Genomic DNA, 57671 nt, shown 5'->3' with positions numbered 1-57671 from the left:
GCGACCAGCATATGCTCCGGCAGGGTGCCGCGGCGCTTAGCCACCACAAAACGCGACACCAACAGCAGAATGTACACCACCATCGAAATCAGCAGCATCGACTGCGGCGCCAACACCAGACCAACCGCCGCAGACACGGCAGCCATCACGCCAATCACATGATCCTTCGACGCATGATAAGCATCAATAGCGAGCACCGCAAAAAGCGCGGTCATCACAAAATCCACGCCCTTGAGGTCACTCAAGAAACTCGCACCCAGCACGTAACCAAGCGTTGCGCTCGCCAGAACACTCAGGTGCAGGCCAGCATGAATCCACAGGATGCGGGAACCACGCAGCTTATGGCGGTCCGGTCCGGTGTTCAGCGCGTACGCCTCATCAATGAGGGTGTACACGGTGTAGAACTTCGCCAACCCACCGCGCACACGCTCAATCGGGTATGACAGGCCGTACATGAGGTGGCGCGAATTAATGAGCAGAGTCATCACCGCAATAGAGAACAGCGACGCATGATTCGAGACCATGTCAATCAGCACGAACTCCACCGAACCGGCAAACACCAGCACCGGCAGCAGGGGAGCCACCCAGAACGGCAGACCGTAACTGTGCACCATCACGCCCAGACCAATGCCGACAAAGAACAGACCCAGCATGATGACACCGGCAACGCGAATCGCCTCCGCAAAACCGCTCTCGCTCGGTTGCTGAGAGCCCTGGGCATTGGGGGAGGCGGTCGCCTCCACTACCGGAATCATGCCGGTCAGCGGAAGAGCAGAGGCAATAACCTGCTCAACCTGCTCCGGGCTCGCCTGGTGAGGTGCAGAACCTGAACCCTGAGGCGAAGAAGGCTGAGAGGAAGAAGCCAGAGAGGGCGAAACAGCGTTGTTTTCCTGATCCTTAGAGATGCTCATCGTAACCCCCTAGAAAACCCAGTTAGCCAGCACAACGCAGGTGACGGTACCCGCCACCATACTCAACACCATATTCTTACGCCACAGGTGCACCGCCACGGTCACCACCAGACCCGCCAGGTACGGTGCCGCCGTAGCGAACGAAGAATAATCAATCTTCGCCACCGCATAGATGGCAAGCAGCGCGACTGCGCCGAGCGGAATCCAGTGGCTGAGCGCATCCAAAAGTTCGGAGCCAGCCAGAGCCTTCTTCAAACCGAAAGGCAGCAGGCGCAACAGAAAAGTAATAACCGCAGCAACAAGTATTGCCGCAAGAATATAGCCGGTGGTCACTTCACTATTCATGAAGATTTTCTCTTTCTGCACGTACTCAGCGAAAGAACCCGAAAAGAGCGGAAGAACCCTGAACGAGGCGTGCGGGTGAAGCCCTGAAAAGCATCCGCGAAAAAGGGTAGGGAGAGCCCAACCGAAGAGAGGCAGGGTGCTAAGTAGTGCGGTAGGTACGTGAGTTGATGAAAGCCGCGAAACATGGAGGCGGAGGGCCGTTCCTCCTGCACGAGTTTTACGCAAGTTTTCTGCGCGGGTAGTTGCGCGCGTCAGTAGTTCTCGTGTGTTACCTCGGGTGATGCCGCTCCCGGTGCGGTGTTACTCCGGGGCGGCACAGCGTTCTGCGTCGCTAGTTTCCTTAGCGGTGTCTTTCATCTGAGTCATGGGGTACCTCAACCTCTGGGAGCCTCCGCGCAGGTTCACGCGGGAGGCATTATGCGAATCCTAGAAATAGAAAGAGGGGAGAGCAAAGCTCCACTCATCTATCCTAACCGGTTTTGAACACGTATGTAACGTTCTTACCGCTGTGTGGAAGCGGGCGCATCAGCGGTAGCGGCGGTGGCTGGGCTCTCTGCTGTGGCGATTGGGCTCTCTGCGGCGCTTTCAGCTTCAGCCGCTACCTCATGCCCCGCACGATGCGGCAGAGTACCGCGGCGCTTTGCCACCGGGAAGCGCGCCAGCAGCAGCACCACATACGAACCCAACGCCACCACCAGGAACGAGGACGGCGCAAAAATCAGCGCCACCGCAGCCGAAGCCGCGACAAAGAGCGCCGTCACACGATCCGGGTTAGCGCGGTAGCCGTCCATCGCAAGAACCGTAAAAATAGCCACCATCACAAAGTCCACGCCCTTCAGATTGCTGAGAAAGCTTGCGCCCAGCACATACCCGAGGACTACGCTCAGAATCCACGACACGTAAATCAGCACGTTCACCCACAGAATGCGCGCCCCCGAACGCTCATTACGGCCGGGACCGGAGTTGAGCGCAAACGCCTCATCGCAAAGAGTGTGAATCGCCAGAGCCTTAGCCCAGAAACCCTTCACATTGTGCAACGGGTAGGAAAGACCGTACACCAGGTGGCGCGCATTCACCAGGAACACCGTCAACGCAATCGACGCCAGAGGCGCGCCACCACTGACCATGCCCACCATCAAAAACTCCACCGAACCGGCAAAAACTAGGGCAGAGAGCAGCGGTGCGGTCCAGATGGGCAGACCGTGCGCGTTGAGGATAATACCCAAACCCAAACCCAGCACAGCGATACCGAGCATCACCACGGAAGAATCCGCAACAGCCAAGCGGAAATCACTCTGCGTGCTCGTACGTTCAGTGCCGGGATGCTCAGCGCCGGGGGTCTGTGCCATAAAAGAGTTCCTTGTGCCTGTTGTGCTCTTCAAAAAATCTACTGTGTGCGTGAGGGACTTCAAAGCTCCACTGCGGTTTTCCAGTGTATAGGAGCGGCCGGTTGACCGACGAGAAAAAGAGTCCGGGAATAAAATATGAGAAACACGCTTATAGTGAATGACACTAAACAAAGAACCACCCGAAAGGGCACCCCGAAAGGAACCTCAATGGCTGATCAGAACGCCTCCCAGAACACCGCAGAAGAGCAGAAGAAGGTGTACTCGCGCCAGCAGGAACGCCGCGAACTCGAAAACTACCGCCAGACCAAGATCGAGCGCATCGACCGTCTGCGCTACCGTGCCTACGGTGCTAACGGCGCAACCCTCGACTTCGGTGTGGGTGAGGGGCTGCTGACCCCCGTCGAGCTGTTGCTTGCCGCAATTGCCGGCTGCTCCTCCGTGGACGTGGACGCGGGTACCTCCCGTCGCGCCACCCCCGAGGTGTTCGAGGTGCTCGCCTCGGCGCTGAAGCAGAACGAAGACGGTGCGGTGCGCCTCGACGATGTTGAGGTGGACTTTGATGTGCGATTCCCCGAGGATGAGCAGGGCGCCAAGGCTCAGAAGATGGTGGACCGTCTGATTCAGCTCAGTGAGCAGAAGGACTGCACCGTTTCCCGTACCGTGGAGCACCCCACGAACGTTTCGTTCCACAACCTGGCTGACTAAAGCCGGGTGAGCTGAATAAACCGGGTGAATTCGCCTGAGATGGAACCCTCCCGTACCGCTTGTGATGAGACGGTGCGGGAGGGTTTTTCTGTGTTTTTGTGGTTTTGGGTGGAAAAGCGCCTGAAAAGCGGGTAGGATTGACCCTCAGATTAGAAAAACTTACGGTACGTAAGAAATCCTTATGATTGAAGAATTTCTTGACCGCAGGCCAAACCTTCGGCGGCACCATGCACAGCAAGACTAGACTGGACACCAGACTAGACCGCTAGCAAACGCACGAAGCAATAGCCTCAGAAAGAAGACCTGACATGGCACAGCCTACAGAGACTTCCGGCGCTGCATCGGAAGCCACCCCCGCAGAGGGTGAACTGAAGCGAGGCCTCTCCGCCCGCCACATGCAGATGATCGCAATCGGCGGCGCAATCGGCACCGGCCTCTTCGTCGCCTCCGGTAAGACCATCTCCACCGCAGGCCCCGGCGGCGCAATCCTCGCCTACGCCCTCATCGGCGTCATGGTGCTCTTCCTCATGCAGTCCCTCGGCGAGATGGCCGCGCACCTGCCCGTCCCCGGCGCATTCCAGACCTATGCGGCACGCTACGTGTCCCCGTCCTTCGGCTTCGCCATGGGCTGGAACTACTGGTTCAACTGGGCGATTACCGTCGCCGCCGAGCTCGTCGCCGTCGGCGAGGTGATGAGGTACTGGTTCCCGGACATCCCATCCTGGGTGTGGGCGGCAGGATTCCTTGTGCTGCTGACCGGCATCAACGCCCTCTCGGCACGCTCCTACGGTGAAAGCGAATTCTGGCTCGCAACCATCAAGGTCGTCACCGTGATCGTCTTCCTCATCGCAGGTATCGCCATGATCTTCGGCATCCTGGGCGGTAGCTCCCCGGGCGTCTCCAACTGGACCGTCGGTGAGGCACCCTTCGTCGGCGGCGCCCCCGCCGTACTTGCCATCTTCATGGTGGCAGGCTTCTCCTTCCAGGGCACCGAAATGATCGGTGTGGCTGCCGGCGAATCTGAGAACCCCCGCCGCGACGTGCCCCGCGCACTGACCAGCGTATTCTGGCGCATCATGCTCTTCTACATCGGCGCGATGGCCGTCATCGGCTTCCTGATTCCTTACTCCGACCCGAACCTGCTCACCGCAGCGGACGGCAACATCAACATCTCCCCGTTCACCCTCATCTTCGAGCGTGCGGGCATCGCCTTCGCGGCAGCCATTATGAACGCCGTGATCCTCTCCGCAGTGCTCTCTGCAGGTAACTCGGGCCTGTACGTTTCGGCTCGTATGCTCTTCGCGCTCGCCCAGGAGGGTAAGGCACCGAAGATGTTCACCCACATCAACTCCGGCGGCGTGCCCATGAACGCGTTGCTGGCAACCGCAGCTATCGGTGCGGTCGGCTTCATCGCCGCACTGCTCTCGCCGGATGGCGCGTACCTGTGGCTGGTGAACGTGTCCGGTCTGGCTGGCTTCATCACCTGGGTGGGTATCGCCGTGGCTCACTACCGTTTCCGCCGCGCATACCTGAAGCAGGGCAACAGCCTGAAGGATCTGCCCTACGTGGCGCCGTTCTTCCCCGCGGGCCCGATTATCGCCTTCCTCATGTGCCTGGTCGTGATTGGTGGCCAGAACTACGAGGCGTTCCTGAGCGGTGACTGGGCTGGCGTACTCAGCTCCTACATTGGCCTGCCCGTGATTATCGCGGTCTGGCTGGTACACCGCGTGGTCACTCGTGACCGCATCATTCCGCTGGAGCAGATTGACGTGAGCGGCATTGAGGTTAAGGCTTCGAAGTAACGCGAACGCCTGCTGATAACGCCTGCGCCAGCTGATTGAATGAGCTAATGCGTAAAGAGCCGCCGGTTCCCCTGATGAGGGGAGCCGGCGGCTCTTTACTATCCGCAGTTTATTCCGGACAGGTGAGCTAGGCTGTATGCCCTGCAGCTCTTAGGAGCCGCGGCGCGAGCGCAGAACGCTCAAACCCAGACCCGCACAGATCGCGGCAACACCAAGAACAACAATCACGCCAACACTGGATGCACCGGTGTTCGCCAGGGTAGCCTTCTTGGGGCTGCTCTCCTGAGCTAGATGATCCTTAGCAAGGCGGTCCTTTGCCAGGTTGTCCTTAGTCGAGTGGGCCGCGGTCACCGGAGCCTCCTGAGCGGGCTTGCTCTTAGGATGCGCTACGGTTGCGTCCTCCAGCTTGTCAGCGTTCGGGGTCTTATCGGCAACCGGTGCTTCCGGCAGTGCGGGAACGGTGGGTGCGTCGGTCGGGTTTACACCCACGGTTGCTTCCGGCAGGGGTGCTACGGTCGGTGCGTCGGTCGGGTTTACACCGATGGTTGCTTCCGGCAGTGCAGGAATGGTGGGTGCGTCAGTGGGGTTTACACCGATGGTTGCTTCCGGCAGGGGTGCTACGGTCGGTGCGTCGGTCGGGTTTACACCCACGGTTGCTTCCGGCAGGGGTGCCACGGTGGGTGCGTCAGTGGGGTTTACACCGATGGTTGCTTCCGGCAGGGGTGCTACGGTCGGTGCGTCAGTGGGGTTTACACCGATGGTTGCCTCCGGCAAGGGCGCTACGGTGGGCGCGTCGGTCGGGTTCACGCCAACGGTTGCTTCCGGCAGCGGTGCTACGGTGGGTGCATCGGTCGGGTTAACACCCACGGTTGCCTCGGGCAGAGGTGCCACCGTCGGGGCATCGGTCGGAACCGCCGAAACCACGGGCTCCTGCGCGAAAAGCTCAAGAGGCTTCTGAGCATCAAACGAACCGTACTCGGCACCCTCAACGCCGGCAGCCATGGTGCCCGCAATGTACTTGTGAGAGGTATTCAGCGTCGCCGCAACATCCGCCGGAACCTTCACCTCCGTCTCAAAGACACCGTTGTGAATCTGCGAAGCAGGTACCGTCACCTGAGCCACGAAACGCATACCCTGCTGGGGAAAACGGCCGGGAACCCACACATTCGTGTCAGACACCACCACACGCACACCGTGCGGGGTCGCCTCACCCGTGTAGCCGGTACCGCGCACCTTCAACACGGTCTCACCCTTGGTGTTCAGACGCGGCGAATCCACGTGCAGAACCGGTGCGGCGCTATCCTTCACAACGTTCATGCGCAGAACCTGACCGCCCCCGTAACCATCAACGATGATATTAGCGACGAAGCTGTAGTTCTTCGCCGGGTCAATCAGGCTACCGGGAACGTAATGGGTCGCAGTCGCCGTGCCGTCCTTGAACGGGCCGTCAACGCGCACCGTCTGAATCGGGTTCAGGAACGGGAAACCCCTATGGTTTGCCTCATGCAAAGCCGGGGAAAAAGCAGTAGTTTTTGCGGGCAGCTTCGTCGCCTTGAGCGTAATCTTATTCTGACGCAGGGCGGTCTTCAGCTCACGGGTATTGGTCTCAACCTTGTAGTTGTAGACCGTAATAACCGGCGGGTTAACCGGATCCGGGGTATTAGCCGCCGCAACAGAAGGCAGAGCGCACAGGCTCAACGACGCGGCAAGAAGAACAGAAGCGCCAGCGCTACCGTAGCGGCGGGAACGAGAAGAGTTAGCCATCATGAAGTTCCTTCTACATGAGTGATTGAGTGATCCGCACTCTTCCTGTATCGCGCCAAGTCGAGTGCGTATACGGTACCGCGACATCGCGGTTAAATACACCGTAACACGCGCCTAAACGCATGAACCGGACATAAGATAACTCGCCGAAATATTACATAAAACCAACGCCTACAGGGCGCACAATAGGGCGGATGTATAAGACAAACAAGCACTGTGCCGAGTGGAGGATACGGAAATGCTAGGGTAGAAAGATGCCCACGCAGAAGAATTCGCAGAACCGAGTAGAAGCAGCCCAGCCCACCGAACACAGCGCTACTGAGCACAGCGCCATCGACAGCACGCACCGCGTCGTAAACGTGTGCGCTGTAGCAATCCGCAACCGGGACGGGCTCGTACTCACCGTGCGCAAGCAGGGCAGCGACGGGTTCATGATGCCCGGCGGCAAACCCGAACCGGGGGAAACCCCGATACAGACCGCCTGCCGCGAAGTGAGCGAAGAAATCGGACTCACCCCAGACCCCGCCCGGATGCACCACCGCGGACTCCTCGAAGCGGCGGCACTGAACGAGGCAGGCTTTACGGTACGCGCCGAAACCTACGAATACGCACCCACCGACGAGCAGCACGAACAGCTGGCTACGCTGGTGCCGCAGGCAGAAATCGCTGAGCTGCGCTGGGTCAACCCAGCCATGAGCAGCCCCTCCGATTCTGCTGCACAGGCACCGCTGAATACCGAGCAGATTTTCCCGCTGCTGGCGCGTACCCCGCTACCGTAACCACCGCGCCTAACGTGCCCCTGAACTGGCGGGTGGCACACATGAGGTACACAGGTGCATCCGGTACCCTCAACACAACAACATCTATCGCGGGTAGAACGCATAGAGGCGCTCCACCCCGCAACCCCATACACCCCAAGGAGAACCATGAAGAAGACCAACTACAACCTTGCCGTCTACTGCGGTGCACGCTCCGGCAACGACCCGCTCTTTACCACCCGCGCCCAGGAGCTCGGCACCCTCTGCGCCCAGAACAATATTGGCGTGGTGTACGGTGGCGGCCGCACCGGCCTCATGGGCACCGTCGCGGGCGCAACCCTGGACGCTGGCGGCGTGGTCTACGGCGTGGTCACCCACAAGCTGGTCGGACTGGAGGGTGTGTACCCCGGCCAGACCACCCTCGAAATTGTGGATACCATGCACCAGCGCAAAATCGCCATGATCGACAAGGCTGATGCGTTCGTTGCCATGCCCGGCGGCCCCGGCACCCTCGAAGAGTTCTTTGAAGTTTTCAGCTGGCAGTTCCTCGATATTCACTCCAAGCCGGTCGCCCTGCTGAACGTCAACGGCTACTGGGACAAGCTCATCGACGCCATGCACTACATGGCGTCCACCGGCCTGCTCAACGAACGCTACCTGGACGAGCTTATCATCGTCACCACTCCCGAAGAGCTGCTGGAGGCGCTTGCCAAGGACCTGGAACGCCGCGCTACTGAAAAGAACGCAGCCGAAAAGAACACCGCCGAAAAGAACGCTGCTGAATAAAGCCAACACTGCATAAAACCAACGCAGGAAACGAGATTGACCATGGCAACCACCCCCAACCAGGCACGCACCCTGTTGCTGACCTTCTTCGGCCCCTTCCCCGGCGTGCCCGTGAACCCCACCGTAGCGCTCGCCGAAGGCGCTCAGCGTCTGCTGACTCAGATGCGCCCGGATTTGAACGTCATCACCCGGGAGCTGCCCGTCAGCTATGACGGTTCCAGCACCGCCCTGCGCACCGCCCTGCAGGATGTGCAGCCCGACGCGCTCATTAGCCTGGGCGTGGCGGTCGGCCGCGACGTGGTCAGCCTCGAGCAGGTTGCTATCAACCTGGACTCCGCCGGTATTGAAGATAACGACGGCGACAAGCGCTGCGATGAGCCGATTGCCCCCGGCGGTCAGGAGGCGTACTTCTCCTCCCTGCCGGTGCGCGCCAGCTTTGAGCGCCTGCGTGCGGCGGGGGAGCCGGTCGAGATTTCGTACACCGCCGGAACCTACGTGTGCAACCACGTGTTCTACGAGGGTCAGCGTATCAGCCGTGAACTGGGCTTGAGCATCCCCGCCGGATTCGTGCACGTGCCCGCAACCTGCGCCGACGGCGAAGAGACCACCGAAAGCACCGGCATGACCGCCCACCGCGACACCGGTGGCGTAGTACGTGACGAGCAGGGCATCCCGCAGCTGCCCGAATCCACCGTGGTGCGCATTATTGCCGAGATCGCCTCCGACACCCTGCCCGCAGTGAACTAACAGCACGGCATTGAGCTACAACCCGTACAACAAAACCGCCGGATAGCCTCCCAAACGGGAGCCTATCCGGCGGTTTGTGCATCTGCGCTGACCCTATACAGCCGGGCTACAAAACCGGCACATGTAGGTCTGCGCTACTACTTGGTGCGGTTCTTCAGGTAGTAGTCAATCAGCGAAGCGGTCGAAGAATCCTGGCGCTCCAGAACCTCGCGGTCACCCTCAATAGCGGGAACCAGGTCCAGGGCCAGCTTCTTACCGAGCTCAACACCCCACTGGTCGAAGGAATCGATGCCCCAGACAACACCCTGAACGAAGGTGATGTGCTCGTACAGGGCAATCAGGGAGCCCAGAACGCGCGGGGTCAGACGCGGCGCCATGATGGAGGTGGAGGGGCGGTTACCGCTGAAGATACGTGCGTTGACCACGTGCTCTGCGGTGCCCTCTGCGCGAACCTCTTCCTCGGTCTTACCGAAAGCGAGAGCCTGAGACTGTGCGAAGAAGTTAGCCAGGAACAGCTCGTGAACGTCCTGCTCGCCGTCCTTGGTCGGGTGGACCGGGTTAGCGAATGCCAGGAAGTCCGCGGGAATCAGGCGGGTACCCTGGTGGATCAGCTGGTAGAAAGCGTGCTGGCCGTTGGTGCCGGGCTCACCCCAGAAGACCTCACCGGTGTCGTAGGTGACGAAGGAGCCGTCCGCGCGAACGGACTTGCCGTTGGACTCCATGGTCAGCTGCTGCAGGTATGCGGGGAAGCGGTGCAGGTACTGGTCGTAGGGCAGAACCGCGTGGGTCTCTGCGCCGAGGAAGTTCACGTTCCAGATGTTCAGCAGACCCATCAGAACGGGCACGTTCTGAGCCAGGGGAGCGGTGCGGAAGTGCTCATCCATTGCGTGGAAGCCGGCGAGGAATTCAGCGAAAACCTTCGGGCCGAACACGATAGCCAGGGAGGTGCCGATAGCGGAGTCTACGGAGTAGCGGCCGCCAACCCAGTCCCAGAAGCCGAAAGCGTTCTCGGGGTCAATGCCGAATGCTGCAACCTTGTCGAGTGCGGTGGAGACAGCCACGAAGTGCTTAGCCACTGCCTCGGATGCTTCCTTACCTTCCAGGGCGCCAGCCTCAGCCAGTGCGGACAGCAGCCACTCGCGTGCCACGCGTGCGTTGGTCAGGGTCTCCAGGGTGCCGAAAGTCTTGGATGCGACGATGAACAGGGTGGTCTCGGGATCCAGGCCGGAGACCTTCTCAGCCACATCGGTCGGGTCAATGTTGGAGATGAAGCGCGCGGTGATGCCTGCATCTGCGTAGGGCTTGAGAGCCTCGTACACCATGACCGGGCCCAGGTCGGAGCCACCGATACCGATGTTCACAACGGTCTCGATGCGCTTGCCGGTGATGCCGGTCCACTCGCCGTTGCGCACGCGCTCAGCGAATGCGTAGATCTTCTTCAGCACGGCGTGAACGTCTGCGTCTACGTCCTGGCCGTCAACGGTCAGCGCGGGGGTGTAGCCCTCGGAGCGGCGCAGCGCGGTGTGCAGTACGGCGCGGTCCTCGGTGACGTTAATGTGCTCGCCGGAGAACATTGCCTCGCGAGCCTGTTCCAGCTTGACCTCTTCAGCGAGCTTGAGCAGCAGCTCGACGGTTTCGGAGGTAATCAGGTTCTTGGAAAGGTCGACGTGCAGTTCGTCGGCGGTGAAGCTGAGCTTCTGCGCGCGTTCCGGGTCAGCGGCAAACCATTCGCGCAGGTTCGGGGTGAGGGATTTGTGATGAGCGGACAGAGCGGACCACGCGGAGGTGGTCGTGGGGTCAATAGAAGTAGTCATGTTTCCATTCTCTTATTTTCGGGTGCCTATGTCACCTCTTTCTGGGGTGATATGGAACGATACGGCGAAAAAATCGAAACCCGGCACTGCTGTGCGCAGCGCAGAATCGGGGCGGGTAAATCGAAGAAAACGAAGAGGGTAACGTGCCTTGTCGGGCGTGCATCCCTCGAGAGAGTGAATGAATCGCACAGGGAATAGGATAAATCCCGCAAACCTTGAAGTTCAGCTTTAAAAAACGTTAGACTAGTCGGAATACTGTCTGGAGTGCAGAAACACCTCGAGGACTGCCACCTCACCCCGCGCCCAGACATCCCTATGAGATTCTTCCGCCCGGTACGACCTTTGGGGCTGAAGACTCATACCAATCTCTCAAGCACACAACACTCAGGACAACTAAACATGGCTTTTAACCTCTTCCAGGGGATTCGTGTGCCTAAAAACAATACGAATCCTCCCTACGAGTCTTTCCTGGAAACCCGCGGCTTCCGCCCCGAAATCCAGGGTCTACGCGCATTCGCAGTGCTGCTCGTCGTGATCTACCACGTGTGGGTGGGCAAGGTCTCCGGCGGTGTGGACGTCTTCCTGTTCATCTCCGCATTCCTGCTCTCGCTCTCCTTCATGCGGAAAATCAATGAGGGTAAGCCCCTCAAGCTCCTGAACTACTGGACCCACGTGTTCACCCGTCTGCTGCCCGCAGCGTCGGTCGTGATTCTGCTGACCCTCGCCGGTAGCTTCCTGGTGCTCTCGCCGACCATCTGGAGCGCACGTGCCGTGGACGCGCAGGCGTCCCTGTTCTACTGGCAGAACTGGAACCTGGCGAATAACTCGGTGAACTACTTCGCCTCTAACACCGGCGGCAAGTCGCCCTTCCTGCACTTCTGGTCCCTGTCCATTCAGGGCCAGATTTTCCTGCTCTGGCCGGTACTCTTTGCCATTACCGCACTGCTGGTGAAGAAGGTCCGCATCAAGCCGGTACCCGCCGCCGTGCTGGTCTTCGGCCTAGTCTTCTGCGCATCCTTCGCGTTCTCCGTCTGGGAAACCAAGAACTTCGCGGCATACGCATACTTTGACACCCGCACCCGCCTCTGGGAGTTCGCGGTCGGCACCCTGCTCGCCATCATGACCCTCAAGTGGAAACCCGCGCACGTGGGCATCCGCGTGGTCATGGGCTGGATCGGTACCATCGGCCTGATTACCTGCGGCGCCGTGCTGCCTGTTGAGAAGGCGTTCCCCGGCTTCCTCGCACTGTGGCCGATTCTCTCCGGCGCACTGGTCATTATTGCCGGCCGCACCGACCACAAGTTCGCGATTGACCGCCTGCTGGTGTCCAAGCCGCTGCTGAACCTGGGCAACATTTCCTACGCCCTGTACCTGGTGCACTGGCCCATGCTCGTGCTGTACAGCGCCGCCGTGGGTAAGCCGCGCGTCTCCTTCCTCGAAGGCACCGTACTGATCGCTGCATCGATTGGCCTGGCGTGGGTTCTGAACCGCTTCGTGGAGAAGCCCCTGCGCTCGGCATCCGATAACTTCCTACCGGCACTCGCCTCCAAGCTGAAGTTCAAGCGCCCCGTGACCTCCTACGCGGCGTGGGCAGGTAACATCGCGTTCGTTGCGGCAATCCTGGCGCTGGTTGCACCGACCGTGCTCGGTACCCGCGCGCTGGCTGAGCAGCGTGACGCGCAGGTTATTAACAATGCCATGGTCAGCGTTCAGAACGACGCTGACACCTACCCCGGTGCCCGTGCACTCTCGCCCGATAAGGAGCTCGTTGAAGCTGACCCCATCCCGAAGAACGCTACTATTGCTAGTCTATTCGTCCCCTGGGATACCGGTTGTAAGGGTTCCTATGCTCTGACTCATGAACAGCTGGATATCAGTTGCGGCTACACGAAGAACGCCTCCGACGATGCGCCTCTCTTTGCGGTCGTGGGTAGCTCCCACGCTCTGCAGAAGACTGAGGCTCTGAAAGGTATTTCTAAGCAGGCGGGCGCTAACCAGCTCAACCTGCTGCTAACCGGTTGCCCGTATCCTTTCACCCAGCCTGAGAATACGGTGAATGGGTTCATGAAGCGTTGCATCCCGTTCACTGAGAACGCGACCGCTGAAATTCTGACGGCCAAGCCGACCACCGTGTTTATTATTTCGACCACCACCGCAACAACTGCTGAGGGCGAAACCGTAGACCCCGGTCTGGACGAGACCTTGCGCAAGCTTACTGACGCAGGTATTCAGGTCATTGGCATTCGCGATAACCCGCGTTTTGCCTCCGACATGTACATGTGCGCAATGAAGGCGAAGAACATCGATGACTGTGCAGAGCCCATCGAAGCAAAGTACGGTGAGGACCCTGCCGCCCCGATTTTCGCCAAGTACGCTGACCGCGGTGCCTACCAGATCGATCTGAAGGATGTGTATTGCCCCGACGGCAAGTGCTCGGTCCTGCAGGGCAACGTGTACATGTACGCCGACTCGAACCACCTGACGAATGTCTACGAGGCAACCCTGACCGATATTATCTACGAGCGTGCCCTTGCCGCTGGTTGGGACCCGAAGGGAACCACCGCAAAGTAACGCACCTGATAAGATTGTGAAGAGTGCAGTGCCCCCTTCCACCGTGTGTGGGAGGGGGCTTTGCTGTGCCCTGAGGTCTTTCTGGAACGTGGGTCGGGAAAGGAACGCTGGTCGGGAAGGAAACGCTGGTTTTTGCTTTTTGTCATGCGAACGTGAGCTACAGCCGCGCAACGAAGGAGCACGAGCGGAGTAGAGTAAAACCTATGACTTCTTCACCTGAACACGCACCCGCTGATGCTCACACGCCCACTGGCACTCGCGCGTTGCGCTACCTGCTCATCTCCCGCGCGGGAGAGACCCTCCTCAACGACGACGGAACCCTGCACTACCTGACCGGTAGCAATGCTGCCGAGCCGCTGGCCGAGGACGCTATCCTGGCGCGCAGCGTGATTCGCCCCGCCGCCTATGGCGCAGATGCGGAGAAGAACAGTGAGGCAGAGAAGAACGGGGCGCAGGTGCACGTGCTCTATTGCGAGGACAAAACCCTCGCGCAAGTCGCCGCCGACCTGAACAACTCTCGGGTGCGCGCCTCCGCCAGTGGTTTCCGCTACTACCCGGTCCACGACGACCCGGAAGGCCGCGCCCACTACGCCACCGCCCTGGCACGCCGCGACTACCTCATCGACATGCGCTACTCCGCATACAGCGGTGAGGAGGCGCCCCTCGGCTCCAAGGGAATCCGCCGCACCGCCTCCGGCGAGATGGTGTTCCCCCGCATTGAACCCGCCGTGATGGCGCTGGTGACCAGCCGCGACGGCGAGCGCGTGCTGCTGGCGAATAACCGCCAGTGGCACCCCAACCGTTTTGCCCTCATCGCCGGATTCGTTGATCCGGGTGAAAACCTCGAAGAGGCGATTACCCGCGAAGTCTACGAAGAGACCGGCCTGCACACCCTCAGCACCGAGTACCGTATGAGTGATGTGTGGCCTTTCCCGCGCTCGCTCATGATTTGCTACCGGGCGCGCGTGGATGAGAACGAACCTATCATCTACCACGACGGTGAGATTCGTGCGGCGCGCTGGTTCACCGCCGCGGAGCTGCGTGAGGCGATTGCCATTTCGGAGGAGCGCGGCAACAGCGCCGAGGATGACCCCGCCAAGCTGGAGCTGCCCGGCACGAATGCTGTCGCCCGCCGCATGCTTGATGAGTGGCTCGCAGAAAAGCCCTAGTGATACACTGGTAGCTAAGCCCAACGGAGGGGGGTCCGTTTTGGCGTGCCCGGAAACGCTCTCATTGCAGAGCGGCTCCAGGAGCAAACGTTCGAACCGGCAAATACCTGAAAAATAAGGTACGGCCCCGTGACCCCCGCGCTGTCTAGCGCGCACCCGTTGGCGAGACTATCCCCTAGATTTAAGCGAGAAACTTAACGCATGTCTGAAAATACCGCTTCGCGCCCCGACCTTCGCAATGTGGCCATCGTGGCACACGTTGACCACGGCAAGACCACCATCGTCGACGCGATGCTGCAGCAGACCAACGCCTTCTCTGCCCACGCAGATGTTGAAGACCGAGTCATGGACTCCGGTGACCTCGAAAAGGAAAAGGGCATCACTATTCTGGCGAAGAACACCACCGTGTTCTACAGCGGCCCTTCCGCCAACGGTGAGACCATCACCATTAACGTTATTGACACCCCCGGCCACGCCGATTTCGGTGGCGAGGTGGAGCGCGGCCTGTCCATGGTTGACGGCGTTGTGCTGCTCGTGGACGCATCCGAAGGTCCGCTGCCCCAGACCCGCTTCGTGCTGCGTAAGGCACTGGCTGCTAAGCTGCCCGTGATCCTCGTGGTGAACAAGGTTGACCGCCCCGACTCCCGTATCGACGAGGTTGTTGGCGAGTCCATGGACCTGCTGCTCGGCCTGGCATCCGACCTGGCGGACGAGGTTCCCGACCTGGACCTGGACGCTGTGCTGAACGTTCCGGTGGTGTACGCATCCGGTAAGGCTGGCGCTGCATCTCTGAACCAGCCCGCAGACGGCCAGCTGCCCGACAACGACGACCTTGAGCCGCTGTTCAAGACCATCATCGAGCACGTGCCCGCCCCCACCTATGATCCGAATGAGGTTCTGCAGGCACACGTGACCAACCTGGACTCCTCCCCGTTCCTGGGTCGTCTGGCACTGGTCCGTATCTTCAACGGCACCCTGAAGAAGGGCCAGACTGTTGCGTGGGCACGTCACGACGGTGAGATCAAGAACGTTCGCATCTCCGAGCTGCTGGCGACCAAGGCTCTTGAGCGTGTTCCCGCAGAGTCCGCTGGCCCCGGTGAGATCGTCGCAGTGGCTGGTATCGAGGACATCACCATTGGTGAAACCCTGACCGACGCTGAGAACCCCAAGCCCCTGCCGCTGATTAAGGTGGACGATCCCGCGATCTCCATGACCATCGGTATTAACACCTCCCCGCTGGCTGGCCGCGTCAAGGGCGCAAAGGTCACCGCACGTCAGGTGAAGGACCGTCTGGACCGCGAGCTGATCGGTAACGTGTCCATTAAGGTTCTGCCCACCCAGCGTCCGGATGCGTGGGAAGTTCAGGGCCGTGGCGAGCTCGCCCTGGCTATCCTCGTGGAGCAGATGCGCCGCGAAGGCTTCGAGCTGACCGTGGGTAAGCCCCAGGTGGTCACCAAGACCATCGACGGCAAGGTCTACGAGCCCATGGAACACATGATTATTGACGTGCCCGAGGAGTACCTGGGCGCTGTTACCCAGCTGATGGCTGCGCGTAAGGGCCGCATGGAGAACATGGCGAACCACGGTACCGGTTGGGTCCGTATGGAGTTCGCTGTTCCCGCACGTGGTCTGATTGGTTTCCGCACTCAGTTCCTGACTGAGACTCGCGGTGCCGGTATTTCTTCCTCCTACTCGATTGAGCACGAGCCCTGGGCTGGCGACATTGAGTACCGCACCAACGGTTCGCTGATTGCTGACCGTGCCGGCGTGGTGACCCCCTACGCGATGATTAACCTGCAGGAGCGCGGCACCTTCTTCGTGGAGCCGACCTCTGAGGTGTACGAGGGCATGATCGTTGGTATGAACTCCCGTGCAGATGACATGGAAGTTAATATCACCAAGGAAAAGAAGCTGACCAACATGCGTTCTTCGACCGCGGACAACTTCGAAAACCTGACCCCGCCGAAGAAGCTGACCCTGGAAGAGTGCCTGGAATTCGCTCGCGAAGACGAGTGCGTTGAGGTGACCCCCGAGGCGATTCGTATTCGTAAGGTCATCCTGGATTCCAACGAGCGTGTCCGCGAGTTCCGCCGCCGCGCCCGTGCCAACGACTAATACAGCGTCAACGACTAATACTGCGGAAGACGTTACATCCTTGAGGCTGTAACTGTCGCGCTGTCGTTGCCCCAGTGCTGCCGCTGCCTTCTGAAAAGGAGGTAGCGGCGGCACTGTTTAACCGCCCGGATTCGTTCGGGACATAACGGCAGGCTGCGGGGGAGAGGGGAGAGGAGAGTCGGGCGCTTTTGCTTTCTGCCGAAAACCGCCTCCAAAAACCGCTTCTGAAAAGCCCGAACACCCCGCGCTGCACATGCGAGTGTGTAAGATAAAATAATGCGCCTGCACGGTGGCGGCACTTATCTGCTGCTCACCTTTGCCGCTCAATGATGTAAATTGCCGGCGCGCTATTGACCGTCCAAGAAACCCAACCCTGCGTATGAGAGGGAAAGCCTGTGTCTGAAACCGAGAACACTCAGCCTGATTCTGCGACCCCCAGCTATCCCACGCAGGGTGAGCGCATCGCCCCCGGCTCGCGCCGTGACCTGCTGCCGAATAACTACGATGCGAAGAAGGCACGCATCCTGTTCGTGCATGCACACCCGGACGATGAAACCTCCTCGACCGGCGCGACCATGGCGTACTACGCGCAGAAGGGCGCGGAGGTGTACCTGCTGACCGCTACCCGCGGTGAGCTGGGTGAGGTCATCCCCGAGGAGCTGCACCACCTGGAGGTCGGTAAGCCGGGTTGCCGTGATAACGGTGAGGCGCTGGGCGAGTACCGTACCGGTGAGCTTGCCGGCGCTGTTAAGGCGCTGGGCGTGAAGAAGCAGTTCTTCCTGGGTCAGGAGCTCGCCGTCGCTGAGGGTGCGCTGCCGCTGTACCGTGACTCCGGCATGGCGTGGGGCCCGGAGGGTAAGCCCGTCGCCAACCCTGTGGCGGCGGAGGATTCGTTGACCGCGCAGCCGCTGGAACCGCAGGCTCAGGCGCTGGTTGCCGCTATCCGTGCCCTCACCCCGGATGTTCTGGTCACCTACGATTCGGACGGCGGCTACGGCCACCCCGACCACGTGCGCGTGTACGAGATTGTGCACCGTGCCCTGCAGATCCTTGAAGGTGACGAGGACCGCCCGATTCTCACCTGGGGTATTGAGGGCGAGTTCGACGCGGCTGATCAGCGTCTGCAGGCTGCCATTTACGGTGACGGCACCGCCAAGCGTAAGGCAATGGAGGCGCACCGCACCCAGATTACGGTGGTAGACGAGAAGACTTTCGAGTACTCGAATAAGGTGCCGCAGAAAATTTCTTCCGTGGAGACTTTCCGTGTGCTCGACGGTGACCCGACCGCGACCGTGCACCCGAAGCCGCAGGAGGCGGGCCTGGTGTCGAGCCTGCTGACCGGCTCGATTCTGGGTATTTTTGCCGGTATCGCCGGGTCGATTTACCACGCCTGGGTCGTGTACGCGGGGGATACCGCCCTGCCCCTCGGCTTGCTGGTCGCGTACCTGACGGTGTTCTTCACCGCCCTGTGGTGTGCCCTGTCGTTGCGTCGCGGCTACGCTGCGGCTGTCGTGGCTGTTGCGGTGTTCGTGACCGTGTACGTGCTCGGTTACGGTCGCCCCGATTCGCCGTTTGTTCTGGTGAATCCGGGTCATTCGGCGATTGGCCTGTACGGTGCCCTGTGGTGGTTTGGTGCCCCGGTCGCGGCGATGCTGGGCATGCTCGTGTACACGCGCGCTCGCGTGAAGGACGCGCAGTATTTCTCGCCGCGTGCGGCGCATCAGCGTGCTCGCGCTAAGAAGTAGGCGCTAAGAAGTGGTCTGAAGCCTATCACCACGTCATAACCTCAGGGGAGGGGCGTTCCGGTTAGCCGGGGCGCCCCTCCTGCTGTTTTTGGGAATGCTGTTGTGGGTGCTTGCGCCGCTACGGTCTTCTCAGCCCGCAGGATAGAGGGCAATAGGAAAGAAAAAGTATGCGTTATTCGGTAAATTGTGCGGGGTAGAAATAGCGGCGACTTCATCAAAAAATTCATGTGACGAAGATTTCATTTTTGGCTTAATCTATTTTTAAAAGCCTGCCGACTAGCAATAACACAAAGAAATACCAGGTCAGCCTAGCCTAAAAAATACCCCCACAAACCCATAAGCGTACTGTCTGATACACCACGAAAATACGGTTAAACAGCCGGTGCGCGATAGACTATACACAGACTTCCCCGCCGGGTACCAACTACTCGGCGGTTTACTCTGTAGATTCTGCCCTGCAGCAGACGACCCGCAGAACGGCGGGCACGGGGCGAACAGCTTGTAGAAAGGCACACCAATGACCTACGTAATCGCGCTTCCCTGCGTGGATGTCAAAGACCGCGCATGCGTTGAAGAATGCCCCGTCGACTGCATCTACGAAGGTGATCGTACCCTCTACATCCACCCGGATGAGTGCGTGGACTGCGGCGCCTGCGAGCCCGTCTGCCCCGTAGAAGCAATCTACTACGAAGACGACGTCCCCGAAGAGTGGAGCGAATACGTCAGCGCTAACGCAGACTTCTTCGACGACCTGGGTTCCCCCGGTGGCGCAGCAAAGCTCGGCCCTACCGGCAAGGACGTGCCCTTCATTGCGGCGCTGCCCCCGCGCGGCGAATAATAACCTGCGGTGAGTAGTAGCCTGTGGCGAGTAACCCAAAGCGGCGAATAGTAGCTACAACCGCATAGACTGATCGCACCCGCTCACGGGTGCCAAGAGCCTCCATACAGCACCCGGTGCCCAGGCACCGTCTAGGCGCTGGAATGGAGGCTCTTGCCATAGGCACGGAAGCGCGCGGACGCTAGACTAAAATGACGAAAATTATTCCCAAGCAACCAGGTGACACAATGACTTACGGCCTGAACCTGCCCGAATACCCCTGGGAGGCGCTCGCCCCCTACCGCGCAACCGCAGCCGCCCACCCGGACGGTCCGGTGGACCTGTCCATCGGCACCCCGGTCGACCCGACCCCGCAGAACATTCGCGAGGCGCTGGCGGCTGCCTCCGACGCACCCGGCTACCCGACCACCCACGGCACCCCCGCCCTGCGTGAGGCTATTGCCGAGTGGTTTGCCCGCCGCCGCGGCGTGACCGGTCTGAGCCCTGACGCAATTATGCCCACGGTTGGTTCGAAGGAGCTCGTGGCGTGGTTGCCGTTCCTGCTGGGCCTGGGCCCGGGCGATGTGGTCGTGTACCCGCGCGTTGCGTACCCCACCTACGATATGGGTGCCCGTTTTGCCCGCGCCGAGTCTGTGCCCGCCGACAGCCTGGACGAGCTGGATGCCGACACCCGCAGCCGTGTGAAGCTGATTTGGGTGAACTCCCCGGCGAACCCGAACGGCGTGGTGCGTACCGTGGAGCAGCTGCGTGAGATTGTGGCGCAGGCGCGTGAAATTGGTGCCGTGGTGGCATCCGACGAGTGCTACGCGGAGCTCGGCTGGGGTGCCTGGGATGAGGCGCGCGGCGGTCAGCCGGTGCCGTCCATCCTGGATCCTCGCGTGTGCGATGGTGACTTCACAGGCCTGTTTGCCGTGTACTCGCTGTCGAAGCAGTCGAACCTCGCCGGTTACCGTGCCGCATTCATTGCCGGTGCCCCCGAGCTGATGCCGAACCTGATCAATAGCCGCAAGCACGCCGGCATGATTGTGCCCGCCCCGGTGCAGGCTGCCATGATGGTGGCGCTGGCTGATGAGGCGCATGTGGCGGCGCAGAAGGACCTGTACCGTGCCCGCCGCGAGGTGCTGGAGGAGGCGATTACCGCCGCCGGTGGTCGCATCGAGAATTCTGAGGCTGGCCTGTACCTGTGGACTACTTTCGGCGAGTCTACCTGGGATTCGATTGGCCGCCTGGCGGAGCTGGGTATTATTGCTGGCCCCGGCGTGTTCTACGGCGAGGACGGCGAAGGCTACGTGCGTATCGCCCTGACTGCCTCCGATGAGGCGGTGGCGAAGGCTGCTGAGCGTCTGAAGGCATCTGCATCTAAGTAATGTTGCCGTCGGGTAGCTCCCGGCTGGGCTACAGCTCCGGCAGCTGTGCAGTTCCGGTAACTACCTAGCCCGAAGCGCACAAAAGTGCCCGATAGGTGAGATAACACCTATCGGGCACTCTTCAACACCCCTCACAAGGGGGCTAAAACAGCTTAGGCTTCGTAACCGTTGGGGTTGTTCTTCTGCCAGTTCCAGTGGTCGCGAACCATGGTCTTAATGTCGCGGCTAGCGCTCCAACCCAGATCCGCCAGAGCAGAGGAAGGATCAGCGTAAGAGACCGCAACGTCACCGGGGCGACGATCCACAATCTTGTACGGCAGCTCCTTACCGCACGCCTCCTCGAACGCGTGCAGAACCTGCAGAACCGAGTAGCCGTTACCGGTACCCAGGTTCCAGGTGTGCAGGCCGCCGTGCTGGGTGATGTAATCCAGCGCCTTCAGGTGGCCGTCGGCCAGGTCGACCACGTGGATATAGTCGCGCACACCGGTACCGTCAACGGTCGGGTAGTCGTTGCCGAAGACGTTCAGGTGGTCGCGGCGACCCACTGCAACCTGGGCGATGAAGGGCACCAGGTTGTTCGGGATACCCGCCGGGTCCTCGCCGATACGGCCGGACTCGTGTGCGCCCACCGGGTTGAAGTAGCGCAGCAGAGCAATGTTCCACTTGGGATCGGAAGCGGCCAGGTCGACCAGCATGTCCTCGATGTGCTCCTTGGTGCGGCCGTAGCAGGACTGTGCGTCCATGTTCATCTTCTCGATCAGAGGCATGGACTCGGGCTCACCGTACACGGTAGCGGAGGAGGAGAACACGATGGAGTGGCAGTCAGCCTCATCCATTGCGTACAGCAGGTTCAGGGTGCCAGCCACGTTGGTCTGGTAGTACCACAGCGGCTTCTCAGCGGACTCGCCCACAGCCTTCAGACCCGCAAAGTGAATCACAGCGTCGGGGCGAACCTGCTTGAAGAGAGCCTTCATACCTTCGAGGTCGAGCAGGTCAACCTTGTGGAACTCGGGGGCGCGGCCAGCGAGTTCAGCGACGCGCTTGAGGGACTCCTCGGAAGAGTTCGCGAGGTTATCCATGACGACGACGTCGTGGCCTGCCTTGAGCAGTTCAAGTACAGTGTGGGAGCCGATGTAGCCGGCGCCGCCGGTAACGAGTACCTTCATGATGTCCTTTCGGGCTTTATCTATCCGGAAAAGTGCTCCGGATGGGGGACAAAAGCTGTTGAGCTGTATCTAATGGTACAGCCGTGCATGGGGTGTAAGTACCTTCGGACACTGTGCGCTTGTGCACTCTGGTGTGAGCATGTGGGAAGCGTTCTTTAGGTGTGTCGCCACTCGCCCCCATCTCGCTGTATAGCTTGCGTCTAATCCCACCAGAAATACCACTGGCGGCTCTGGTGAATAAACTCCGTCAGCTGCTCAAAATCCTCAAAAACCTGGAACGGAAGATCAGAACAAAATGCGAATTGTTCGACCGCCACCTTCTTCGCCTCGACCGGGTCGGTGACGGGGCGCTCCACCAGAAACTCCAGGCAGTCAGCACCGTCAAGAGCCGCCGGGATGGCACCGTACTTTTCACGCCAGTAGTGGGTGAATGCCAGCTGCGTTTCAGCGTCCGGGCAGTCATTCCAGCCGCCGAAGGGCAGGTACGCGGGAATATCGGCGGGGTCATCGGTCGGAATCTGTAGCAGAAGCATCTCGCCTTTCTCTTCTTCATCCAAAAGCTCATAGCAGAGTAGGGCGGAAAGAGTCGGGGCGTCATCTTCGGGCTCCTCATCGGGCAGAAAATCGGAGCTCATAAACTCGTCAATAAGCTCGTTGAGGTTGAAGTCGTCCGGGTCGTCTTCGCTAGTATCTTCGCCATCGTCCATAACCCGGCGCAACTGCTGAGCAATGACTGCGCTACCGTACTCTTCGGCGGAGGCGGCACCCCGGGCGATACGGTAACGCTGCAGGATGGCACGAGTGTAGGCGCTCACCTGCTCGGGGGTCAGAGTCTCAACATCGTCAATGATGTCGTGCTCAAGGGACACCGCGATGACCATGCTTTCAAGCACCGTATCGTTTAGGTTCAGGAAGAAGGGGACGAACCTCTCCGTGTGCCCCAGCTGAGCCAACTCATCGTAACGAGCCATGGCATCAGTAGCAGGAGCGCCCACCGCAATACGCTCGTGCGGGTAGGGGAAAAGGCGCGTAAAGTGCCGGTAGGTTTCGCTCATCGTCGACTCTGACTTAGTTGATTCAGGCATCTGAGTTCCTCTCTGAACTGTACAAGTGGTCAGTCATGGCGGGTACGCTGTACCCGGTACTACCAGCCTAGCGAAAGCCCGAGCCGTACGCCCTGAAAACGGTCATCGTAGCCGCCGCGGATTCGCGCCCAGCCTGTAAGAGCGGCGGACGAGGGAACACCGGGCGCAGAAAAGGTGCCGGGATGCTTCACACATCCCGACCCCTAAAGTTCACGGGCCGACCCCTAAAGTTCACGGGCCGACCCCTAAAGTTCACGGGCCGACCCCCAACGTTCGCAAGGGCAACCAGCGCTAGTCCAGGTACAGACTAGTTCAGGTGCAGACTAGTTCAGGTGCAGACTAGTTCAGGTGCAGCGCCTCGTTCAGCTCCACGGTGTTCTTCGCACGCGGCAGAACCTCAATCGCGCCGCTGATTGAATTGCGGCGGAACAGCAGATTCGACACACCGGACAGCTCCGCAGCCTTCACCACGCGCGCCTCCTGACCGGGCAGCAGAACACTCACGCGCGAACCAGCGGTCACATACAGGCCAGCCTCAACCACGCAGTCATCACCCAGGGCAATACCGATACCGGACTCCGCACCCAGCAGAGAACGCTCACCAATAGAGACGCGCTGAGTGCCACCACCGGAGAGGGTACCCATCGTGGAGGCGCCGCCACCCACATCCGAGCCGTCGCCCACCACAACGCCCTGAGAAATACGGCCCTCAACCATGGAGGTGCCCAGGGTACCGGCGTTGAAGTTCACGAAGCCCTCGTGCATCACGGTCGTGCCGGACGCCAAGTGCGCACCCAGGCGTAGACGGTCACCGTCGCCAATACGCACGCCGGCGGGAACCACGTAATCCACCAGGCGCGGGAACTTATCAATGTGGCTCACGCTCAGGTGGCCCAGCTTGCGCAGACCAATCGCCAGCTTCTGGAACTCGGCGGCAAGCACCGGGCCGTGGTTGGTCCACGCAACATTCGCCAGGGTGCCGAACAGACCGTCCAGGTTCAGCTCGTTGGGGCGAACCAGAGTGTGCGAGAGCAGGTGCAGACGCAGGTACGCGTCGACCGCATCTTCGGGTGCCTCATCCAGGTTGATGGAGGCGGTACGCACCTCGGTACGGGCATTGCGCGCCGGATGCTCAACGGCCAGGTCCTCCAGCTCGTCCGCGATGGACAGGTCGGGGGTCTGGGTGAGGGAGGGGGCGGGGAACCAAGCATCCAGGACGGTGCCGGCGTGCTCGCCAGAGACAACAACATTGACCAGTGCAACGCCGGAGGCGTAACGGGGAGTGTTTTCAGACATGCCTCCCATTATAGTTTTGGGGGTGAGAGCCCCTTCAAGACCGTCTCATATGCTCGATATGGAAGTTGTGGGCGCGGGTGTGTGTACCGGGGAACCTGTAAGGTGGAAGGATGAGCGTTTCCCCGAATATTTCTGAGCGTCACCCTGTACCGCAGCCGCCCCTGAACCTGGACGTGTCCATGCCCGAGCTGACCCGTGCCCTGCTGGATTACGAGTCGGTTTCCGGCAATGAGCAGCCAATTGCTGACGCCGTGCACATGGCGCTGTCGTTCTGCCCGCACCTGCACCTGACCCGTGACGGGGACGCCATTATCGCCCGCACCGAGTTCCCGCCGCTGCCCGGCGTTGAGGGGGAACGCACCCGCATTATTCTTGCCGGTCACCTGGATACCGTGCCCCTGCCCACCGTTGAGGGTTCGCTGGGTACCGTGCCGTCCACGGTACGTGAAGAGGACGGCCACAGCGTGCTCTACGGTCGCGGCGCCACCGACATGAAGGGCGGCGTGGCGGTTCAGCTGAAGCTTGCCGCCGAACTGACCGCGCAGGACACCGACTACAACCTGACCTACATCTTCTACGACAACGAAGAAGTCGCCAGCGAACTCTCCGGCCTGGCGCGTCTGATCCGCAACCACGGCGAGCTCATCACTGACGCAGACTTCGGTGTGCTGCTTGAACCGACCAACGGCACCATTGAGGGCGGTTGCAACGGCACCATGCGTTTCTTCGTGCGCACCCGCGGCCTTGCCGCCCACTCGGGTCGTGCATGGCGCGGCGAGAACGCAATTCACGCACTGGCACCGGCGTTGGCGGCGCTCGCCTCCTACGAACCGAAGACTATTGCGGTGGAGGGTCTGGACTATCGTGAGGGTCTGAACGCGGTGCAGATTTCTGGTGGTGTTGCCGGTAACGTGATTCCTGATGCTGCGGCAATGCACGTGAACTACCGGTTTGCCCCTGATAAGACCCTGGATGAGGCGGCCGCCCACGTGCGTGAGGTCTTCGCCGGATACGAGCTGGATTTTGTGGATCTTTCCCCGGCGGCTCGTCCCGGCCTGGACACCCCGCTGGCGGCTTCCCTCATTGAGGCGGTGGGCGAGGAACCTCAGCCGAAGTACGGTTGGACGGACGTGGCGCGCCTGAGCGAGATCGGTATTCCCGCCGTGAACTTCGGTCCCGGTGACGCCCTGCTGGCTCACACCGATAATGAGCATGTGAGCTTTAGCCAGCTGACCCGCTGCCACGCGGATTTGCGTGCCTGGCTGCTCAGTGACCGCGACGAGGATTAGTCACAGTGCTGATTCTGCCGGTGCTGGCGCTACTATTTGAATTTAGGCGACCGTCAGGGGTTGACGGTCCTGCATGATATGAGATTGACATGAACTTTCTTCTGATTCTGCTTGCCCTGCTGATTTCGGGCATTGCGGTGCTCTCCGTTGTGGCGCTCGGTGGTGAGCGTGCCGTGCCCGGTGCCGCGTTCTTTAGCGGTGTGGGCCGTGACGGTTTGGGCACCTTTGACCGCGTGGAGGATTTGACGACTGCGGTTCGTTTCTTCGGTGCTTCCGAGGACGAGAAGGCACGTGAGAATGTGCACGGTGTGGAGGATTCTTCTGCCGTGTCGACCGCAGAATCCGCTGATGCTAACGTGGCTGCCGCTGAGCCGGTTCGCCGCGTCGCGGTTCCGCTGGCTGATGATGCGGAGAGCACCTTGAGTGCGCATGACTTTGTGGAGAAGCGAAAGAACGCCACGGCGGCCTCCTCTGATCAGGATGCTGTTCCGGCTGAGGGGAGCTAGCGTCGGTGAGTGTTCCTTCTCAACACACTAGCCCTGTTCCGCCTGCCCGCGCTAACTCTGCTACTGATTCTGCCCCTGAATCTGCCCCTCTCACCCCCTCCGCGAAGGAGCAGAGCGAGTCTTTTGATGAGCTGCTGACCTGGGCGTATACCGCCGCTGGTGAGCGTCTGCACCGGGTGGGGGAGCGTCTGCGTGCCCTGCCCGCGTGGCTGTCGGTGCTGCTGATTTATGGACTGTCCCGCGTGTGGGGCTTCATCGTGTTTGCCGTGGTCGGTCAGCAGCAGCTGCGCAGTCCGTGGGGTCAGCACCTGGATTATTTGTCGTTCATTAGCATCTGGGATGCCGGCTGGTATGAGCAGATTGCGGTACAGGGCTACCCGAGCCAGCTACCGGTGGATGCAACGGGTGCGGTTCAACAGAATCAGTGGGCTTTTTACCCGATTTTTCCGCAGCTTTCCGGCGCTATTAGTCGTGCGACGGGCATCGGGTACTACCCGGTGGCGGCGACGGTTGCTCTGCTTGCCGGTTTCGCGGCGGCGTGGGTGATTTACCTGCTGTTTGAGGCGTCGTTGAAGGCGACCGGTTTTACGAGTGAGGAGTCGCCTTCTGCGCTGTCCATGTGGGCTGTGGCGTTGGTGTCGTTCTTGCCGGTGGCGCCGGTGCTTCAGGTGCCGTATGCGGAGTCGCTGAACCTGGTGTTCCTTGCCGGTGCCCTGCTGTGCCTGGTTCAGGGACGCTACGGTCTGCTGGTTCCTGTGGCTGCGTTGGCGTGCCTGTCCCGCCCGGTGGGCGTGCCCCTGGGCGCGGCTGCCGGCCTGTGGTGGTTTGCATGCTGGGTTCGTTCGAGCCGCCAGTCGGGTATGGGTACGGCGTTTGTGCGTCATCTGGGGCAGCTGGTGAGCGCCCTGGTGGTGTGTGCGTGTGCGCTGGTGTGGCCTGCGATTGCGTGGTGGGCTACGGGCCGTGTGGATGCGTACACCGCCACGGAGACGGCGTGGCGCGGCACCCATTTGGCACCGATTGAGCCGTGGCTTTCGCAGGGTTACCTGTACTTTGGGTATGCGGCTCCGGTGCTGCTGACCCTGCTGATTCTTGGCTTTATTGCTCTGTGTTTGAGCCCGTTGGCGCGTAGGGTTTTGGCGGCCCCGTTGAACCTGTGGTGTCTGAGCTATTTTGCGTATTTGATTCTGTTTTTGAATCCGCAGTCGTCGACGTTCCGTCTGTTGTTGCCGTTGTTCCCGCTGGTGATTGTGGTGGCGGCGGCGAGCCGTTCGCGGGCGTATCGTTGGGCGTTGCTGGTGGCGGGTGCATGCACGCAGTGGGGCTGGGTGGGCTGGCTGTGGCATTGGAAGCAGCTCCCCGGCGGCGGAGATTACCCGCCGTAAACCGAATATTGTGTCGGGAGACCGCCGGTGTGCTGCCGGCGGTCTTTTGTGTTCGGGAGGCGGGCGTGCCTGCGGTTGGAGCCGCAGCGTTTAACCCGGCGGTGGGGATTACCCGCCGTAAACCGCTGATGTGGTGTTCTTAGCCGTGGGCGCAATACCCCTCCGCGGTGCTGTAACGTACGCCTTCTGCTTGTCCAGAGCTTAAAGACACGTCCAGAAAGCGCCGCGGGTTCGGCGGTGCTGGCTCGGAACTGATAATCTATATTCTGTGTTTGGTATTAGTGGCACCGAGTTGATTATTTTGGCCATCATCACGTTCGTGGTGATTGGTCCCGAACGCATGCCCGAATACGCCCGACAGATCCGTGAATTCGTCAAGACCGTGCGCCGTATGGCGTTCGAAGCGAAGGACGACTTCAAGGAAGCCCTGGGCGAGACGGGTCTGGAAGATATTAACTGGCGCCAGTACGACCCCCGCCAGTACGATCCGCGCGTGATTGTGAAGCAGGCATTCGCTGAGGATGACGCCGAGCGTGAGCGTGAGGCACGTGAACGTGAAGAGGCGCTGCTGAAGGAGAAGGAAAAGTCGGAGAGCCGTGCTCTTCCGCGAGGCGCATACGCCCCCTTCGATGTGGACGCCACCTAAGATTTTGAATAGAAAGAACCCCGTACCGTGATGGTGCGGGGTTCTTTCTATTCTCAGCTGCTTGGCCGTGCTTTTGGGCTGTGCTTTTTGGTCGGCGGCTTCTGGGCATTTGCCGGTAGCTTCTAGACGCTTGGTTCTAGACGGCTATATCTCTTAGACGAAGAGCGGCAGGCTCTGACCCGCCCTCGACTCGCCCGAGTGCAACAGCTGCGAGGCGATGGACTGAATCTCTTCGGCGGTGGGGGAGTCCGGGTGGCTCCAGACCACCGGGGTGCCCTCATCGCCGCCGGTACGCAGGTTCACATCCAGCGGGACAGAACCGAGCAGCGGTACCGGGTAGGAGAGCGCCTCCGAAAGACGCTCAGCGAGCACCTGGCCGCCGCCAGAACCGAACATGTCGAGCACGGTACCGTCCGGCAGGGTCATGGCAGCCATGTTCTCCACCACGCCCACGACCTTCTGACCGGTCTGCAAGCTCAGGGTACCGGCACGCTCCGCCACATCCACCGCGGCGTGCTGCGGGGTGGAAATGAGCACCAGCTCCGCATTCGGCAGCAGCTGGGCCATGGAGATAGCAATATCGCCGGTACCGGGCGGCAAATCGAGCAGCAGCACATCCAGGGCACCGAAGTGCACGTCCATGATGAACTGCTCCAAGGCACGGTGCAGCATGGGGCCGCGCCACGCCACCGGCTCGTTGCCCTTGAGGAACATGCCGATAGAAATCACGCGAATAAAGCCGCCGCTGACCTTCTGCTCACCCCAACGCTGGGCGGGGGCGGGAACGTCCACGGTCGGCGGAAGAATCAGGTCATCCAGGCGGGTCGGAGCGTCGGTAATACCCAGCAGACCCGGGATGGAGAAGCCGTGCACATCCGCGTCAATAATGCCCACCGCAAGCCCGCGCGAAGCGAACGCCGCGGCAAGATTCGCGGTCATGGAGGATTTACCCACGCCACCCTTACCGGACACCACACCGAACACGCGGGTCAGCGAACCGGGGGCGGTAAACGGGTTGGAACGCTCCGGCTTGAGCATCGAACGCAGTGCGGAACGCTGTTGCGGGTTCATCGCGCCCACCTGCAGTTGCACACGCTCAATGCCCTCAACGGTGGTGGCGGCGTCACGAACCTGCTGCTCGATGGTGTTCTTCAGCGGGCAACCCTCAATGGTGAGTAGAACCTTCACCTCGGCCCAGTGGCGACCGGGAATCGGCTCACCGCGCTCATCCAGTTCAGGATGCACGAGCGCAGTCTCAACCATGCCCAGCTCCGTAATGGGGCGGCGCAGTTCGGGGTCCTCGACGCGGGAAAGTGCCGCGTAGAGCGCATCCTGCAGGGAAGAATTAGCGGTCACGGGCGCCTCCCTCACGGGTGCGCTCTGCCTGCTGCTGTGCCTGCTGGGATTCGCGGCTCTGAGGCTGGCTCAAATCGCCGCGGTGGGGATCCTCACCGCGATGGGAATCCTGGGTGGAGTCCTTCGCGGAGCGTTCAGCCTTGTCAGGCACCTGCTCGGTACCGTTCTCAGTACCCTCAGAGCCCTGCTCCTCAGCGTTCTGAGCCTCAGCGTCCTTTTCCTCGCCCTCGGAGATATCGATATCGTCGATAGCCTCCTCCAGGTCCTCAATGTCCTCACTGATGTCCTGCAGCTGCTCGGCGTGACGCTCCTGCTCCTGCGCAATGTTCTGCAGTTCCTCAAGAATGTCACGCAGCTCGCTACGGACGAAGTCACGAGTCGCAACCTCACGCAGAGCAATACGCAGCGAAGCAATCTCGCGAGTCAGGTACTGGGTCTCCTCCAGGTTCTGCTGGTCGCGCTTACGGTCCTCAGACGCCACCACGCGGTCGCGGTCATCCTGACGGTTCTGCGCCAACAGCAGCAGGGGAGCAGCGTAAGAAGCCTGCAGGGACAGCATCAGAGTCAGCAGGGTGAAGTTCAGGCTACGCGGGTCGAACTGCATCTCCTCCGGCGCCAGGGAGTTCCAGGCAAGCCACACGCCACAGAAAATGGTCATCCACATCAAAAACTGCGGGGTACCCATGTAGCGTGCGAACGCCTCAGTCATGCGGCCGAAAGCGTCCGGGTTGGGGCTCGTGAACAGCTTCGGCTTGCGGGTGCCGGGGGTGCTCAGCTGCGAGTCGCTACGCTGCGGGCGGGAGTCGCCGCGCTCGCGGTTGCGTTCAGCGTACTTCTTCTCCAGGCGGTCTTTGAGAATGCGCGCCTTATCGATGCGGGGGTTCTCTTCGGTACGGTTTGCGTCGCGGCGGTTCGAATCAGCCAAAGCGTCGTCCTACCTTTCGTACGGGAGTTCCATCATCGTAAGTGCGCCAGTCTTCGGGCAGGAGCGCATCGAGCACGTCGTCGATGGTCACTGCGCCTACCAGGCGGTGCGATTCGTTCACAATGGGAACGATGGTCAGGTCGTAGGTTGCCAGCACACGTGCCAGCTCTTCCAAACTTGCCTGGTCAGAGACAGGCTCAGTGTCGGTATCGAGGATGTGACCGATCGGCTCGCTCGGCGGCACACGCAGTAGCTTCTGCATGTGCACCAGACCCAAGTACTTGCCGGTCGGCGTTTCCAGGGGCGGGCGGGTCACCATGACGGCAGCCGCCATCGCCGGAGGAATCTCCTCGGCGCGGATGTGCGCGAGCGCCTCCGCGACGGTCGCCTCGGGGGAGAGGATGATTGGCACCGGGTTCATGAGCGAACCGGCGGTACCTTCGTCGTATTCGAGCAGTCGACGCACGTCGTCTGCTTCGTCGGGTTCCATGAGTTGGAGTAGCTTTTCACGCTGGGCGTCGTCCAGTTCGATGAGAAGGTCGGCGGCGTCGTCCGGTTCCATCTCTTCGAGGACCTGCGCGGCACGCTCGTCGTCCAGGTGCGACAGAATCTGCACCTGGTCCTCGGCGGGCAGCTCCTGCAGAACGTCCGCGAGGCGCTCATCCTGCAGTTCGGCGGCGATTTCGACCATGCGCTTATCGCTCATCTCGTGGATAGCATCCGCAAGGTCGGCGGGCTTGGAGTTCTCGTGGTTAGCGACGAACGCGGTTGCCGCCTGCGGTTCCACATCGGTGGAGAGCACCGCCTCGTCCCAGTCGACGATGAGGGTCTCCTTGGAGCGGCGGCGCCACGTGCTGGAGGAGGAGCTGACGCGGGAAACGAACAGCTCGGTCACGCCCCAGTCGCCGTTGCGGCGCTGCTCAATGGCGACGTCCTCAATGACGGCGTCGCCGCTGCCGTCGAGCAGGCGCACGCGGCGGTCAAAGAGCTCACCGACGATGAGAGTCTCAGAGTTGCGCTGTTCAAAGCGGCGCAGGTTCACCAGGCCGGTTGAAATGATCTGTGAAGCGTCGATACTTCGCACACGGGTCATGGGCATGAACACGCGTTTCTTGCCGAGCACCTCAACGATGATGCCGACAACAATGGGTTCGCTGCCCTTGGCGGGGCGAGCACCCGCAATGGATGCGCCCAGGCCGCGTTTGAGCACGACGACATCTCGGAGACGGCCGAGGCGGTCACCGAAGGGGTCAAAAACGTCGAGGCCCAAAAGGCGGGCAATGTAAATCTTGCTGGGGGTGCTGAACTTCGAATTGCTCACCTCTCTAGGGTACGCTCCGCCGCGGGGATTCGCACTTTGAGAAGCCGAATTGAACAGGTGTTCGCTACGCCTGTGGAGGAGCTGACTGCCCACCGGGTCCAGGGTTGGGGTGGGCGGTAGAATAGGAGCCATGACTTCTAACCTGCCGAATATTCCCTCGACCCCGCCTTCTTCATATCTGGCCTCGCGCCTGGCGCAAGCTCAGGGCAAGCCCCTGCCCGCCGGTGAGGCGATCGCCTCCTTCGTTCGTCACGATGATGCGCTCGCCGCTTTTGATGTGCTCAGCGAGCAGGATTATCCGGTCACGGCGCTGTACCTGGTCAACGACGGTATCCGCCAGGTGGAGTACCCGGTACAGCCCGGTTATGGTCGTGCCCTGATTTCTTCGGCGATTCAGGGCTCGTCGATGGGCCTGGTGTTTTCGGTGCTGTTGACGCTGACCGGTGACTCTTTTACGTCGGTGGCGCTAAAGTACGTGCCACTGTCGGTGGTGGTGTTTGTACTGTGGCAGATGTTCATTTTACGCCGCGGCAGGGGTGTTCGTTACCCGATGCGTACCGAGGCGATTCCCTCGCGTACCGTGATGTACGCTCTGCCGGAGTACGCTCAGGATGCGCGCCGCGTGCTGGGCGCGCACCCTCGCTTCTCGGCGGCGGTTGCGGCTGCGCGTGCGGCGGCTGCCCCGGAGGCTTCGCAGGCGCGTGCGGCTCAGAGCACCGTCTCGATGAATGGTGCGCCGGTTCCGACCGGCGCGCCGAAGGCTCCTTCGTACCGTGCGCAGGCCGGTAGCCAGCCGGCGCCGAACCAGAACCTGCCCGAGCGTGATACTACCGCGCAGAACGCGGTGGCTCAGAGCGCGGCGCAGAACATGCCGGCACCGGTTGCCCCCGCCCAACCCGCTCAGCCCGCCCCATCTGCACAGGCTGCACAGGCTGCCGAACAGGCAAGTACCGGCCAGGCGACCGCTCAGAAGTCAGATACGCAGAAGCGCCCGGCTCAGCGGTACGGTCTGCGCGTGGACGACCCGGAAGAATACGCGAAGCTGATTCAGCCCAAGCCGCAGCGTCCGACTCCGCGCCCGCAGGGCCTGCACGATAAGTCCTCGCACAGTAATTCCTCGAAGGACTCCGAATAACCGAACCTGCAACGGCGGTAACCGCCCACCACGGCGGGAAACAGGCATAGAAGATACGTAGCGTAGAAGATACGCGAAAGCCCCTCACCGAACGAATCGGTGAGGGGCTTTCGCTATGCACATACAACCGGCACTAACCGGTGTTAGTGGCGTGAAGAGTCAGGCTTACTTCGCCAGCTTCGCCATCCACTCCTCGATGCCCTCAACGGTGCGCGGCAGTGCAGCGGAGAGGTTCACGTTGCCGTCCTCGGTGCAGAGCACGTCGTCCTCAAGGCGGATACCGATACCGCGGTACTCCTCGGGAATGGACATGTCCTCTTCCTTGAAGTACAGCGCCGGCTCAATGGTGAAGACCATGCCCGGCTCCAGCTCAGCCCACATGTACAGTTCAGCCTTCGCCTGCGCGCAGTCGTGCACGTCCAGGCCCAGGTGGTGGCTGGTGCCGTGCGGCATCCAGCGGCGGTGCTGACCGCCCTCAATGGTGAGGGAAACCTCGGCAGAAACCGGCAGCAGGCCCCACTCTTCCAGACGGTGAGCCAGAACCTCCATCGCGGCGTCGTGCAGTTCGTGGAACTTACGGCCCGGCTTAGCCACAGCGAATGCGGCGTCAGCAGCCTCCAGCACAGCGTTGTAGACCTTCGCCTGAACCTCGGTGAACTTACCGTTCACGGGGAAGGTGCGGGTCACGTCTGCGGTGTACAGGGTGTCGTCCTCAACGCCTGCGTCCAGCAGCAGCAGCTTGCCGTCATCGACGGTGCCGTTGTTGCGGATCCAGTGCAGGATAGTTGCGTTGTTACCGCACGCTGCGATGGTGTCGTAGCCCAGGTCGTTACCGTCGGTACGTGCCACGGAGAAGAACGCAGTCTCAACGACGCGCTCACCGCGGTGGTGCTCCTTAGCCTTCGGCAGTTCACGAATGACCTCTTCGAAGCCCTTGACGGTCATGTCAACGGAACGCTGCAGGTTCTCAACCTCGATAGCGTCCTTAATCAGGCGAGCCTCGGAGAGCGCCACGGCCAGTTCGGAGTCCAGCTTGTCAGCCTGCTCCAGCTCCACGCCGGTGTTGTAGCGGGAGGTGTCAACCAGCGCGTCAACAGCCGGGTCAACGTTGCGGACCAGGCGGATGTTCACGCCGCCCAGGCCCTGGTTGCCGGCGTTCTTGGTGATAGCAACCTCAAGCTCGGACAGGTCGCGGGTACGCAGACCGTAACGCTCGGAGAATTCCTTCAGGGTGGGGCGGGGGCCAACCCAGAACTCGCCGTAGCGTGCATCCGCGTAGAACTCTGCGGTGTCACGGCCAGCCAGCGGACGGAAGTACAGGGTGACCTCGTGGTTGGAGCCGTTGTCGCCGGTACCCTCTTCGACGGGCTCGAAGATCAGCACGGCGTCAGGCTCGTGGTCGATGCCCAGGCCGGTCTGGTGCGCAAACGCCGAGTGGGGGCGGAAGCGGTAGTCGCAGTCGTTGGAGCGGACCTTCAGCGGGCCTGCGGGCAGGACGAGGCGCTCGCCGGGGAATGCCTTGGAGATCTTGGCGCGGCGCTCAGCTGCGTAGTCTGCTACGGGCTCGCGGGTGTAGCCGTCATCTTCGGCCGGTGCCCAGTTTGCGGCAATGAATTCGGTGAACGCAGACGCCTTAGGGGTGCTGCGGTGGTCAGTCTTCTGAGCTTCGGTGCTCTTCTCGTTGTTCTCAGTCATGGGTTAATCATATCGCCTTCACCACAGGTGGGCAGGTGTTTTAGCGCTTTTGACCATAAGAGAGGGCGCGGTGGAGCAGAATATATCTTTGACCTGCGACCGGGTGCCTGATATTACGCCGCCGATATTGGTAGGGTTGAATCAGAAGAGTAGATGACATGCCTTAAACCCCGCTGAGGTGGCGACGAACTAGCAGGGGCGGGGAAGGAGAGAATATGACGCAGACAGAACACCGAAATAGTGCACCTAATGCGCAGCAGGCACTGCAGCCCGCTGAATCGGGTGCGCCTGAAAATCTGAACCGTGCCGGGCGTTACGATCTGCATATTCACTCCGCTATTTCTGACGGCACGCAGAGCCTGACCGAGCTGCTGCCGCTGATTGCTCGCGCCGGGTTGGCTGGGTTTGCGCTGACTGATCACGATACGACGGCTGGCTGGGCGCAGGCGGCTCAGCTGGCGGATGAGTACGGTCTAGATTTTCTACCGGGTGCCGAGTTCTCCTGCCGTTACCGGTACACCGACGGTGAGGGCCGCACACGCACGAAGACTATTCATCTGCTCGCTTACGGTTTTGACCCGGTGGAATCGGAGTTGGCGCGCCGTGTGGAGGCGATTCGCGCCAGCCGTGAGGGCCGTGCACAGGCTATTGTGGGCCGTCTTGCCGCCGACTACCCGCTGACCTGGGATGACGTGTTGGCGCAGGTGGGGGAGGGGAACACGGCGGTGGGCCGCCCCCATATTGCCGATGCGCTGGTTGCTGCTGGTATGGTTGCTGACCGTTCTGAGGCTTTCGCGAAGCTGCTGTACACGGGCAGCCCCTACTATGTGCCGCAGGATGCGCTGGACCCGCTGGAGGCGGTGCATCTGGTGCGTGAGGCTGGGGGCGTGCCGGTGATTGCGCATCCGATGAGTACGATGCGTGGACCCGCCCTGAGCCTGGAGTACCTGGGTTTGATGGTGGATGCTGGCCTGGCGGGTGTGGAGGTGTATCACCGTGAGAACTCTCCGGAGGACCGGGCGCGTCTGCTGGAGTTCATTGAGCGTCAGCGTGAGGCGGGCCGTGAGGTTCTGGTGACGGGTTCGAGTGATTATCACGGCGCGGGTAAGCCGAACCTGCTGGGTGAGAACACGACGGATGCGGTGACGGTGGCGCGTATCCGTGAGCAGTTGGCGGCACAGCACTAAGACGAAAGAGTGCGGGGCGGGTTCCCGGTAAAGGAACCCGCCCCACACTCTTTTGTTTTCACCTCATTGCATATTCTCTAAATCTCTACCTGAAGGTTAGGATTTTTGATACGCTGAGAACGTTCTACTCATGAGGGTGCACAAAGATTGTGCCCCCTTCTGTTCATGAAGGAGCTATGATGCTTCGACAATTATTCGCCCGTCCTACGAAGCGGGCTATCCAGGCTGGCGGCACGGTACTGCTGGCTGGCGCCATGGTGTGCGGCAGTGTTCCGGCGTATTCTCTTGGTGTTCTGAAGCCTCGCCAGGTGACCCCTATTGTGCAGCCCGATGAACCGGCAGTGACCTGTAACGACCGCGCAATCTACGAATATAAGTACCTTCCGAATGGTTATGTGGATTACAGTCGCAAGATTATCTACGACTGGGCTGAGTGCGTTGGACTGATTTCTGAATACCAGAAGTATCAGCTAATCGAAGAAAACACCGTGATCTCTCGTGGCCAGTTTGTGGAGTATTTGTATCGCCTGTCGGGTTCTCCTGAGGTGAAGAATCTTCCGGCTCAGTCTCCGTATGGTGATATTAAGACTGATGATCCGCGTTTTCCTGTGGTGATGTGGGCTCGTGAGCGGGGCATTACCTGGGGTTGGAGTGATGGGAATTTCCATTACGATGCCCCAGCAGGTGAAAAAACAACGGTGCTTATGGCATACCGCCTAGCTGGTAGTCCGGCAGTCAAGCTACCCGATATGAATCCTCCAAATGAGGAAGAACCCTGGACCAAGCGGAACCCCAACCTTCCTTACGGTTCAGAGCTGCATCGGGCCTATGTTTGGTTGAAATACACAGGAGCCGGCTCTGATAAGAAGTACACTGGCTTCCACGAATCAGTTAGGTACCATGACGTAGCGAGCATGGACTCTGAAGGTCGACGAGTGAGTCAATGGACTTTCCAAGCAACATATGAACAGGCTTTTGAAGTATTGCGCATGGCGGATACTCGAGGCGTATTTTAAAAGATTATAAAAATAGTTTGGCCCCCTGCTCTTCTATGCAGGGGACCAAACTATTTTCTAGTTTTCTGTGGACTCATTCTCAGCTTTAGGGATTCTCGGCGCTACAAGCTTTCCCTCAAATTTAAAATTATTAATTTCGATCCTTAATAGCTCATAAAGCTCAGAGTTAATTTTAAGAACCCATTTATCCCCCATAATTTTCTTTTGGGCCGCAGTTCTGGTCTTATCACTCATCTGACAAGCATCGAAAGCATTTGCGCCAATAATACTAAGACGCTTTGCACCACCTTCAAGATAGAACCCCCATCGTGCTGCGAGAGCCGTATCAAGTGAAAATTTATCCTCTGGCCTGTCACTATCTTCGTAAGGATTATCAGAGCGCACTCCTGTAAAGGTGCAGTCACTAGCCCACTTGCTGATATACCAGTTTGCTGCCTCGTGGTTATGTGCTTTATCTGAGACTGCGTCATGCCAGCTGGAGGATTCACCGATACAGCCTACATAGTTATTCCGTGGCATTAGGGCGAACCATCCGTGGCCGCCGTTCTCTTGAGCCGTGCATCCTTGAAAGAGGTTACGTGTTCCGGCGACATACCATCCAGCACCGGTCTTGGCAGTATATTGATCGTCGGACTGGTCCTTTTTCCGCGTTACGTAGATAGAATTTTGTAGCACGGATCGGCGGTTGTACCAGCTGGTTGACCCAAAGAATTTACATTGGGAGGCGTAGATTTCAATTCCGGCGTAGTTTTTCCCTGAAAGGTTGGCATCAGAGATATCTACTGTAAGGAACTTATTATCTGCGCCACCAGGATTATTGCCATCTTTGCGGCGTAACGGATGACCGACAGGTTTGCCAACCAGCAAGCCTTGGCGCAAAGACTTGCGGACACGGATTTTATCGACTTTCATACCTCGGTCATGAAGCCCCAAAATCGCAACGCCCATATCTACATCCCAAATTTCTAGGTTAGAGAGGGAAGGGACAGCTTCAGGGTCATTAGGCTTACCCGTAAACTCAGTATGCAGAATAACCCCTGCAACATGAGCTAGTGGCGCCCCAGCATGCATATTATCCCTAAGCTGATCTACGTTGATATCCCCTTTCTTGGTACTTGTGCGAATCCACATGTCACGTACTCCGAAGCGCATCGGACGATTATTTGTCGCATTAGATATCGGATTTTGATAAGTTCCCGTATGAAAAACGCCGAAACATTCATCAGAGGTACCCGCTGCCTTGGTAAGCGCATCTGTGGACGTCGCAATAATTCGGGTAGACATTCCATGGCCGAAAAACTCCACCTTATCGAGCAAGTGAATGAAGGGGTGCGACACCTTGTAAATACCGGCAGGCAGCTCAATTGATCCTCCACCGAGCCAATACAGGCGCTCTGCCAGCTTATTCAGCTGATCGGTGCAGTCCACTACACCCGTGGGGTCTACGCAGTAATCCAGAACATTAACGTGAAGGCCGTTCTTTGCAAGATTGTGGACTGTGCGCGGCCTCGCTTTGGTATTGTACTCGAAGTATTGTAGGCGCGTACGGAACTCGTCTAGCCGCTTCTGGGGATTCTCTACCCATTCTGGGGCAGGAGTCATAAACTCCTCAGGCTTATTTGCTTGCTCAGCATGGGCTGGGGAGAAAGCTGAGACTCCTGCAGTGGTTGCGGCAAGAGCTCCTCCTGCCAAAAGGGCACGCCGTGATGGCGCATGATATTCAGACATCGATGTCTCCTAGAGGTGAGTGAATTATTTGCCCTTCATCACGACGAAGTGACGTTAGTGGGCGGATACTTTCTGCACGTAGCACAGTGCTGCGCTGCAGAAGGTATCTCTAGTGTGTATCGCTTTTTCTTCTCTTTGCAAGAAAATTTATGATTTTTACATAAATTCGTTTCAAGTTTCATGTAAATATTTTAATTTTCTTCAACATATTAATGAGGCGTATGAAATTTATTACTTTAAAGATTTTTTAACATTGCACTGAAGCTGAAGGAGAGAATGAAACTGTGTCGGTTTGCTCTGTATCTTGGCGACAGAAAGGGGTGTGCGGTTCAAGAGAACGGCGGCCACGGATGGTTCGCCCTCATGCCACGGAATAACTATGTAGGCTGTATCGGTGAATCCTCCAGCTGGCATGACGCAGTCTCAGATAAAGCACATAACCACGAGGCAGCGAACTGGTATATCAGCAAGTGGGCTAGTGACTGCACCTTTACAGGAGTACGCTCAGACAACCCCTACGGACCAAGCCAAGAAGTACCCCTAGAAAGAATCCTTGCTTCACTGTGGGGCTTCTATCTTGAAGGTAGTGTTAGGCGTTTGAATATTATTGGAGCAAACGCATACGACCAATGCCACATGGACTACGAAGACAATAACAAACCTAAACCCAAGGCGCTGGAAGGTGCATGGAAGTTCTCTATTGAGAATCCCCTGAAACAAGCCTGCAAGATTGAAATTATTCAGTATGCCTATACATCTAATGAAACTGCAGAGAAGAAATTAAATCCAGAAGATTATCCACTCAAGAAATAAAAATTACTGAAGAATACCCCTCACCTGTCAACGGGTGAGGGGTAAATCCTATTTAAAATTAAAAGATTTATCTGCCAAACGAATCACTTCGATAGCCTGCTCATACGTAGCGTAAGTCAACCATTCAAATTTATCATTAGGTGATACGATACCGTACTGTCGATACGATACGTTCTCAATAGAATCTTTATTATTTGGATTCTGAAGACCATAGTATAGCCAGGTGTATGCTTTATGAAGCTCCGAATTATATGGCATATTCGGCCATTTTTCTTTCCAAGGAGTATATAGAAAATAGGCATTAGGATCGTCTACTTCTACCGTTACGTTTGGACTACCCGCCAATCGATACACCATCAAGGCAGTAGCAGCCTCACTAGCAGGGGTATCGTAATGGAAATTCCCATCACTCCAACCCCAGGTAATGCCCCGCTGACGAGCCCACATCACCACAGGAAAACGCGGATCATCAGTCTTGATATCACCATACGGAGACTGAGCCGGAAGATTCTTCACCTCAGGAGAACCTGACAGACGGTATAGATACTCCACAAACTGGCCGCGAGAAATAACACTATCTTTCTTGACCATTTGGTACTTCTGGCGCTCAGAAATCAGACCAACGCATTGTGCCCAACTAAAGATAACGCGACGCCCCAACTCACCATCTTGCCGATAATACTCATACTCTGCGCGGTCGTTACAGGTCACTGCCGGTTCGTCCGGCTGCACAATAGGGGTCACCTCGTGAGGCTTCAAATGCCCGGTAGCATACGCCGGAACACTACCGCACACCATGGCGCCTGCCAGCAGTACCGTGCCGCCGGCCTGGATGGTCCGCTTCGTGGGGCGGGTGAATAATTGTCGAAGCATCATAGCTCCTTCATGAACAGAAGGGGGCACAATCTTTGTGCGCCCCAGTGAGTAGAACGTTCTCAGCGTATCAAAAATCCTAACCTTCAGGTAGAGATTTAAAGAACATGCAATGAGGTGAAAACAAAAAGAGTGTGGGGCGGGTTCCTCATCAAGGAACCCGCCCCACACTCTTAACACGTAACTCTCACGGACACGCGGAAAAGACCGCCTAGACGCTCTCACGCGACGCATGATGCTGCAACACCGCACCCGCAGCCGCCGCATCCAGCTGCGCAGCCGCACGCGCCGCACGAGCCTTAGCCCGCGCCTGATGCTGACGCTGACGACGCAACTCATCACGACCATCAATACGCATCTTCTTATCCACCGCATCCATTGACCGGTGACGCACAAACCGGCACGACGCGCCCTCAACCGGCTGCGTAGTCTCCGTCAACGTATCCAACACAGCCTTCAACGCATGACGGCTCGCCGCCGTCAACGCATCACGACTCGTACCGCCACGAACACCCACCGTACGCTTCGGCGTGAACAACACACTCGCCCCACGCGGCACACCACGGTACGCCTCAAAAGACACCGGATCCACGCCCAGACGCTTAGCCATCACCTCAATAGCCGGCGGATTCTGATCCACACACACGAACTTACGGCCCAACTGAGCCGCCGCCGCACCCGTAGAACCAGAACCAGCGAAGAAATCCAACACCCAATCACCCGGGCGGGAACTCGCCGCAATCATACGACGCAACAGACCCGTAGGCTTCTGCGTAGGATAACCCGTCTTCTCCTTACCCGTAGGCGACACAATCGTATGCCACCACACATCCGTAGGGAGCTTACCGCGAGAAGCCTTCTCCTCAGTCACCAGGCCCGGAGCCATATACGGTTCACGATCAACCTCCGCAGTATTGAAATAATAGCTGCGGTGATCCTTCGCGTACACCAGAATATTGTCGTGCTTTGTCGGCCAGCGGCGCGTAGACTTCGCGCCGTAGTCGTACGCCCAAATCAGCTCATTAATGAAGTTCTCACGACCAAAAATCATGTCGCACATAATCTTCACATAATGAACCTCACGCCAATCCAGGTGCAGATACAGAGTGCCGTCCTGCGCGAGCAGACGATGCGCCTGCTCAATACGCGGAGCAAGGAACGCCCAATAATCCTCGAATGAGTCGTTATAGCTCGCCAGAGTCTGCAGGGTGCTCGAATAGCTCTTGCCCTTAAAACCGGTACGGTCACCCTTCTCAGAAGCCTCCGCGCTCAACGTGCGGCGCGTCTGCTTCTTACCCGTATTGAACGGCGGGTCAATGTAAATCACGGTGAACGCACCATCGGGCAGCTCACGCAGATACTCCAGGTTATCTGCCTGCACCAGCAACGACGGGCCCTGCGGATCGAAAACAGTCGAATCCGTGCGGTTCGCCTCAGCGGCAGGGGAGGGCGCGGCGGGCGCCGGGGATGCTGAAATACCCAACCCCGGCCCTAGCCTTCAGAACCAGCACGGTCAGCGCCACGGCCCTTACCGCGCGAACCCTCAGAACGAGAACCCTCAGAACGGCGGCGGGTACGGCGGCGGCCCTCACCCTCCACCGGCTGACCCTCAACACGGCGGGTACGGCGACGCTGGCGAGGCGCACGCTCAGAACGCTCAGCAGAACGTTCGGATGCGCCCTGCTCGGTACGCTCCGCACGCTCGGCAGAACGCTCGGAACGCTCAGTGCGCTTGCGGCCCTCGGAGCGGCTACGGCGCTCGCCGCGGCCCTCACCGGAACGACCCTCACGGCCGCCGTCACGGGAACCTCGGGAACGGCGCGAACCCTTCTCACCGTCACGACCGCCAGAACGACCACCATCGCGGCCACCGCGAGAACGAGCCGGACGGCCATCACGCGAGTCGCGGGCGCTCTCAAAGAACTCGTCGCCCATGCCCTCAGCCACGCGCTCCTCGCGCGGCAGGCGGCCCTTAGTGCCAGCCGGAATGTTCAGGTCGTAGAACAGGTGCTCAGAGGAAGAGTAGGTCTCAACCGGCTCCGGAACGCCCAGCTCCAGGGCATCGTTAATGACCTTCCAACGCGGCAGGTCATCCCAGTCAACCAGGGTCACAGCGGTACCCTCATTGCCCGCACGACCGGTACGGCCGGTACGGTGCAGGTAAGTCTTCTCATCCTCGGGCACGCGGTGGTTAATCACGTGGGTCACGTCTTCAACGTCAATACCGCGAGCCGCCACGTCGGTCGCAACCAGAATGTCGACCTTGCCGGTGCGGAACGCCTTCAGCGCCTGCTCACGCGCAACCTGGTTCAGGTCACCGTGCAGGGGAGCGGCGGCGAAGCCACGGTTCACCAGCTCCTCCGCCACGCGGGCAGCGTCACGCTTGGTCTTGGTGAAGATGACGGTACGGCCGCGGCCGGTAGCACGCAGGATGCGGCCAATCATCTCGTCCTTGTCCAGGTGGTGTGCACGGTAGACGACTTGGCGGATCGACGCCTTAGTCTTCGAGGCGTCCTCGGGGTCAGCGGCGCTAATGCGCATGGGCTTGGTCATGTACTGGCGTGCCATCGCAATGACCGGGCCGGGCATGGTTGCGGAGAACAGCATGGTCTGGCGGTCCTCGGGCAGGTAGCTGAGGATCTTCTCAACCGACGGCTGGAAACCCAAATCCAGCATCTCGTCAGCCTCATCGAGGACCACGATCTTGACCTGCTTCAGGTTCAGGAAGCCCTGCTGGTACAGGTCGATAATGCGGCCGGGGGTACCCACCGCAACCTCCAGGCCGCGGCGCAGCAGCTCCGCCTGAGGCTCAATCGGCACACCGCCGTACAGGGTGGCGACGCGGGCGTTGCGCAGCTTCGCAGCAATCGCCAGGTCCTCACCCACCTGAATAGCAAGCTCACGGGTCGGAACCAGAATCAGCGCCTGAGGTGCGCCGGGGTACTCCAAATCAGCCCAACCCTCATCGTCGCGGCCGACCACGCGCTGAATGGTGGGCAGACCAAAGCCGAGGGTCTTACCGGTACCGGTCTTCGCCTGACCAATGATGTCCTGGCCAGACAGAGCCACGGGAAGAGTCAGCTCCTGGATGGGGAAGGGGGAGGTAATGCCAACCGCCGCGAGGGCGTCGCTAATATCCTGGCGAACGCCGAAGTCGGCGAAGGACTTTGCAGTCTGAGTGGTTTCCTGCGTGTTCGTTTCAGTCACTGGACCGTATCTTTCTACCCCTGTTCGGGGTGTGTTTCTCCCCGAATTGGGGGTGCACCAGCCAGCGCCCCAACGGTGGAGGCGGTGACGGGCGGGCGTCGAAAGCCGGCCGCGGGAAATTCTTACACGGGAAATTCTTACCGAGACGCCGCCTGCACGCATGGTTAATACTCATGGTTATTCATGATGAGAAGGCGGTGCAGCCTCGGGGTCTTGAAAGGGGTACGACCGGTCATTCACTTAACCCCTCAATATTAACCCGGATTTGCTTCCGGCGCACCCCCGACCGGTTGTGGTGTGCGCCCGTGATGGGCGATATACCGCCCCAAAACCGGGTGCCGCGAGGTTTTTGCGCGGGCGGTTTAAAATGCAAGCCCCCGCATTCGGCACGGCGTAACCGTACGGCGCATACAGTGCACGCACACAGCACTTAAAGCGCGGTTACGCATCATTGCGGATGCGGGGGGAAGCTCAAGCTAAAGGGGGAAGCAGCTACCGAACTAATTAGGCGCCGATACCGAAGCCCACGTGACGCTTCGCGTCGGAGCCCAGCTCAACGTAGCCAATCTGAGCACCGGGAATCAGAGTGGTGTTGCCCTTGTCGTCCATAATCTGCAGCAGCGAGCCATCCTCAATAGCCTTCGAGACCTTCTCCATGAGGATTTCCTTAGCCTCACTGGTCTCAACAATAATTTCACGAGCAATGTGGCGAACGCCAATCTTGATTTCCATGAGTCTCCTCGCAGAATAGTCCGGCGCCGCTATGCGTGCGCCCGGAAAGAAACTTACCTTACTTAGTTTCTACTCTAGCGTGAATGCGCTCATCGGCACCGTGAACGGGCGGTACTTCGCCGGGGGCTAATAAAATACTCCACCGACGAACACCAACAGCAAACGCAAAACACAGAAAAACGTGGCGGGGGAGCGCAGGCTCTTAAGAGTCCTCCACCTGAATACCGTAGAGAGTCTCCAGTGCCTGCACGTAATCCTCCGTGCGGCCCTCCGCCGCAAGCTTCTTAGCGCGCACCGTCGGGGTGTGCAGCAGGGACTTCACCATGCGGCGCATCGCCAGCTCAAACTGCTCCGTCGCCGCGCCGCAACCAAACTGGCTACGCACCTTCTCCAGCTCGGAATCCAGCACGTCCATGGTGTGCGAGCGCAACGCAACAATCGCGGAGTCAATCGTGCGGGAACGCTGACGGGACAGGAACGCCACCAGCTCAGACTCCACAATGCGGGTAGCCGTCGCCACGGACTCCTCGGTTTCCTCGGGTGCGGCAAGGCGCACCGATTCGAGGGTAATCAGCTCAACGTTCGGCAGGTCAGCGACCGAGGGGTCAAAGTCACGCGAAAGAGCCAGGTCAAGGATCGTGTGGTGACCGGCCGGAATCTGCTCGGGAAGCAGCGGATCGGAACCGCCGGAGCAGCCAATAATGACGTCGGCAGAAGCCATAGCCTGCTCCATGCCGTCCACCGGAACCGCAGAAACCTCGCGCTTTGCCGCGAACTCGGCGGCACGACCCGAACGGGAATTGACCCAAATATCGGTGCAACCGCGCTCGCGCAGCGCCGCAATGGTCGCGCCCGCGTAAGCACCCGTACCAAAAATCAGGGCGCGGCGGGTCGACCAATCCTTCTCGGCAACCTCATCCGCAAGATCGAGGGCAACAGACACAATCGAGCGGCCCTGAGCGCCAAGCGCCGTATGCTGACCCACCTGGCGAGCCGTATGCGCCGCATGTTCAAATAGCTGAACCAGCTCACCGGGAAGGGGCACGCCGTCCTCTTGTGCCTTCGCCTGCGCGGCGGCCAGGGCGCGGCGCACCTGACCGGCGATTTCGCGCTCGCCAACCACGGCAGATTCCAGGCCGGAGGCGACCGTCAGCAGGTGGCGTGCGGCCTCGTCATCGGCGTACACGTCGAAGCTGGAATTGACCAGTTCTTTGTCCAGCCCGGAGGTGCGCGCAATAGAGTCGACAATCAGCTCACGAACCATGGGCACATGGGCGGATACGTGTAGCTGAACATACATTTCAAGACGGTTACAGGTGGCAAGAACGACTGCACCCTTCACACCCAGCTGGCGTGCCATCTCGCTCGCAAGAACATCGGGTACGCCGGAGGCACCGGCGCTCAACGCAGCGACGGTGGTCAGATCAACGGTGTGGTGCGATGCCACAAATGCATAAGTACTCATCTAGGGATTAATCATAACCACGCCGACTAAGCCCCTGTAAAGCTCACAGAACCTAAGTTCACGGCTCCACGTGGCTTAGTGGGCACCACATAGTGGACAGGAGGCGGGGGTATCCGCCGGGGTGTTGGTGTGGTGTTATCGGAGTGCTGGCGGTAATTCAAAAGCGCAAGTAGGGGAGAGCTCACCGGAATGCGAAGGGGTGCATTTGGTGCTTCACTTGCGTATTCGCCGCGCAAATCTCCGCGCAAACGGGCGCAAACAGGCGGCAGGCGGGGTTCTTATATTCGCGAACTAAGGCGTCCCTCACCACTAGGGAAGCCACCTTTAGGTAAAAGTCGCCGTGACATAGTGTCGTAAAAACACCCACATAAACCTGTCACACTAGACACTATGAGCGAAAACCAGCACACCACCCTCGCATCGGATAAAGGCCCCGCAGCGGCTGCCGCACAGGCACCCGCCCTGCCCGCACACCCCACCGACGCCCAGCGACCCCTGCTCACCGACGAGCAGCTCGCACACCTACCCGCCAATCACCCCCTGCGCGCAGGCACCACCGCCGACTCGCCTATGCTCCGCGCCCTCACCGGTCGCCCCTCCAGCCACCGACCCGTCTGGTTCATGCGCCAGGCAGGCCGCTCCCTGCCCGAATACCGTGAAGTACGCGAAGGCATCCCCATGCTGGACGCATGCCTCACCCCCGACCTCGCCGCAGAAATCACCGTGCAGCCCGTCCGCCGCCACAAGGTCGACGCCGGCATCTTCTTCTCGGACATCGTCATCCCCATGAAGCTCGCGGGCGTCAACGTCGACATCGTGCCCGGTAGGGGCCCCGTACTCGACCAGCCCGTCCGCACCCTCGACGAGGTGCGCGCCCTGCCCGAACTCAAAGACAGCGACCTCGACCCCATCCGCGAAGCCGTCGCCGCCACCGTAGAAATGCTCGGCGACACCCCGCTCATCGGCTTCGCCGGAGCCCCCTTCACCGTCGCCGCCTACATGGTCGAAGGCGGCCCCTCCCGCGACCACCTGCGCCCGCGCACCATGATGCACGCCGACCCCGCCGCCTGGCACGAACTCGCCGCCTGGGCAGCCCGCACCGCAGGCCAGTTCCTGCGCGCACAGATCGAGGCGGGCGCATCCGCCGTGCAGCTCTTCGACTCCTGGGCAGGCTCCCTCGGCGAAAGCGACTACCGCCGCTACGTGCAGGCACACTCCGCAACCGCCCTCGACATGGTGCGCGAATACGGTGTGCCGCGCATCCACTTCGGCACCGGCACCACCGCCCTGCTGCCCGCCATGCACGAAGCCGGCGCAGACGTCATCGGTGTGGACTACCGCCTGCCGCTGTCCGCAGCGAACACCCTGCTCAACGGCGCCGTACCCCTGCAGGGCAACATCGACCCGGCACTGCTTGCCGCAGGTAGCGAAAACCTCTACGCACACGTGGATGAGGTACTCGCCGAAGGTAGCGCAGCCCCCTCGCACGTGGTCAACCTCGGCCACGGTGTACCCCCGACCACCGACCCGCAGGTGCTCACCGATCTCGTGGCGTACATTCACGAGAAAACGGCACGCTCAGGCACACGCTAAGGCAACAGATCCGCGGGGCTAACACATATCAGCGCCGCGGGCCCCCCCAACAACCACCGCGCCCGCTGATAAAGCCAACACCGCAGGGCAGACCCGCTGACAGACCAAAGGAGAACCACCATGGGCCACACCAACCAGGCACCGCACCGGACCGCACAGGCCAGCTCCTTCACCGCGCCCTCCTCCACCGCGACCCAGGCCGCACGAGCATTCACCCGCAACGAGAAGGTGCCCACCGCCATTGTTATCGGTGGCGGCCCCTCCGGCCTCATCTCGGCACGCCGCCTCGCCGCGGCCGGCATGCGCGTCACCCTGCTCGAGCAGAAGCACCACCTCGGCGGTGCCGTCGGTGCCCACGAGGTTGGCGGCCTGCTCCTAGACTCCGGCGCCGAATCCTTCGCAACCCGCAGCCCCATCGTCAGCGACCTCGTCAAAGAACTCGGCCTGGGCGACCAGATCGTCACCCCCAACTCCTACGGCTCCTGGCTGTACCTGCCGCAAGGCGCTCGCCGCACCCCCAGCACCGGCATCATGGGCATCCCCGGCAACGTCAACGACAAGTCCCTCATTCCCGTCATCGGCAAGAACGGTCTGCGCCGCGCCCAGGTGGACAAATTCCTGCCCGTCTCCGCCAGCGAAAACGCAAAGACCCTCGGCGAGCTCGTGCGCATCCGCATGGGCCAGAAGGTCCTGGACAACCTGGTTGCCCCCGTCGTCTCCGGCGTGTACTCCACCCACCCCGACAAGCTCGACGTGGACGCCACCATCCCCGGCCTGCGCGCGGCACTGCGTAAGCACCGCTCCCTCTCCGCAGCAGCGGCAGCCTTCCGCTCCGCAGCACCGGCAGGCTCTCAGGTGGCAGGCATCGTCGGCGGCATGAACCAGCTCTCCGAACGCCTCGTCGAAGAGCTCTACGCCGCCGGTGTTCGCATCGTCACCGGATTCGACGTCATCGCCGTAGACCGCGACGAATCCACCGGCCAGTGGTTTATCATCCAGCGCCACACCACCGACGGCGAAAACACCCCCCTCTACGCCGACTACCTGGTAGTCGCCACCGACGGCCCGACCGTAGCCCGACTCATTGGCCCGCACGTCTCCACCGCGCTACCCGCCCTGGAACCCGGCCCCGAAGTCGCCCTCGTCACCCTCGTCGTTGACGCCCCTGCCCTGGATAGGCACCCGCGCGGCACCGGCCTGCTCGTCTCCGAAGAAGCAACCGCCGTCCGTGCCAAGGCCCTCACCCACGCCACCGCCAAGTGGCAGTGGGTCGCCGACGCAGCAGGACCCGGCCGCCACGTCGTGCGCCTCTCCTACGGCCGCGGCGGCGAAGACTCCCGCTTCTCCGAAGTTGCACTCGCCGACGAACAGCTCATCACCCTCGCCCTGCGCGATGCCACCCGCATGATGGATGTTGCCCTCACCCACCGCAATCTCGTCGACGCGGACGTCGTACGGTGGCGCGGCGTACTGCCCGCCTCCACCCCCGGCCACCGCGAACGAGTCAAAGAATTCCGCGAACGCGCCAGCGAACTCGGAACCCTCAGCACCGTCGGCTCCTGGGCCGCCGGATCCGGCCTAGTCCTCACCGTCAAAGACACCTACGAGCAGATGGACCAGCTGATCTACCACGCCGCACAAGACTGGGAAGGCATCACCTCCCCGAAGGTTGCCACCGCGAAGTAGACGGCACCGCAACGGCAGAAGCTCAGCCAACAACTCAGCTCAGCCAACAACAAAGCCAAAAATTGAGAAAACGCGCAGCTACGGAAGCCGCGCCTCCAGCACAGCGAACCCTCGCTGAAGAAAGGAACACACAATGTCTCACGATCACGCAGCACACGGCCACGGCGGCGCACACGGTGCACAGGGCCAGGGCAGCTACACCCACCCCGGCCACGGCTACGGCGGCGCACCCAAGGGCTACGCAGTCCAGCACTCCGCAGCTGACGAAAACCGTCGCGGCCGCGAAGAAGGCGAAACCCTGCACTACGCCCTCTACACCGTGTTCGCACGCTCCGGCGCACGCCCCGCAGAAGCAAACACCGACGAAGCACGCGCAGAATTCGAGAAGGTCGCCGAGCAGCTCGCAGCCGACGGCGTGACCCTGCGCGGCATCTACGACGTCTCCGCAATGCGCGACAACGCAGACATCATGATCTGGACCCACGGCGAGAGCCCCGAAAAGCTGCAGGCAGCAGTCCGCAAGATCCGCCGCACCGCACTCTTCGCAGGCACCACCATCGTCTGGTCCACCATGGGCGTACACCGCGAAGCAGAATTCACCCGCAACCACGCACCCGCCTACGCACGCGGCAAGGCACCCGAAGCATGGGTCTGCGTCTACCCCTTCGTACGCTCCTACGACTGGTACTACATGAACCCCGAACGCCGCGCAGAAATGCTCAAGAACCACGGCATGAAGGCAATCGACTTCCCGCAGATTCTGGCAAACACCGTGGCAACCTTCGGCATGAACGACTACGAGTGGGTCCTCGCCCTCGAAGCACCCCAGCTCGTTGACCTGGTCGACATGATGCGCCACTTCCGCAACACCGAAGCACGCCTGCACGTGCGCGAGGAAACCCCCTTCTACACCGGCCGCCGCATCGGCGCAGACGAAGTGGCAGAGGTTCTGGCGTGAGCCATCAGCCGAACAACGGCGTAACCCTCAACGGCACGCTCCTGCCGGACGATGTGGTACCCAACCGCACCGACCCGGCGAACACCGCCTCCAACGGCCCCGCCGCGCTCAACGAGCAGACCCTCGGCGACTACCGAAGCGAACGCAGCATCACCCGTGAACGTGCCGAAGAGGCGCGCCCTTACGACCTGGTGATTCTCTCCTCCTTCGGTGGCCCCGAGGGGCAGGAGGACGTCATCCCGTTCCTGCGTAACGTAACCGCTGGCCGCGGTATCCCGGATGAGCGCCTCGAAGAGGTCGCCACCCACTACCGCGCCAACGGCGGTGTCTCGCCCATTAACGAGCAGAACCGTGCCCTGCTTGCCGCACTGCAGCAGGCACTCGCCGAGCGCGGCCCGCACATCCCGATCACCTGGGCGAACCGCAACTGGAAGCCCTACGTGAAGGACGTGCTCGCCGAAGCCTACGAGAACGGCCACCGCAACGTGCTCGTGCTGGCGACCAGCGCCTACCCCGGCTACTCGAGCTGCCGCCAGTACCGTGAAGACTACGGTGTGGCGATCGAGCAGCTCGGGCTGGAAGGTCGCGTGCACGTGGGTAAGATCCGTCAGTTCTTTGACGTGCCCGGCTTCTCCCGCGCTTTTGCCGACGGGCTGAAGGACGGGCTCGCCACGGTGCGTGAGCAGCTTGCCGCACGCGATAGCGGTTCGCTGAACCCGCGCCTGCGGATTATGTTCTGCACCCACTCGGTGCCGACCTCCGCGGCGAACGAGGCAGGCCCGCGCGGCGTGAACTACGAGGGCGGCTCCGCTTACGTGGAGAAGCACCTGCAGGTCGCTCGTGCCGTGCTTTCGCTGGTGCGCGATGAGGCTCCGCAGCTTCTGCAGAACGTCGAGTGGGAGCTGGTGTACCAGTCCCGTTCCGGCCCGCCGTCCATGCCGTGGCTCGAGCCGGACGTCAACGACGCCCTGGAGGCGCTACCCACCCCCGCCAACCCGGCGGAGGACGGCGAAGCCCCCGTGGAAGGCGTCGTGCTGGTGCCCCTCGGATTCGTCTCCGACCACATGGAAGTCAAGTGGGACCTGGACACCGAGGCGCTGGACACCTGCGAGCGCCTGGGCGTGGTCGCCGTGCGCACCCCCACCCCCGGCACGCATCCGGCGTACGTTGAGTCGCTGCGCCGCCTGATTGCCGAGCGCGTGGAGAACGGCGTTTCAGCCGACCTGCGCCCCGAACGTGAGAGCGTCCTCGCCCCGAGCGCGAGCGGTCAGTACGGCTGGTTCGACGAGTGCGAACCGGACTGCTGCAAGCCCGGTCGTGGCGCACCGAAGCCGGTGGTTGCAGAATACGCGCCCGCCGTTTCTGAGGACGCCGCCTCTGCCGCAACCGTTGCTGAAACCTCTGCCCGCCGCTCCGGTGGATGCGGCTCCGGCGGATGTTGCTCCCACTAACATCACCCCTGTAGCTCCGGCTCGCCCCAACACCCCCTAACCGGGGTGTGCGGGCGGGTCGGAGCGCACGTGCCTACGGGCTATCACACACATCACCGACAAGGAGAGATATGAGCCATCACGAGTACATCTTGGGCACCCGCGGGTCTGCTCTCGCCCTGACCCAAAGCCGTATTGCTGCTGAAACCGTCACCTCCCTCTACACCGAACACCAGGCACACCACGGCGCCGCAGATGCCGAGGTCGTGGACTTCACCCTGCGCACCGTCAAAACCGAAGGTGACGTGCTCACCGGACCCCTGGCAACCCTCGGCGGCACCGGCGTATTCGCGGCGGCACTGCGCCAGCGTCTGCTCGACGGTGAGAACGCCTCCGAAGAAAACCGTGTGGACATGGCAGTACACTCCCTCAAGGACCTGCCCTCCGCACCCTGCCCCGGCCTGGTTATTGCCGCAACCCTCAAACGTGAAGACCCCCGCGACGCCCTCGTGGCACGCGACGGCCTGACCCTGGACACCCTGCCCACCGGCTCCCGCGTGGGCACCGGCTCACCCCGCCGCGCCGCACAGCTGCGTGCGCTGCGTCCCGACCTTGAAATCGTGGACATTCGCGGTAACGTAGGCACCCGCATCGGCCGCGTGAAGGGCCTTGAAGAGCACGCCGGCAAGCAGGTCGTGCTCCGCCAGAACGCCGAAACTTCCGAAAGAGCCGACCACGGTGTAGGCACCGAACGCAGCGGCGACTGCGACGCCGTGGTGCTCGCCGTCTCCGGTCTGAAGCGCCTGGGCAAGGAAGAACTCATCACCGAGTACATGGACCCCACCCGCATGCTGCCCGCCCCCGGCCAGGGTGCACTCGCCCTGGAAGTGCGCGAAAGCGAGTTTGAAAACCCGGACCCCGCCGCGCTCACCGACCCCGAGGTGGCGCGCCCCGTCCGTGCCCTGGGCCGCGCCCTGATCGCCGCAAACCACCACGAAACCCGCCTCGCCGTCAGCGCCGAACGTGCCCTGCTGCGCCGCCTCGAAGCCGGATGCGCCGCCCCCATCGGTGCGTACGCGCAGGTGGTTGAGGGCGACCTGGTGCTCAACGTCGTGGTGGCCTCCCCGGACGGCACCGACATGCTGCGCCATACCTCGGCAACCGCCGAACTGGATGTGCCCGGCGCCGAACGCCTGGGCGTGCGCGTGGCAGAAGACCTGCTGCAGATGGGCGCTGCAGCCCTTGCCGGATTGGATTTGAAGTAGGCGTCATGTCTGCCTCGTGTTCTGAATCCCCGCGCACGGTTCTGCTGACCCGCTCCGCCGCCCAGGGTGCCGCCTTCGCACGCGCCCTCGCCGAAGAATGCGCACAGAACGGACTGGGGGAGTGCCGGGTACTCTTCGCACCGCTGCAGCAGGCACGCACCGTCGAGCCGGGCGCAGACCACGCCGTCGCGCTGGAGGCGCTCGCCTCCGGTCACTATGCGTGGGTGAGCTTCACAAGCGCCAACACGGTTCGCGCCTGTGCCGAGCTATGGGGTGAGCAGTTCGCCCGCTCCTGCGCGAGTGGGGGAGTGCGCATCGCCTGCGTGGGGGCGGCAACCGCCCGCGCCGTGCATACCCAGCTGGGGCTGGGCACGGATTTTCAGCCGCAGGTGCAGAGCGCCGCCGGTATGCTCGCGGAGTTCGAAAAGCCTGCAGCTGATGTCGCCGCCGTGCTGGTTCTGGAAGGCTCCAACGCCCGCCCGACCCTGCGTGAAGGCCTCAAAAACCTGGGCTGGGAGAGCCGCCGCTGCGTGCTCTACGACATGGTGCCCGCCGAGCAGGTGGCGCCCGGCGAGCTGAGCCTCAGCGCCGCCCGCGCGCTCGTGCAGGGGAATGCCGCAGATTCACCCGCCACGGAAAACCCCGCGCCGGATGTGCTGGTGGTGACCGCCCCCTCCCGCCTGCACGCCCTGCTGGACGGCGCACCCGCGCTAGCGCCAGAATCGGTGCTGCCAGAATCGGTGCTGCCTGAATCCGTGTCGCCTGAGTCCGTGCCGCCGGTGGTGGCGATTGGGGCGAGTACCGCCTCCGCATGCCGCGCCCTGAACCTGCGTTATGTGCAGGCCGATTCGCCGTCACCGCAGGATTTGGCGCGCGCCGCCGCATCCCTGATTTAGGCGCATCCCTCATCTAGGCCTCAATAAGACACATCTAAGACCACATATTTTTATCGAGTTTTCAGGAGAGATCATGAACCTCACCCGCCGCCCGCGCCGCCTGCGCACCACCGCAGCTATGCGCTCCCTTGTCGCTGAGACCACCCTGCGCCCCGCGCAGCTGATTCAGGTGTTCTTCGTTCGCGACGGCATCGACGAACCGCAGCCGATTCGTTCGATGCCCGGTCAGTACCAGCACACCCTGGAGAGCATCATCCCCGCCGTGCGTGAGGCGTACGAGGCGGGCATCCGCTGCATTGACCTGTTCGGCATTCCCCGCGATGAGGATAAGGACGAGGTCGGTTCGACCGCCTGGGATCCGCAGGGCATCCTGAATCGTGCGATTGCGGTGTGCCGTGAGGAGTTCGGTGATGACATGGTGGTTATGGCTGATACCTGCCTGGATGAGTTCACGAGCCACGGCCACTGCGGCGTGCTGGTTGATGACGGCCACGGCACGCTCGTGGTGGATAACGATCAGACTGTGGAGCTGTACTGCAAGATGGCGGTTTCGCAGGCGCGTGCGGGTGCGCACACGGTGTCCCCGTCGGGCATGATGGACGGCCAGATTGCGGCGATGCGCGCAGCCCTGGACGAGGCTGGCTTTGAGGATGTGTCGATTCTGGCGTATTCGGCGAAGTACGCTTCGGCGTTCTTTGGCCCGTTCCGTGACGCGGTGGAGTCCAGCTTCACGGGTGACCGTAAGACCTATCAGCAGGATCCGGCGAACCGCCGCGAGTCGCTGCTGGAGGTGCGCGCTGACCTGGAGGAGGGCGCGGATATGGTGATGGTGAAGCCTGCCGGTAGCTACCTGGATATTGTGCGTGAGGTGGCGGAGTTTTCGCCGGTGCCGGTGGCGGCGTATCAGGTGTCGGGTGAGTACGCGATGATTGAGGCTGCTGCGGCGAATGGCTGGATTGACCGTAAGGCTGTGGTGTTGGAGTCGCTGCGTTCGATTCACCGCGCCGGTGCGGACGTCATCCTGACCTACTACGGTACGGAGGCGGCGCGCTGGCTCCGCGAGCTGAACGCCTAACCCCCTCCCTCTTTGGATACCGAGAAGCCACATGCTGTACGAACAGCATGTGGCTTCTTTGTCTCAAACATAGCAAGAAACTGCTTGAAGCCTTGAACACCCTTGTGGGAACATATATGCGGCGGGCTAATTTGGCTTACCGACACCGGCTGAGTAGTTAGACTCAGCGACCAGGATATTAGCAAAGGAGCTAGAGTGATTACTAAAGTTCATATCAAAGGCTATAAGAAACTTAAAGATTTCACGTTTGAGCCTAGAGCAGGTATGAACATACTTGTTGGGGCGAATGACTCAGGAAAAACTACAGTTCTTGAAGCCATGGGGTTATGTCTAAATGGCAGAATCAATAACCAAAGCGCCTACGAAGCACTCAGCCCATATTGGTTCAACCTGGAAAATGTTGAGAAGTTATTTAAGGGTCTGCAATATAATAGAACAATAATTTTAGAAGATCTGCCGACTATACGAATTGACGTTCATCTTAATGTTCCGAAGGGTGCATTGCAGGAGTTGCGCGGCGTGAATAATATGTTGAAAGAAGATAGTCCTGGAATTTCTTTTGTTGCGGTCCCAGATGAAGATTATAGTGAAGAGATTAAAGCATATTTTTCCCAGGATGATATTCCTCAAATAATTCCAGTTGAGTATTATTCTATTCAAAGATTTAGTTTTTCTGGTGGTTCTTTATCTAAAACTCCGAAGGGGTTAGGGGTTACATCCATCGATTCTTTGTCCTACTATTCATCTCGTGGGCTGGATTATTACACTAAGCAGATACTGGAGGAGAAACTTAATTATGGAGAAAGAAGCTCCATATCTTTGGAATACAGAAAAGCTCGACATGGCATTACTAAAAGTGTCTTGGAAGGCATAAATGTAAAAATCAGAGAAGATGCTAGGCAAAACAATTCGACTCGTGGAGTTATAGGAATCCAGGTGAATGAATCTAAAACCTCTTCGTGGGATTCTGCGATAATTCCGAGCATTGATGATATGCCGTTTTCTATGGCTGGGCAAGGGTCTCAAATTATGGCGAAGACGAGACTTTCTTTGTTGGGTTCTGATGAATTGGTGAAGTTTATTTTCTTGGAAGAACCAGAAAATCATCTATCTCATACTCGCCTACGAGAGCTGCTGGATATCATAGAGGGCTTGGCTGGAAATCGCCAAGTATTTATAACAACTCACAGTCCATTTGTATTGAATAGGCTTGGTCTTGATAGGCTCATCCTGTTATCTGATGGCCAGTCTACAAAATTTAATAGCCTCAGCGAAAATACTATTCTTTATTATAAAAAAATTTCAGGATTTGATACTCTGAGGCTTGTATTGGCGGATAAAATTATCATAGTTGAAGGGCCAAGTGATGAGATTCTATTTAATCGAATGTTTAGGGATCAAACTGGTAAAACGCCAGAATCTCTGGGGGTTGATGTTATGTCAATCGGCGGAACATCTTTTGCTAGATGTTTTGAGCTTGCGAGTAAAATGAATCGACAACTATATGCTCTTCGAGATAACGATGGGGAAAGTAGCGATTATTGGACTCGTAAAATTGATGATTTCCTCGAAGGCGAAAAGAGAAAAATGTATATTGGTGACCCTGCATGTGGGCATACTCTTGAAAATCAGGTCCATCACTTTAATGTAAAGTTGTTGTCTGGTTTTTCGCCAGATAATATGAAAAAGCATAAGACTATGTCGGCAATTGAGCTTGCTGGTATGGAAGGAACTTTAACTCCTCCAGATTATATTATGAGCGCGATTTATGATTTATCTCGTATGTGCGGAGTGGAAAATTCTATAGAATTTGGGTTGTGTGGAGAAATAGATGCATAAATTTATTCATGCATGCGCTGGGTCTGGAAAAACCCAATATATAGCTGAAACATGTCGAGATAATAGCAGCCTGAAAGAACTGGCGGTTATTACATATACTGTCAGTGGGCAAGATGAGTTGCGCAGTAGATTGCTCTCGGTTTGCGGCTCAGGTAAGCAGCCTAAAGTTTTTGGGTGGTATGAGTTTCTTATTAATCAAATCGTTCGCCCATATCTTCCACTATTATTTCCTGGGCAAAAAATTTCTGGGTTTTATTATCCGGAAGGTAAAGATATGACTGGCAACATGATGCGTACGCATAAAAAAACATCTCCTGAGAGATATTTTACAAAGGATTTAAAGATTCACAGAGAGTTTCTCGAGGAACTGTCGTTTGAAATAATTAAGGTTTCAGGCGGAAAAGTTCAAAACCGTCTAAATAAAATATTTGATTTGATCCTTATTGATGAAGTTCAAGATATCAATAAATTCGGATTGGAGGTTATTGATAAATTGCTTGATAATGGTATTCAAAAAAGTGGCTTTGATGGGTATCAGTTATTGCTTGTTGGGGATGTTCGTCAAGCTTTACTCAGTACTAGTAGGATGTCCAATAAGAATAAAAAATATTCTGGGATAAAGGTCCTCGATTGGTATCGGGGAAAGGTAAACCAGGGGCTCTTAAAAATTGAGCATCGCGACTATACATATCGTTGCGCGCAGGAAATAGCATCCTTTTCTGATCAAATATTTGACTCTAAGATGGGATTCCCACCTACGCAATCTAGATATATTTATAATGGCAATCATAAGGGTGTTTTTGTTGTTTGTGAAAAAGATTTCCAAGACTATTTAAATTTATATTCTCCTGTTGTCTTGCGGCATAGCAAGGCTATACCCTGTGATCCCGAGTGGAATCCTATAAATATAGGTGTATCAAAAGGGCGAACGTATGAAAGAGTCGCAATTATGGCCACAAAGCCAATAAAAAAATTTATTGAAAAGAAGGAGTATTTTAGTGATAATTCGGCATCTTCTTTCTATGTTGCTGTGACTCGTGCAAAAATGTCTGTTGCCATTGTTGTGGATAAGATTCCACGAAATATATGTAATGAATTAGGTATAGAGATTTGGCCTAGATGCATGAGAACAGATGTTGTTGTTCAGGATAGCTTGTTCGAACTATGAAAATGATTTAGTAGGAAGATTGTTAATATTTAGAATTGGTTTTTAGTTTTGTATGACTAGTAACCCGACCCAGTATGGGGGGGGGGGGGGGGGTGGGGGGGGGCCCCCCCCCGTGGCGGGGCCCCAAACCCCCTTTTCCGACCGCTGGA

46 protein-coding genes (1 of these 46 running past the window's edge) are annotated in these 57671 nt (G+C 59.6%); 28 read left to right on the top strand and 18 right to left on the bottom strand.

From position 1 onward, the window contains the following. The 3 genes from RQ593_RS03030 to RQ593_RS03020 form a co-directional block, all read right to left on the bottom strand. Nucleotides 1-911 carry the 5' portion of an AzlC family ABC transporter permease gene (locus tag RQ593_RS03030; RefSeq protein ID WP_311449805.1) on the bottom strand. 79 nt of this gene lie to the left of the window's left edge, so 911 of the gene's 990 nt are visible here — the first part of the coding sequence; the start codon lies at nt 909-911; its stop codon lies off the left edge, out of view. Nucleotides 912-920: 9 nt separating this feature from the next. After that, nucleotides 921-1256, bottom strand: coding sequence for a branched-chain amino acid transporter permease (locus tag RQ593_RS03025; RefSeq protein WP_070685902.1), 336 nt, complete (start codon nt 1254-1256; stop codon nt 921-923). Nucleotides 1257-1756: 500 nt separating this feature from the next. Next, on the bottom strand, nt 1757-2605 hold the full coding sequence (locus RQ593_RS03020) for an AzlC family ABC transporter permease (RefSeq protein WP_311449804.1): 849 nt from the start codon (nt 2603-2605) through the stop codon (nt 1757-1759). A gap of 207 nt (nt 2606-2812) precedes the next feature. On the opposite strand from RQ593_RS03020, the gene RQ593_RS03015 reads away from it, so the two are divergent. Then, a complete protein-coding gene (locus RQ593_RS03015; protein WP_311449803.1) occupies nt 2813-3310 on the top strand; it encodes an OsmC family protein in 498 nt (165 codons plus the stop codon). A 308-nt stretch (nt 3311-3618) separates the two neighbouring features. Continuing rightward, complete coding sequence (locus tag RQ593_RS03010; protein WP_311449802.1) at nt 3619-5112, top strand: amino acid permease; 1494 nt, start codon at nt 3619-3621, stop codon at nt 5110-5112. 150 nt (nt 5113-5262) lie between these two features. Here the strand turns inward: RQ593_RS03010 and RQ593_RS03005 are convergent, their stop codons facing one another. Next, nucleotides 5263-6879, bottom strand: coding sequence for a hypothetical protein (locus RQ593_RS03005; RefSeq protein ID WP_311449801.1), 1617 nt, complete (start codon nt 6877-6879; stop codon nt 5263-5265). Nucleotides 6880-7130: 251 nt separating this feature from the next. On the opposite strand from RQ593_RS03005, the gene RQ593_RS03000 reads away from it, so the two are divergent. The 3 genes from RQ593_RS03000 to RQ593_RS02990 all read left to right on the top strand — a co-directional run bounded on the left by RQ593_RS03000 (nt 7131) and on the right by RQ593_RS02990 (nt 9167). Then, the gene (locus RQ593_RS03000) at nt 7131-7655 is read left to right on the top strand and encodes an NUDIX domain-containing protein (protein WP_311449800.1); all 525 of its coding nucleotides are present in this window, start codon (nt 7131-7133) and stop codon (nt 7653-7655) included. Between the two features lie 147 nt (nt 7656-7802). Beyond that, nucleotides 7803-8420, top strand: a complete 618-nt coding sequence (locus RQ593_RS02995; protein ID WP_311449799.1) for a TIGR00730 family Rossman fold protein — start codon at nt 7803-7805, stop codon at nt 8418-8420. A 42-nt stretch (nt 8421-8462) separates the two neighbouring features. Further along, complete coding sequence (locus RQ593_RS02990) at nt 8463-9167, top strand: pyroglutamyl-peptidase I (protein WP_311449855.1); 705 nt, start codon at nt 8463-8465, stop codon at nt 9165-9167. Between the two features lie 137 nt (nt 9168-9304). Here RQ593_RS02990 and pgi read toward each other — a convergent pair whose 3' ends face one another. After that, the gene (gene pgi, locus RQ593_RS02985) at nt 9305-10981 is read right to left on the bottom strand and encodes a glucose-6-phosphate isomerase (protein WP_070687870.1); all 1677 of its coding nucleotides are present in this window, start codon (nt 10979-10981) and stop codon (nt 9305-9307) included. A gap of 399 nt (nt 10982-11380) precedes the next feature. Here pgi and RQ593_RS02980 point away from each other — a divergent pair, with 399 nt between their 5' ends. The 6 genes from RQ593_RS02980 to dapC all read left to right on the top strand — a co-directional run bounded on the left by RQ593_RS02980 (nt 11381) and on the right by dapC (nt 20786). Further along, nucleotides 11381-13552, top strand: coding sequence for an acyltransferase family protein (locus RQ593_RS02980; RefSeq protein ID WP_070846857.1), 2172 nt, complete (start codon nt 11381-11383; stop codon nt 13550-13552). 203 nt (nt 13553-13755) lie between these two features. Continuing rightward, complete coding sequence (locus RQ593_RS02975) at nt 13756-14721, top strand: NAD(+) diphosphatase (RefSeq protein ID WP_311449798.1); 966 nt, start codon at nt 13756-13758, stop codon at nt 14719-14721. Nucleotides 14722-14922: 201 nt separating this feature from the next. Continuing rightward, nucleotides 14923-16836 carry a translational GTPase TypA gene (gene typA / locus RQ593_RS02970; protein WP_311449797.1) on the top strand — a complete coding sequence of 638 codons (1914 nt, stop codon included), beginning with the start codon at nt 14923-14925 and terminating at the stop codon, nt 16834-16836. 395 nt (nt 16837-17231) lie between these two features. After that, nucleotides 17232-18581, top strand: a complete 1350-nt coding sequence (locus RQ593_RS02965; RefSeq protein ID WP_311449796.1) for a PIG-L family deacetylase — start codon at nt 17232-17234, stop codon at nt 18579-18581. A gap of 517 nt (nt 18582-19098) precedes the next feature. After that, nucleotides 19099-19419, top strand: a complete 321-nt coding sequence (gene fdxA, locus RQ593_RS02960; protein ID WP_060824492.1) for a ferredoxin — start codon at nt 19099-19101, stop codon at nt 19417-19419. 227 nt (nt 19420-19646) lie between these two features. After that, nucleotides 19647-20786 carry a succinyldiaminopimelate transaminase gene (dapC, locus tag RQ593_RS02955; protein WP_311449795.1) on the top strand — a complete coding sequence of 380 codons (1140 nt, stop codon included), beginning with the start codon at nt 19647-19649 and terminating at the stop codon, nt 20784-20786. Between the two features lie 152 nt (nt 20787-20938). Here the strand turns inward: dapC and galE are convergent, their stop codons facing one another. The 3 genes from galE to dapD form a co-directional block, all read right to left on the bottom strand. Continuing rightward, entirely contained in the window at nt 20939-21952 is a 1014-nt protein-coding gene (gene galE, locus RQ593_RS02950; protein ID WP_070688695.1) for a UDP-glucose 4-epimerase GalE, read from the bottom strand. A gap of 200 nt (nt 21953-22152) precedes the next feature. After that, entirely contained in the window at nt 22153-23037 is an 885-nt protein-coding gene (locus tag RQ593_RS02945) for a DUF4253 domain-containing protein (RefSeq protein ID WP_311449794.1), read from the bottom strand. A 339-nt stretch (nt 23038-23376) separates the two neighbouring features. Beyond that, on the bottom strand, nt 23377-24342 hold the full coding sequence (dapD, locus tag RQ593_RS02940; RefSeq protein ID WP_005505235.1) for a 2,3,4,5-tetrahydropyridine-2,6-dicarboxylate N-succinyltransferase: 966 nt from the start codon (nt 24340-24342) through the stop codon (nt 23377-23379). A 101-nt stretch (nt 24343-24443) separates the two neighbouring features. Here dapD and dapE point away from each other — a divergent pair, with 101 nt between their 5' ends. The 4 genes from dapE to RQ593_RS02920 all read left to right on the top strand — a co-directional run bounded on the left by dapE (nt 24444) and on the right by RQ593_RS02920 (nt 28159). Then, nucleotides 24444-25622 (top strand): succinyl-diaminopimelate desuccinylase, encoded by a 1179-nt coding sequence (gene dapE / locus RQ593_RS02935; RefSeq protein WP_311449793.1) that lies wholly within the window; start codon nt 24444-24446, stop codon nt 25620-25622. An 89-nt stretch (nt 25623-25711) separates the two neighbouring features. Then, nucleotides 25712-26128, top strand: a complete 417-nt coding sequence (locus RQ593_RS02930; RefSeq protein WP_308562279.1) for a taurine ABC transporter substrate-binding protein — start codon at nt 25712-25714, stop codon at nt 26126-26128. Between the two features lie 5 nt (nt 26129-26133). Continuing rightward, the gene (locus RQ593_RS02925; protein ID WP_311449792.1) at nt 26134-27513 is read left to right on the top strand and encodes a hypothetical protein; all 1380 of its coding nucleotides are present in this window, start codon (nt 26134-26136) and stop codon (nt 27511-27513) included. A 268-nt stretch (nt 27514-27781) separates the two neighbouring features. Then, entirely contained in the window at nt 27782-28159 is a 378-nt protein-coding gene (locus tag RQ593_RS02920; protein ID WP_311449791.1) for a twin-arginine translocase TatA/TatE family subunit, read from the top strand. 153 nt (nt 28160-28312) lie between these two features. Here RQ593_RS02920 and RQ593_RS02915 read toward each other — a convergent pair whose 3' ends face one another. From RQ593_RS02915 to RQ593_RS02905, 3 genes are read right to left on the bottom strand one after another with little or no spacing between them, the layout of a single operon-like run. Continuing rightward, nucleotides 28313-29515 carry a P-loop NTPase gene (locus RQ593_RS02915; protein ID WP_311449790.1) on the bottom strand — a complete coding sequence of 401 codons (1203 nt, stop codon included), beginning with the start codon at nt 29513-29515 and terminating at the stop codon, nt 28313-28315. Next, nucleotides 29505-30440, bottom strand: a complete 936-nt coding sequence (locus RQ593_RS02910) for a DUF1003 domain-containing protein (protein WP_311449789.1) — start codon at nt 30438-30440, stop codon at nt 29505-29507. The genes RQ593_RS02915 and RQ593_RS02910 overlap by 11 nt, the downstream gene beginning before the upstream one ends. After that, nucleotides 30433-31761, bottom strand: coding sequence for a magnesium transporter MgtE N-terminal domain-containing protein (locus tag RQ593_RS02905; protein ID WP_294630605.1), 1329 nt, complete (start codon nt 31759-31761; stop codon nt 30433-30435). Before RQ593_RS02905 ends, RQ593_RS02910 begins: the two co-directional genes overlap by 8 nt. Nucleotides 31762-31891: 130 nt before the next feature. Between RQ593_RS02905 and RQ593_RS02900 the strand changes: the two genes are divergently transcribed. Then, a complete protein-coding gene (locus RQ593_RS02900; protein ID WP_311449788.1) occupies nt 31892-32896 on the top strand; it encodes a hypothetical protein in 1005 nt (334 codons plus the stop codon). A 165-nt stretch (nt 32897-33061) separates the two neighbouring features. On the opposite strand, the gene RQ593_RS02895 is transcribed toward RQ593_RS02900, so the two are convergent. After that, nucleotides 33062-34591 carry an aminopeptidase P family protein gene (locus RQ593_RS02895; protein WP_070688539.1) on the bottom strand — a complete coding sequence of 510 codons (1530 nt, stop codon included), beginning with the start codon at nt 34589-34591 and terminating at the stop codon, nt 33062-33064. 215 nt (nt 34592-34806) lie between these two features. On the opposite strand from RQ593_RS02895, the gene RQ593_RS02890 reads away from it, so the two are divergent. Both RQ593_RS02890 and RQ593_RS02885 read left to right on the top strand, forming a co-directional pair. After that, nucleotides 34807-35778: a PHP domain-containing protein gene (locus RQ593_RS02890; protein ID WP_311449787.1), complete on the top strand. Its 972-nt coding sequence runs from the start codon at nt 34807-34809 to the stop codon at nt 35776-35778. A 176-nt stretch (nt 35779-35954) separates the two neighbouring features. Further along, nucleotides 35955-36794 carry an S-layer homology domain-containing protein gene (locus RQ593_RS02885; RefSeq protein WP_311449786.1) on the top strand — a complete coding sequence of 280 codons (840 nt, stop codon included), beginning with the start codon at nt 35955-35957 and terminating at the stop codon, nt 36792-36794. A gap of 57 nt (nt 36795-36851) precedes the next feature. Here RQ593_RS02885 and RQ593_RS02880 read toward each other — a convergent pair whose 3' ends face one another. Further along, on the bottom strand, nt 36852-38522 hold the full coding sequence (locus RQ593_RS02880) for a transcriptional initiation protein Tat (RefSeq protein ID WP_311449785.1): 1671 nt from the start codon (nt 38520-38522) through the stop codon (nt 36852-36854). A 276-nt stretch (nt 38523-38798) separates the two neighbouring features. Between RQ593_RS02880 and RQ593_RS02875 the strand changes: the two genes are divergently transcribed. Then, nucleotides 38799-39335 carry a hypothetical protein gene (locus RQ593_RS02875; RefSeq protein WP_311449784.1) on the top strand — a complete coding sequence of 179 codons (537 nt, stop codon included), beginning with the start codon at nt 38799-38801 and terminating at the stop codon, nt 39333-39335. A gap of 48 nt (nt 39336-39383) precedes the next feature. Here RQ593_RS02875 and RQ593_RS02870 read toward each other — a convergent pair whose 3' ends face one another. The 5 genes from RQ593_RS02870 to RQ593_RS02850 form a co-directional block, all read right to left on the bottom strand. Next, nucleotides 39384-40211 carry an S-layer homology domain-containing protein gene (locus RQ593_RS02870; protein ID WP_311449783.1) on the bottom strand — a complete coding sequence of 276 codons (828 nt, stop codon included), beginning with the start codon at nt 40209-40211 and terminating at the stop codon, nt 39384-39386. Between the two features lie 208 nt (nt 40212-40419). After that, nucleotides 40420-41691, bottom strand: coding sequence for a site-specific DNA-methyltransferase (locus RQ593_RS02865; protein ID WP_311449782.1), 1272 nt, complete (start codon nt 41689-41691; stop codon nt 40420-40422). A gap of 8 nt (nt 41692-41699) precedes the next feature. Beyond that, nucleotides 41700-43415: a DEAD/DEAH box helicase gene (locus tag RQ593_RS02860; RefSeq protein WP_311449781.1), complete on the bottom strand. Its 1716-nt coding sequence runs from the start codon at nt 43413-43415 to the stop codon at nt 41700-41702. 504 nt (nt 43416-43919) lie between these two features. After that, entirely contained in the window at nt 43920-44147 is a 228-nt protein-coding gene (locus RQ593_RS02855) for a DUF3107 domain-containing protein (protein WP_060824512.1), read from the bottom strand. A 202-nt stretch (nt 44148-44349) separates the two neighbouring features. Next, nucleotides 44350-45612 carry a glutamyl-tRNA reductase gene (locus tag RQ593_RS02850; RefSeq protein WP_311449780.1) on the bottom strand — a complete coding sequence of 421 codons (1263 nt, stop codon included), beginning with the start codon at nt 45610-45612 and terminating at the stop codon, nt 44350-44352. Nucleotides 45613-46002: 390 nt separating this feature from the next. Between RQ593_RS02850 and hemE the strand changes: the two genes are divergently transcribed. The 9 genes from hemE (at nt 46003) to RQ593_RS02805 (ending at nt 57522) form a co-directional block, all read left to right on the top strand. Further along, on the top strand, nt 46003-47205 hold the full coding sequence (hemE, locus tag RQ593_RS02845; protein WP_311449779.1) for a uroporphyrinogen decarboxylase: 1203 nt from the start codon (nt 46003-46005) through the stop codon (nt 47203-47205). A gap of 120 nt (nt 47206-47325) precedes the next feature. Then, nucleotides 47326-48891 (top strand): protoporphyrinogen oxidase, encoded by a 1566-nt coding sequence (gene hemG / locus RQ593_RS02840; protein ID WP_311449778.1) that lies wholly within the window; start codon nt 47326-47328, stop codon nt 48889-48891. A 133-nt stretch (nt 48892-49024) separates the two neighbouring features. Continuing rightward, entirely contained in the window at nt 49025-49849 is an 825-nt protein-coding gene (gene hemQ, locus RQ593_RS02835) for a hydrogen peroxide-dependent heme synthase (RefSeq protein WP_311449777.1), read from the top strand. After that, a complete protein-coding gene (locus RQ593_RS02830) occupies nt 49846-51300 on the top strand; it encodes a ferrochelatase (protein WP_311449776.1) in 1455 nt (484 codons plus the stop codon). Before hemQ ends, RQ593_RS02830 begins: the two co-directional genes overlap by 4 nt. A 110-nt stretch (nt 51301-51410) precedes the next feature. Further along, complete coding sequence (locus RQ593_RS02825) at nt 51411-52544, top strand: hydroxymethylbilane synthase (RefSeq protein ID WP_311449775.1); 1134 nt, start codon at nt 51411-51413, stop codon at nt 52542-52544. Between the two features lie 5 nt (nt 52545-52549). Then, nucleotides 52550-53440, top strand: coding sequence for a uroporphyrinogen-III synthase (locus RQ593_RS02820; protein WP_311449774.1), 891 nt, complete (start codon nt 52550-52552; stop codon nt 53438-53440). Between the two features lie 73 nt (nt 53441-53513). Continuing rightward, nucleotides 53514-54515 carry a porphobilinogen synthase gene (gene hemB, locus RQ593_RS02815; protein ID WP_311449773.1) on the top strand — a complete coding sequence of 334 codons (1002 nt, stop codon included), beginning with the start codon at nt 53514-53516 and terminating at the stop codon, nt 54513-54515. A gap of 195 nt (nt 54516-54710) precedes the next feature. Further along, a complete protein-coding gene (locus tag RQ593_RS02810; protein ID WP_311449772.1) occupies nt 54711-56354 on the top strand; it encodes an AAA family ATPase in 1644 nt (547 codons plus the stop codon). Then, a complete protein-coding gene (locus RQ593_RS02805) occupies nt 56347-57522 on the top strand; it encodes an AAA family ATPase (RefSeq protein ID WP_311449771.1) in 1176 nt (391 codons plus the stop codon). Before RQ593_RS02810 ends, RQ593_RS02805 begins: the two co-directional genes overlap by 8 nt. Nucleotides 57523-57671: the final 149 nt, after the last annotated feature.

The sequence above is a fragment of the uncultured Rothia sp. genome (genome assembly GCF_963507905.1).
Taxonomy (GTDB): domain Bacteria; phylum Actinomycetota; class Actinomycetes; order Actinomycetales; family Micrococcaceae; genus Rothia.
The sequence above is the reverse complement of the archived record's forward strand: the minus strand, read 5'-3'. Positions and strand labels throughout refer to the sequence as shown.

What these genes read in the sequence shown, in the direction of transcription:
- pgi (WP_070687870.1), bottom strand. Translation starts at nt 10,981, where the DNA reads ATGACTACTTCTATTGACCCCACGACCACCTCCGCGTGGTCCGCTCTG.
- RQ593_RS02885 (WP_311449786.1), top strand. Translation starts at nt 35,955, where the DNA reads ATGATGCTTCGACAATTATTCGCCCGTCCTACGAAGCGGGCTATCCAG.
- RQ593_RS02890 (WP_311449787.1), top strand. Translation starts at nt 34,807, where the DNA reads ATGACGCAGACAGAACACCGAAATAGTGCACCTAATGCGCAGCAGGCA.
- RQ593_RS02875 (WP_311449784.1), top strand. Translation starts at nt 38,799, where the DNA reads ATGAAACTGTGTCGGTTTGCTCTGTATCTTGGCGACAGAAAGGGGTGT.
- RQ593_RS02855 (WP_060824512.1), bottom strand. Translation starts at nt 44,147, where the DNA reads ATGGAAATCAAGATTGGCGTTCGCCACATTGCTCGTGAAATTATTGTT.
- dapC (WP_311449795.1), top strand. Translation starts at nt 19,647, where the DNA reads ATGACTTACGGCCTGAACCTGCCCGAATACCCCTGGGAGGCGCTCGCC.
- typA (WP_311449797.1), top strand. Translation starts at nt 14,923, where the DNA reads ATGTCTGAAAATACCGCTTCGCGCCCCGACCTTCGCAATGTGGCCATC.
- RQ593_RS02820 (WP_311449774.1), top strand. Translation starts at nt 52,550, where the DNA reads ATGTCTGCCTCGTGTTCTGAATCCCCGCGCACGGTTCTGCTGACCCGC.
- hemE (WP_311449779.1), top strand. Translation starts at nt 46,003, where the DNA reads ATGAGCGAAAACCAGCACACCACCCTCGCATCGGATAAAGGCCCCGCA.
- RQ593_RS02930 (WP_308562279.1), top strand. Translation starts at nt 25,712, where the DNA reads ATGAACTTTCTTCTGATTCTGCTTGCCCTGCTGATTTCGGGCATTGCG.
- hemQ (WP_311449777.1), top strand. Translation starts at nt 49,025, where the DNA reads ATGTCTCACGATCACGCAGCACACGGCCACGGCGGCGCACACGGTGCA.
- hemB (WP_311449773.1), top strand. Translation starts at nt 53,514, where the DNA reads ATGAACCTCACCCGCCGCCCGCGCCGCCTGCGCACCACCGCAGCTATG.
- galE (WP_070688695.1), bottom strand. Translation starts at nt 21,952, where the DNA reads ATGAAGGTACTCGTTACCGGCGGCGCCGGCTACATCGGCTCCCACACT.
- RQ593_RS02870 (WP_311449783.1), bottom strand. Translation starts at nt 40,211, where the DNA reads ATGATGCTTCGACAATTATTCACCCGCCCCACGAAGCGGACCATCCAG.
- dapE (WP_311449793.1), top strand. Translation starts at nt 24,444, where the DNA reads ATGAGCGTTTCCCCGAATATTTCTGAGCGTCACCCTGTACCGCAGCCG.
- RQ593_RS03015 (WP_311449803.1), top strand. Translation starts at nt 2,813, where the DNA reads ATGGCTGATCAGAACGCCTCCCAGAACACCGCAGAAGAGCAGAAGAAG.
- fdxA (WP_060824492.1), top strand. Translation starts at nt 19,099, where the DNA reads ATGACCTACGTAATCGCGCTTCCCTGCGTGGATGTCAAAGACCGCGCA.
- dapD (WP_005505235.1), bottom strand. Translation starts at nt 24,342, where the DNA reads ATGGGAGGCATGTCTGAAAACACTCCCCGTTACGCCTCCGGCGTTGCA.
- hemG (WP_311449778.1), top strand. Translation starts at nt 47,326, where the DNA reads ATGGGCCACACCAACCAGGCACCGCACCGGACCGCACAGGCCAGCTCC.
- RQ593_RS02945 (WP_311449794.1), bottom strand. Translation starts at nt 23,037, where the DNA reads ATGCCTGAATCAACTAAGTCAGAGTCGACGATGAGCGAAACCTACCGG.
- RQ593_RS02805 (WP_311449771.1), top strand. Translation starts at nt 56,347, where the DNA reads ATGCATAAATTTATTCATGCATGCGCTGGGTCTGGAAAAACCCAATAT.
- RQ593_RS03000 (WP_311449800.1), top strand. Translation starts at nt 7,131, where the DNA reads ATGCCCACGCAGAAGAATTCGCAGAACCGAGTAGAAGCAGCCCAGCCC.
- RQ593_RS02980 (WP_070846857.1), top strand. Translation starts at nt 11,381, where the DNA reads ATGGCTTTTAACCTCTTCCAGGGGATTCGTGTGCCTAAAAACAATACG.
- RQ593_RS02825 (WP_311449775.1), top strand. Translation starts at nt 51,411, where the DNA reads ATGAGCCATCACGAGTACATCTTGGGCACCCGCGGGTCTGCTCTCGCC.
- RQ593_RS03005 (WP_311449801.1), bottom strand. Translation starts at nt 6,879, where the DNA reads ATGATGGCTAACTCTTCTCGTTCCCGCCGCTACGGTAGCGCTGGCGCT.
- RQ593_RS03020 (WP_311449804.1), bottom strand. Translation starts at nt 2,605, where the DNA reads ATGGCACAGACCCCCGGCGCTGAGCATCCCGGCACTGAACGTACGAGC.
- RQ593_RS03010 (WP_311449802.1), top strand. Translation starts at nt 3,619, where the DNA reads ATGGCACAGCCTACAGAGACTTCCGGCGCTGCATCGGAAGCCACCCCC.
- RQ593_RS02975 (WP_311449798.1), top strand. Translation starts at nt 13,756, where the DNA reads ATGACTTCTTCACCTGAACACGCACCCGCTGATGCTCACACGCCCACT.
- RQ593_RS03025 (WP_070685902.1), bottom strand. Translation starts at nt 1,256, where the DNA reads ATGAATAGTGAAGTGACCACCGGCTATATTCTTGCGGCAATACTTGTT.
- RQ593_RS02990 (WP_311449855.1), top strand. Translation starts at nt 8,463, where the DNA reads ATGGCAACCACCCCCAACCAGGCACGCACCCTGTTGCTGACCTTCTTC.
- RQ593_RS02895 (WP_070688539.1), bottom strand. Translation starts at nt 34,591, where the DNA reads ATGACTGAGAACAACGAGAAGAGCACCGAAGCTCAGAAGACTGACCAC.
- RQ593_RS02995 (WP_311449799.1), top strand. Translation starts at nt 7,803, where the DNA reads ATGAAGAAGACCAACTACAACCTTGCCGTCTACTGCGGTGCACGCTCC.
- RQ593_RS02900 (WP_311449788.1), top strand. Translation starts at nt 31,892, where the DNA reads ATGACTTCTAACCTGCCGAATATTCCCTCGACCCCGCCTTCTTCATAT.
- RQ593_RS02850 (WP_311449780.1), bottom strand. Translation starts at nt 45,612, where the DNA reads ATGAGTACTTATGCATTTGTGGCATCGCACCACACCGTTGATCTGACC.
- RQ593_RS02880 (WP_311449785.1), bottom strand. Translation starts at nt 38,522, where the DNA reads ATGTCTGAATATCATGCGCCATCACGGCGTGCCCTTTTGGCAGGAGGA.